The organism is Flavobacterium notoginsengisoli (genome assembly GCF_014207905.1).
GTDB lineage: Bacteria > Bacteroidota > Bacteroidia > Flavobacteriales > Flavobacteriaceae > Flavobacterium > Flavobacterium notoginsengisoli_A.
This window is the reverse complement of the sequence record NZ_JACHLB010000002.1, coordinates 749,727-807,397: the sequence shown is the minus strand read 5'-3', so window position 1 is coordinate 807,397 and position 57,671 is coordinate 749,727. Positions and strand designations below refer to the sequence as shown.

The 57,671-nt window shown below is 34.3% G+C and carries 51 protein-coding genes and 3 tRNA genes (2 of these 54 cut by a window edge); 32 read left to right on the top strand and 22 right to left on the bottom strand.

The genetic code is table 11. The annotated features are described in order from the left end of the window. Positions 1-145: the 5' portion of an RHS repeat domain-containing protein gene (locus tag HNP35_RS10445; RefSeq protein WP_246453441.1), read on the bottom strand. 1,229 nt of this gene lie to the left of the window's left edge; only the first 145 of its 1,374 coding nucleotides appear in the window; it begins with the start codon at positions 143-145; its stop codon lies beyond the left edge, outside the window. 45 nt (positions 146-190) lie between these two features. After that, positions 191-532 carry a hypothetical protein gene (locus HNP35_RS23780; protein WP_246453439.1) on the bottom strand — a complete coding sequence of 114 codons (342 nt, stop codon included), beginning with the start codon at positions 530-532 and terminating at the stop codon, positions 191-193. Here HNP35_RS23780 and HNP35_RS23995 point away from each other — a divergent pair. From HNP35_RS23995 to HNP35_RS10430, 3 genes are read left to right on the top strand one after another with little or no spacing between them, the layout of a single operon-like run. Beyond that, positions 476-853, top strand: coding sequence for a DDE-type integrase/transposase/recombinase (locus tag HNP35_RS23995; protein ID WP_184161273.1), 378 nt, complete (start codon positions 476-478; stop codon positions 851-853). The genes HNP35_RS23780 and HNP35_RS23995 overlap by 57 nt on opposite strands. A 26-nt stretch (positions 854-879) precedes the next feature. Further along, positions 880-2,064 (top strand): IS3 family transposase, encoded by a 1,185-nt coding sequence (locus HNP35_RS10435; RefSeq protein ID WP_184161269.1) that lies wholly within the window; start codon positions 880-882, stop codon positions 2,062-2,064. A 57-nt stretch (positions 2,065-2,121) separates the two neighbouring features. After that, positions 2,122-2,751, top strand: coding sequence for a transposase (locus HNP35_RS10430; protein WP_184161172.1), 630 nt, complete (start codon positions 2,122-2,124; stop codon positions 2,749-2,751). Between the two features lie 100 nt (positions 2,752-2,851). Here HNP35_RS10430 and HNP35_RS10425 read toward each other — a convergent pair whose 3' ends face one another. The 5 genes from HNP35_RS10425 to HNP35_RS10405 form a co-directional block, all read right to left on the bottom strand. Next, positions 2,852-3,430 (bottom strand): hypothetical protein, encoded by a 579-nt coding sequence (locus tag HNP35_RS10425; protein ID WP_184161169.1) that lies wholly within the window; start codon positions 3,428-3,430, stop codon positions 2,852-2,854. A gap of 686 nt (positions 3,431-4,116) precedes the next feature. Continuing rightward, complete coding sequence (locus HNP35_RS10420; RefSeq protein WP_184161166.1) at positions 4,117-5,430, bottom strand: site-specific integrase; 1,314 nt, start codon at positions 5,428-5,430, stop codon at positions 4,117-4,119. A 262-nt stretch (positions 5,431-5,692) separates the two neighbouring features. Further along, positions 5,693-5,766, bottom strand: a tRNA-Arg gene (locus tag HNP35_RS10415). Between the two features lie 32 nt (positions 5,767-5,798). Then, positions 5,799-5,873 (bottom strand) — tRNA-Pro (locus HNP35_RS10410). A gap of 13 nt (positions 5,874-5,886) precedes the next feature. After that, positions 5,887-5,970 (bottom strand) — tRNA-Ser (locus HNP35_RS10405). A 238-nt stretch (positions 5,971-6,208) separates the two neighbouring features. On the opposite strand from HNP35_RS10405, the gene HNP35_RS10400 reads away from it, so the two are divergent. Further along, the gene (locus HNP35_RS10400) at positions 6,209-7,387 is read left to right on the top strand and encodes an acetyl-CoA C-acyltransferase (protein WP_184161163.1); all 1,179 of its coding nucleotides are present in this window, start codon (positions 6,209-6,211) and stop codon (positions 7,385-7,387) included. A 72-nt stretch (positions 7,388-7,459) separates the two neighbouring features. Continuing rightward, positions 7,460-8,221: a C40 family peptidase gene (locus tag HNP35_RS10395; protein ID WP_184161266.1), complete on the top strand. Its 762-nt coding sequence runs from the start codon at positions 7,460-7,462 to the stop codon at positions 8,219-8,221. A gap of 95 nt (positions 8,222-8,316) precedes the next feature. Here HNP35_RS10395 and HNP35_RS10390 read toward each other — a convergent pair whose 3' ends face one another. Continuing rightward, positions 8,317-9,162: an AraC family transcriptional regulator gene (locus HNP35_RS10390; protein WP_184161160.1), complete on the bottom strand. Its 846-nt coding sequence runs from the start codon at positions 9,160-9,162 to the stop codon at positions 8,317-8,319. A 117-nt stretch (positions 9,163-9,279) separates the two neighbouring features. On the opposite strand from HNP35_RS10390, the gene HNP35_RS10385 reads away from it, so the two are divergent. The 4 genes from HNP35_RS10385 (at position 9,280) to HNP35_RS10370 (ending at position 12,165) form a co-directional block, all read left to right on the top strand. Further along, positions 9,280-10,266, top strand: coding sequence for an aldo/keto reductase (locus HNP35_RS10385; RefSeq protein ID WP_184161158.1), 987 nt, complete (start codon positions 9,280-9,282; stop codon positions 10,264-10,266). 412 nt (positions 10,267-10,678) lie between these two features. Next, on the top strand, positions 10,679-11,284 hold the full coding sequence (locus tag HNP35_RS10380) for an NAD(P)H-dependent oxidoreductase (protein ID WP_184161156.1): 606 nt from the start codon (positions 10,679-10,681) through the stop codon (positions 11,282-11,284). A gap of 2 nt (positions 11,285-11,286) precedes the next feature. Beyond that, complete coding sequence (locus tag HNP35_RS10375; RefSeq protein WP_184161153.1) at positions 11,287-11,565, top strand: putative quinol monooxygenase; 279 nt, start codon at positions 11,287-11,289, stop codon at positions 11,563-11,565. A 135-nt stretch (positions 11,566-11,700) separates the two neighbouring features. Next, the gene (locus tag HNP35_RS10370; RefSeq protein WP_184161150.1) at positions 11,701-12,165 is read left to right on the top strand and encodes a DUF3291 domain-containing protein; all 465 of its coding nucleotides are present in this window, start codon (positions 11,701-11,703) and stop codon (positions 12,163-12,165) included. 97 nt (positions 12,166-12,262) lie between these two features. Here the strand turns inward: HNP35_RS10370 and HNP35_RS10365 are convergent, their stop codons facing one another. Beyond that, positions 12,263-12,970: a class I SAM-dependent methyltransferase gene (locus HNP35_RS10365; RefSeq protein WP_184161148.1), complete on the bottom strand. Its 708-nt coding sequence runs from the start codon at positions 12,968-12,970 to the stop codon at positions 12,263-12,265. Between the two features lie 299 nt (positions 12,971-13,269). Between HNP35_RS10365 and HNP35_RS10360 the strand changes: the two genes are divergently transcribed. Together HNP35_RS10360 and HNP35_RS10355 are read left to right on the top strand one after the other, a co-directional pair. Further along, positions 13,270-14,151, top strand: coding sequence for a LysR family transcriptional regulator (locus HNP35_RS10360; RefSeq protein WP_184161145.1), 882 nt, complete (start codon positions 13,270-13,272; stop codon positions 14,149-14,151). Positions 14,152-14,436: 285 nt separating this feature from the next. Then, positions 14,437-15,723, top strand: a complete 1,287-nt coding sequence (locus HNP35_RS10355) for a DUF2130 domain-containing protein (RefSeq protein ID WP_184161142.1) — start codon at positions 14,437-14,439, stop codon at positions 15,721-15,723. A 67-nt stretch (positions 15,724-15,790) separates the two neighbouring features. On the opposite strand, the gene HNP35_RS10350 is transcribed toward HNP35_RS10355, so the two are convergent. After that, positions 15,791-16,222, bottom strand: coding sequence for an META domain-containing protein (locus HNP35_RS10350; RefSeq protein ID WP_184161139.1), 432 nt, complete (start codon positions 16,220-16,222; stop codon positions 15,791-15,793). 105 nt (positions 16,223-16,327) lie between these two features. Next, complete coding sequence (locus HNP35_RS10345; protein ID WP_184161136.1) at positions 16,328-17,101, bottom strand: META domain-containing protein; 774 nt, start codon at positions 17,099-17,101, stop codon at positions 16,328-16,330. 268 nt (positions 17,102-17,369) lie between these two features. Here HNP35_RS10345 and nirB point away from each other — a divergent pair, with 268 nt between their 5' ends. From nirB to HNP35_RS10290, 11 genes are all read left to right on the top strand, one after another. Next, positions 17,370-19,883, top strand: a complete 2,514-nt coding sequence (gene nirB, locus HNP35_RS10340; protein WP_184161133.1) for a nitrite reductase large subunit NirB — start codon at positions 17,370-17,372, stop codon at positions 19,881-19,883. A 227-nt stretch (positions 19,884-20,110) separates the two neighbouring features. Next, entirely contained in the window at positions 20,111-20,488 is a 378-nt protein-coding gene (gene nirD / locus HNP35_RS10335) for a nitrite reductase small subunit NirD (protein ID WP_184161130.1), read from the top strand. 116 nt (positions 20,489-20,604) lie between these two features. Then, positions 20,605-21,189, top strand: a complete 585-nt coding sequence (locus tag HNP35_RS10330) for a DUF4202 domain-containing protein (RefSeq protein WP_184161127.1) — start codon at positions 20,605-20,607, stop codon at positions 21,187-21,189. A gap of 6 nt (positions 21,190-21,195) precedes the next feature. Further along, on the top strand, positions 21,196-23,004 hold the full coding sequence (locus tag HNP35_RS10325; RefSeq protein ID WP_184161124.1) for an ATP-binding protein: 1,809 nt from the start codon (positions 21,196-21,198) through the stop codon (positions 23,002-23,004). A 322-nt stretch (positions 23,005-23,326) separates the two neighbouring features. Next, positions 23,327-23,986 carry a response regulator transcription factor gene (locus HNP35_RS10320; RefSeq protein WP_184161121.1) on the top strand — a complete coding sequence of 220 codons (660 nt, stop codon included), beginning with the start codon at positions 23,327-23,329 and terminating at the stop codon, positions 23,984-23,986. A 99-nt stretch (positions 23,987-24,085) separates the two neighbouring features. Continuing rightward, complete coding sequence (locus HNP35_RS10315) at positions 24,086-25,582, top strand: MFS transporter (protein ID WP_184161118.1); 1,497 nt, start codon at positions 24,086-24,088, stop codon at positions 25,580-25,582. Between the two features lie 81 nt (positions 25,583-25,663). After that, on the top strand, positions 25,664-26,923 hold the full coding sequence (locus HNP35_RS10310) for an alginate export family protein (protein ID WP_184161116.1): 1,260 nt from the start codon (positions 25,664-25,666) through the stop codon (positions 26,921-26,923). A 137-nt stretch (positions 26,924-27,060) separates the two neighbouring features. Then, on the top strand, positions 27,061-27,426 hold the full coding sequence (locus tag HNP35_RS10305) for a hypothetical protein (protein ID WP_184161113.1): 366 nt from the start codon (positions 27,061-27,063) through the stop codon (positions 27,424-27,426). 221 nt (positions 27,427-27,647) lie between these two features. Then, positions 27,648-28,256, top strand: coding sequence for a hypothetical protein (locus HNP35_RS10300; protein WP_184161110.1), 609 nt, complete (start codon positions 27,648-27,650; stop codon positions 28,254-28,256). A gap of 37 nt (positions 28,257-28,293) precedes the next feature. Continuing rightward, positions 28,294-28,914 (top strand): class I SAM-dependent methyltransferase, encoded by a 621-nt coding sequence (locus HNP35_RS10295; protein ID WP_221433437.1) that lies wholly within the window; start codon positions 28,294-28,296, stop codon positions 28,912-28,914. A 75-nt stretch (positions 28,915-28,989) separates the two neighbouring features. Continuing rightward, complete coding sequence (locus HNP35_RS10290) at positions 28,990-29,541, top strand: transglycosylase domain-containing protein (protein WP_184161107.1); 552 nt, start codon at positions 28,990-28,992, stop codon at positions 29,539-29,541. Between the two features lie 57 nt (positions 29,542-29,598). Here HNP35_RS10290 and HNP35_RS10285 read toward each other — a convergent pair whose 3' ends face one another. Next, complete coding sequence (locus HNP35_RS10285) at positions 29,599-30,303, bottom strand: Crp/Fnr family transcriptional regulator (protein ID WP_184161104.1); 705 nt, start codon at positions 30,301-30,303, stop codon at positions 29,599-29,601. Positions 30,304-30,478: 175 nt separating this feature from the next. On the opposite strand from HNP35_RS10285, the gene HNP35_RS10280 reads away from it, so the two are divergent. From HNP35_RS10280 to HNP35_RS10270, 3 genes are all read left to right on the top strand, one after another. Beyond that, positions 30,479-33,994: a nitrate reductase gene (locus tag HNP35_RS10280; RefSeq protein WP_184161101.1), complete on the top strand. Its 3,516-nt coding sequence runs from the start codon at positions 30,479-30,481 to the stop codon at positions 33,992-33,994. Between the two features lie 269 nt (positions 33,995-34,263). Next, positions 34,264-35,694, top strand: a complete 1,431-nt coding sequence (locus HNP35_RS10275) for a rubredoxin (protein ID WP_184161098.1) — start codon at positions 34,264-34,266, stop codon at positions 35,692-35,694. Between the two features lie 143 nt (positions 35,695-35,837). Then, complete coding sequence (locus HNP35_RS10270; protein ID WP_184161095.1) at positions 35,838-36,506, top strand: hypothetical protein; 669 nt, start codon at positions 35,838-35,840, stop codon at positions 36,504-36,506. Between the two features lie 373 nt (positions 36,507-36,879). Here the strand turns inward: HNP35_RS10270 and moaA are convergent, their stop codons facing one another. From moaA to HNP35_RS10225, 9 genes are all read right to left on the bottom strand, one after another. Beyond that, entirely contained in the window at positions 36,880-37,887 is a 1,008-nt protein-coding gene (gene moaA, locus HNP35_RS10265) for a GTP 3',8-cyclase MoaA (RefSeq protein ID WP_184161092.1), read from the bottom strand. Then, entirely contained in the window at positions 37,874-38,788 is a 915-nt protein-coding gene (moaCB, locus tag HNP35_RS10260) for a bifunctional molybdenum cofactor biosynthesis protein MoaC/MoaB (RefSeq protein ID WP_184161089.1), read from the bottom strand. Before moaCB ends, moaA begins: the two co-directional genes overlap by 14 nt. Before the next feature lie 8 nt (positions 38,789-38,796). Beyond that, positions 38,797-39,228, bottom strand: a complete 432-nt coding sequence (locus HNP35_RS10255; RefSeq protein ID WP_184161086.1) for a molybdenum cofactor biosynthesis protein MoaE — start codon at positions 39,226-39,228, stop codon at positions 38,797-38,799. A 185-nt stretch (positions 39,229-39,413) separates the two neighbouring features. Then, on the bottom strand, positions 39,414-39,767 hold the full coding sequence (locus HNP35_RS10250) for a lysozyme inhibitor LprI family protein (RefSeq protein ID WP_184161084.1): 354 nt from the start codon (positions 39,765-39,767) through the stop codon (positions 39,414-39,416). Between the two features lie 18 nt (positions 39,768-39,785). Further along, on the bottom strand, positions 39,786-40,862 hold the full coding sequence (gene moeB, locus HNP35_RS10245) for a HesA/MoeB/ThiF family protein (protein ID WP_184161080.1): 1,077 nt from the start codon (positions 40,860-40,862) through the stop codon (positions 39,786-39,788). A gap of 9 nt (positions 40,863-40,871) precedes the next feature. Then, entirely contained in the window at positions 40,872-41,111 is a 240-nt protein-coding gene (locus HNP35_RS10240; protein ID WP_184161077.1) for a MoaD/ThiS family protein, read from the bottom strand. 2 nt (positions 41,112-41,113) lie between these two features. Then, complete coding sequence (gene cobA, locus HNP35_RS10235) at positions 41,114-41,902, bottom strand: uroporphyrinogen-III C-methyltransferase (protein ID WP_184161074.1); 789 nt, start codon at positions 41,900-41,902, stop codon at positions 41,114-41,116. A gap of 6 nt (positions 41,903-41,908) precedes the next feature. After that, entirely contained in the window at positions 41,909-42,481 is a 573-nt protein-coding gene (locus tag HNP35_RS10230) for a molybdenum cofactor guanylyltransferase (protein WP_184161070.1), read from the bottom strand. 167 nt (positions 42,482-42,648) lie between these two features. Next, the gene (locus HNP35_RS10225) at positions 42,649-43,821 is read right to left on the bottom strand and encodes a molybdopterin molybdotransferase MoeA (RefSeq protein WP_184161067.1); all 1,173 of its coding nucleotides are present in this window, start codon (positions 43,819-43,821) and stop codon (positions 42,649-42,651) included. 927 nt (positions 43,822-44,748) lie between these two features. Between HNP35_RS10225 and HNP35_RS10220 the strand changes: the two genes are divergently transcribed. The 7 genes from HNP35_RS10220 (at position 44,749) to HNP35_RS10190 (ending at position 57,480) form a co-directional block, all read left to right on the top strand. After that, positions 44,749-47,874 carry a SusC/RagA family TonB-linked outer membrane protein gene (locus tag HNP35_RS10220; RefSeq protein WP_184161065.1) on the top strand — a complete coding sequence of 1,042 codons (3,126 nt, stop codon included), beginning with the start codon at positions 44,749-44,751 and terminating at the stop codon, positions 47,872-47,874. A 20-nt stretch (positions 47,875-47,894) separates the two neighbouring features. Further along, the gene (locus HNP35_RS10215) at positions 47,895-49,367 is read left to right on the top strand and encodes a RagB/SusD family nutrient uptake outer membrane protein (protein ID WP_184161062.1); all 1,473 of its coding nucleotides are present in this window, start codon (positions 47,895-47,897) and stop codon (positions 49,365-49,367) included. A 199-nt stretch (positions 49,368-49,566) separates the two neighbouring features. Beyond that, on the top strand, positions 49,567-51,489 hold the full coding sequence (locus tag HNP35_RS10210) for an arylsulfatase (RefSeq protein ID WP_184161059.1): 1,923 nt from the start codon (positions 49,567-49,569) through the stop codon (positions 51,487-51,489). Positions 51,490-51,624: 135 nt separating this feature from the next. After that, on the top strand, positions 51,625-53,550 hold the full coding sequence (locus tag HNP35_RS10205; RefSeq protein WP_184161056.1) for an arylsulfatase: 1,926 nt from the start codon (positions 51,625-51,627) through the stop codon (positions 53,548-53,550). A 233-nt stretch (positions 53,551-53,783) separates the two neighbouring features. Beyond that, positions 53,784-54,851, top strand: coding sequence for a sterol desaturase family protein (locus tag HNP35_RS10200; protein ID WP_184161053.1), 1,068 nt, complete (start codon positions 53,784-53,786; stop codon positions 54,849-54,851). A gap of 90 nt (positions 54,852-54,941) precedes the next feature. Beyond that, positions 54,942-55,655: a rhodanese-like domain-containing protein gene (locus HNP35_RS10195; RefSeq protein ID WP_184161050.1), complete on the top strand. Its 714-nt coding sequence runs from the start codon at positions 54,942-54,944 to the stop codon at positions 55,653-55,655. A 202-nt stretch (positions 55,656-55,857) separates the two neighbouring features. Then, entirely contained in the window at positions 55,858-57,480 is a 1,623-nt protein-coding gene (locus tag HNP35_RS10190) for a sulfatase-like hydrolase/transferase (protein WP_184161047.1), read from the top strand. Between the two features lie 104 nt (positions 57,481-57,584). Here HNP35_RS10190 and rocD read toward each other — a convergent pair whose 3' ends face one another. After that, positions 57,585-57,671: the final stretch of an ornithine--oxo-acid transaminase gene (gene rocD, locus HNP35_RS10185; RefSeq protein WP_184161044.1), read on the bottom strand. It continues 1,167 nt past the right edge of the window; only the last 87 of its 1,254 coding nucleotides appear in the window; the start codon falls outside the window, past its right edge — the gene reads right to left on this strand; its stop codon occupies positions 57,585-57,587.

Genomic DNA, 57,671 nt, shown 5'->3' with positions numbered 1-57,671 from the left:
TATCTACAATCAGATTCCCGTTGCCATCGTAGCTGTAATCATCATCTGTTTTATTAAAATCGTTAAACCCGCTGATGTTATTGGATTTATCAGTCACCGTTTTTAAGCTGGTTTGAATTAGCTGGATACGTATAAACCAAATCATCTAAGTCAATGATTCCAATCTGAGGGTCATAATCCCCTTTACGGCTCAATGTCTTGATGTTTCCGTTTTTGTCATATATAGCAGGTTTTCATCATATGCGCTAGTGGTTACGCCATTCTTTTCATAAACAGCATTTTTAAGTCTGTTTAGTTTATCATATTTATAGCCGTAAGCCCTCAAGTTTAAATCTGAAGCCGTCTTCCAGAATGTTTCAGAAATATTTCCGTTATAAAGTCCTTTAACATCCGATATTTCTGTTTCCACAGTATCGTAGTTAATTTTAAAAGCAAATAGATCCACAGGATCTGTACCTTGCTCTAAACTGTTTACATTGATAATTTCTTTAAGCCAGCCTCTTATATTGTATTTAAAATCTACCTTCTGCATGCTTTAGAAGCCGGCTGGCTAACGGATGAAACTTATACAAAAGTAAAAGTTGTCTGGTGTTACTTGTATCTAGCTGTTGATAATTGGGGTAATACCGTGCATTTTATTTTTACCAGAAGAAGAGAGAGAATGAGTGCACAGTCATTCTTAATTAAAAGCGATAAAAAAATAACTGCTAGCCATACGATTACAACAAGAAAACTAGGAGCGATTTTGAGACGGTTCCAATATAAATCCATAATATTGTTTATCTTAGGATATCACCTTCGCAATCTAGCATCTAAAGCCAAAATGGTTTTATGCAGCTTCGTACCAATTTAACAATGCAATTAACAGTTATTCTATCCATGGAAGCAAAACGCAAAAAATTTGATGCCGCCTTTAAAGTCAATGCCGTAAAATCAAGCTATGAAAAAAACAGTGTCAAAGCATTTTCAGAAGAGCTGGGAATATCCCCCAACCTAGTATGGAGGTGGAGAAATGAGTATAGAAAATTTGGAGAGGGAAGCTTCAAGGGCCCGGGCTACGACAGATTTCATCCCAAGGACAGACAGATTGTCGATTTAAGCAAAAAAGAAAGGGAATCTGAACTTCGATATGAAATCCTAAAAAAAGCATCACCCTATCTTTATCAGGGTAATACTGCGATTTACCGATTCATAAGGGAAAACGAGCACAGATATTCGATACTGAGAATGTGCCAAGTCCTGGAAGTGGGCTACGGAAGATACCATAGATGGAAAAAAAACGGCATTTCTGAAAAGCAGCTGTATATAATCCGCTTAAAGGAAACGATAGAATCATTATTCCTCAAGTTTAAAAAACACTACGGGAGAAACAGGCTTACGGAAGAGCTACACAAACTGGGATATAAAATCTGCAAGGAACAGGTATCATTTTACATGCGGGAGCTTGGGCTGCGCCGTGTCAAAAAAAGGAAATTCAAAATAACAACAGATTCCAAGCATGATTATAATGCTGCGCCAAATGTACTAAACCGCCAGTTTAATGCAGCAGCGCCTTCTAAAGCCTGGGTTTCGGATATTACCTACATACAGACATGCAGAGGTTTTCTATACCTCACCATTATCATGGATCTCTATGACCGTAAGATAATCGGCTGGAGCTTGGGCAATAAGCTTTTTGCAGGCACGACAATATTGCCCGCATGGCGCATGGCTGCGGCGAACAGGCAGATTCCTGCAGGTATGGTATTCCATTCAGATAGAGGCGTGCAATATGCCAGCAGAGCTTTCAGAAGGCTGCTGGAAAAATACGGATGCATACAGAGCATGAGCCGTAAAGGGGACCATTTGGACAATGCTGTTTCAGAGGCCTTTTTCAGCTCATTTAAAAGAGAGCTTCTTGACCGAAAAGGCAAACTTCTCTCCCAGAAAAAAATGAAGATTGATATATACGGCTTTATTGAAAATTGGTACAATAGGGAGAGAATCCATACATCTTTGGGCTATAAGACCATACCGCAATTTAATGCAGATAACAGTGTAGGGCTGGATAATGGCCAAACTTGAAACCACTTAAAATACATTTTTAGAAATAATACGCATTTATTCAATTAAGCATTCGGCATGAAAGCATATAAAAAAGCAATCATGCATACCTTACTTTCAATGAAACTGGCAAGAAAAAGATACGATACCGCCTTTATAGAAAAAGCTGTACTCTTAAGTTTTGAAAATGATAATCTGGCAAAACTGGATAAAGAACTCGGTCTATATCGCGGTGCGTTGAGCAGCTGGAGGGAACGGTATCAGTTCATCGATTTGCGGGGAGTTTCCGGCACGATAGAGCTAAAAAAACTGACTCAGGAAGAAAAGAAAATCCGCAGAATCCAGAAGAGGATTGAACGATCGGACCTAAAATTTCAAATATTGAAAAATGCCGCCCCATACATCCGCAACGGAAATTCCAGCATCTTCCATTATATTGACATGAACAGCAAAGAACACCCTATCCTGCTAATATGCGAAGTTTTGGGGGTAGACAGAAAATCCTATTACAATTGGAAAAACAGGCGTGTACCAGAAACAAACAAAAGAAAAATCTTAATCCAGCAGAAAATAGCCTCCATCTTTTTTGATGCCGAGCGGCGCTATGGCAGTGAGCGCATTAAGGTAGTGCTCCAGAAGGCAGGATATGAGATATCTGCTACTACAATAAAAAAATATATGAAGGAACTTGGCCTCCAGGCCAGATAGAAAATGACTCTGCTCTTCTCCATATAAAACGGCAGCCAATTCATAAAAGAAGTTTCGCAATGCTCATTTTTTATTACTGTTTCTTCTTTAATAGCTCTCTCTATGGCTCTATGGTTATATTTCTTTTTAAGACTTCTTTTACGGCTTTACGCCTGCGATAATCCATAAAAGCAATCCACATTGTATGCTCCTTCTTTTTTCCTTTGCAAGCATAATCATTGTACCTTCTAATAGAGAAAAAATTGAGTTCATTCTCCAGTGCTGCAGATTTCTTGATTAAATCATCTATGACCTCACTGTAAATTTCCATATCAGAAAAGACTTCACTGGTTTCCATGTAACTAACAACGGTTTTCAGTTCGTCAAAAAGGCTATAGCCTTTTTTCTTTCTGGAAATTGGATAATCTTCGAATATTTTTTCCGCTAAATCTGCTACATAGACGTAAGCATCAGCGTTTTTAGTGTTTACAAAACTGTATGTAATTAAATATTCCATTTCAGATATGATGAAATCAAGCAGATCAGTATAATTTTTTTCACTAAAATAGTTTCTGGATGATGTTCCGCGTCTGTTAGCTCTAAAAGTCTGCTCTCTAATATTCATTGCTTTAGCAGCTACTTCCGTTGACATGCCGAGCCTATCAACAATCATTACTATCTTATCTCTGGGCGTTTCCATTTTTAAATCGGTTAAAGACATAAAAGTAACAAAAAAGACAATAAAACACTAAATATCAACCAATTAAACATAAATAATATTTTTTTTTGTAGAGATCTAAAGATAAAATACATTCCAATTCGCTTTTTTATGTCTTTTGAAATTAAAATAAGATAGAACCTATATATTTGCACACTCTGTTCTGGATGCCAAAAACTTAAACGCATTCTTATTTTAAATACCCAGAAAATTAAGCTTATCCAGAACTGCTTTCGTGCAAGCATCAAGATCAGTTCCTTCTTTTTTTGAAGTTCTCCCGCTATTTGTACAGGAATCAGCGCTGTTACGCAATTTCTTCTGCCACCACCACTGCTTGTCACATCCTGGACTTGACACCAAAAGGCAAGACCTTTATACCACAAAACGCAAACAAGCTTTTTCTAATAATTTAATGTAGATATTTAAGATTAAATTTGCGCTGATCTTCCACGTAAAACCTATCTTTATACTACAGACATAAGTCAGCATTTAACTATCGTAATACATACAAACAACTTACGAGTCAAAGGGCCAAATAATTAACTTGAGAATACACCAATTTCTTTAAACCATTTTATGAATGATTTAAAGAAATTATGCAGTAGCGGAGAATAAAAAGTCCCTTTAACAAAAAGGGAACTTTTCTTGTTTCCATTTTTCAATAAAATTTATTGTCTCCTCAAACTAAGCTTTTTCTTCATTTCAACCAGCTCTTTCTCCATTCTCTCAATTGTTTTTAAAGTTACTTCATTCGAAACATCTTCCTTGTCTGCCAATCTCTGCTTTAACCCCTGCATTTCACGGCCAATAGAAATCTGTTCAGTTAAGGCATACTCTTCTGTCTGACTGACGGATTGATGCCCAAGCATTTCTTTAACTACATGGATTGGCACATTATTATTTAAAGTTATTGTGCTTCCAAATGTTCTTCTGGCTTTGTGGGTATTTAAATTGCTTTTAATGCCACATAAATCAGCTATTTCTTTAAGATACTCATTCATTTTCTGGTTTGAACTCACAGGAAGCACTGAATTTCTTTCAACACAAAGTGAATGATTTCTATATCTATTTACAATTTCCGTTGCCTTTGGAAGCAGAGGAATACTAATAGGACTTCCTGTTTTCTGTCTTTCAGTCAGAATCCATTGTTCTCCGTCAATACCCTCTTTTATATCTGACTGTTTCAGATTGAATACATCAATATAGGCTAAACCAGTGTAACACTGAAAGACGAAAACATCTCTTACCACTCCAAGGCGGTCGGTAGAAAATTTGTGTTTCTCTAAAAGCGATAATTCAAGACCCGTCAGCGGCTTTTTCAGCACTCTTGTCTTTTTACCTTTAAAACGCTTAAAAGGATCAATAGTCAAAAGTTCTTTATCCATTGCCGTTAGGACAATTTTCTTGAAATTAGTAATGTATTTAAGCGCCGTATTATTAGCGTTGTTCTTTACTGTTTTGAGATAAAATTCATATTCTTTTACAAACTCAAAGTTAAGCTCATTAAACTCCATATCTTCCACTCCGTATTTATGCATCATAAAATCTTTGACATGTTTTTTTGATATTTCAAAACGCACGTGCGTGCCAATGGCATATTCGCCCTTTTTCACTAAAGCCAGCATCTGATCATTATGGAGCTGAAATTCCTGAAGAACCGTAGTTTTCAGTCTGGTTTTGCCTAAAATAAAGTTGATCAGCTTTACGCTATTTATAGATTCCTGTTTTTCAACAAGATAATCCGCATGCTTTCTTAGTTTAATTTCCAGTGAGTATAAAAAGAAATTTAACGCTTTAGCATCTTCTTTGTTTCCTATTGCACGTCCTGTTTTCTGTTCCCAGCGGTTTACATTCCATTTTCGTTTCGTGGAGGTTTCTTTAGGCACGCCATTAACAGTAATCCTGATATAGATATACCTTTCGCTTGTGCTTTTTGCGGAGCTCTTCAAAAAGAAGATGATTCCAAAACTGTTTTCTAACATAATTCAACAATTTAAAAGTTAATAAATATCGAATTATAATATCTCTAAATCAAGTCGTTAACCATCTTTACATGCTGGCTAACAACAAATTAAATAAGTTTTTGTGGCAGTTTTTTTTGAAAGGATAAAATGCCACAAATAATCCACAAAAATTAGGGCACTTTTGAGCGTTTTTGAAAACATGAAAGGGAATAAAAAAACCCGCATCGTAGTAATGATGCGGGTTTTCAGCGTTTAAACTAATTTAAAAAATCAGTTTCAGTGATTCCAGAAGGATTCGAACCTTCGACCTACGCATTAGAAGTGCGTTGCTCTATCCAGCTGAGCTATGGAACCTTTTTTAAAAACTTTATCGCTAAAAGTTTTCGTCGGGGTGGCAGGATTCGAACCTGCGGCCTCCTGCTCCCAAAGCAGGCGCGATAACCGGGCTACGCTACACCCCGAGGCAAATTTAAGCGGAGAGACAGGGACTCGAACCCTGGCGACGGTTACCCGTCGACAGATTAGCAATCTGCTCCATTACCGCTCTGGCACCTCTCCTTGCTCAAGGAATTGCTTCCGTTTTGCGAGTGCAAATGTATAACAACATTCCTTTTCTCACAAGCTTTTTTTTGAGTTTTTTTAGTTTTTTTTTATCTTTTTTCAAAACCACTTCACAATCAAACATATAGAATTAACAAAAAATTCACTCAAATTTAAAATCTTCCCTATTCAATACAAAGTTTGAAAATATTTAAATAAACAGTAAATTTGCTTTATAACTAATATTAAACAGAAAATGAACAAAAGAGTTGTTATCGTTTCTGCCGTTAGAACACCTATCGGAAGTTTCATGGGAGGGTTATCTACTGTACCTGCTCCAAAATTAGGCGCTGCCGCTATTAAGGGAGCCCTTTCTAAAATTAACCTTGACCCAAAATTAGTTGATGAAGTTTTTATGGGGAATGTAATTCAGGCAGGCGTTGGACAAGCTCCAGCTCGCCAAGCAGCACTTTTTGCTGGTTTGTCTGAAGAAGTTGCTGCTACAACAGTAAACAAAGTTTGCGCCTCAGGAATGAAAGCTGTAATGTTTGCCGCTCAAGCAATCTCATGCGGTGATGCTGAAATTGTAGTTGCCGGCGGAATGGAAAGCATGAGCTTGATTCCTCATTATGTACAAATGCGTGCAGGAAACAAATTTGGCCCAGCAACAATGTTGGACGGAATGCAAAAAGACGGTTTGACAGATGCTTACGATAACAACGCAATGGGAGTTTGCGCTGATTTATGTGCAACTGAATACAACATCAGCCGTGAAGAACAAGACGCTTTCGCAATCCAATCTTATGAAAGAAGTGCAAAAGCTTGGGATGCTGGAAAATTCGACAACGAAATTGTTCCTGTTGAAGTACCACAAAGACGCGGAGAACCAATTATATTCTCTAAAGACGAAGAATATACTAATGTAAAATTAGATAAAATACCATCTTTATCCCCAGTTTTTACAAAAGACGGAACTGTAACTGCTGCAAATGCTTCTACAATCAATGACGGAGCTGCTGCTTTGGTTTTAATGTCTGAGGAAAAAGCAAATGCATTAGGACTAAAACCTTTGGCATACATAAAAGGATATGCAGATGCTGCTCAGGAACCAAAATGGTTTACAACAAGTCCAGCAAAAGCTTTACCAAAAGCTTTAGACAAAGCTGGAATTTCAATTTCAGATGTTGATTTCTTCGAATTCAACGAAGCTTTCTCTGTAGTTGGTTTAGCCAATGCAAAAATACTAAAACTAGATAATGATAAAGTAAACGTAAACGGTGGAGCTGTTTCCTTAGGACATCCTCTAGGAGCTTCTGGAGCACGTATTATTGTAACTTTACTGAATGTTTTAGAACAAAACAATGCTAAAACTGGAGCTGCTGCAATTTGCAATGGCGGCGGTGGTGCATCAGCAATTGTTATCGAAAGAGCATAAAAACAATATCTCAAAAAATCAGGAGTTATGAATTTAAAACTCCTGATTTTTCAACTTTATAAATTTCCTTACATGTTTGGAATTTGCAATTTAGCCATAGTACCCGTTCGAGCTGAAGCTAGTGACAGAAGTGAAATCGTTACGCAACTTTTGTTTGGGGAACATATCGAAATTTTAGAACGCCATAATCAATGGGCTAAAATAAGAATTCAATTTGATGACTATGTTGGATGGGTCGATTCTAAACAATATCAGTTAATTTCTGAACAGCAATTTAATCAGCTAAGCAAAGAAGCTATTATTTTGAATGCTGATTTAATTGATTATATCACTGCGCCAGATAATTTATTGCTTCCTATTCCACTTGGAGCTTCTTTATCTTTTTTGAATAACAGCGAAATCAATATTTCAAATTTTGATTTTGAAGGAACTAAAACCAGCGGTATAAAACCTAAAAGCGCACTGATTAAAACCGCTTTTATGTATTTAAATGCTCCATATTTATGGGGAGGAAAAACACCTTTCGGAATTGACTGCTCAGGTTTTACACAAATGGTTTACAAATTAAACGGTTACAAAATCCATCGTGATGCTTCACAACAAGCACTTGAAGGCGAACCTTTAAGTTTTATTGAAGAAAGTGAAGTTGGTGATTTAGCCTTTTTCGATAATGATGAAGGAAATATTACGCACGTAGGAATCATCATGGAAAACAATTACATCATTCACGCAAGTGGAAAAGTACGAATTGATCGTTTAGACCATACCGGAATTTATAATCCTGAACTAAAGAAACACACTCATAAACTTCGTGTCATCAAGAAAATTATTTAAAACACATATTTCACGAATTACCACAGATTAAAAATCTTTTTAATCATTATAATCTGTGGCAAAAAAATTCGTAGAAATTAGTAAAATCTGTATTTTTAAGCACTCAATCGAATCGTCTTTCTAAACTCAGATGGACTATATCCCTTTTGCTTTCTAAAGAACTTATTAAAATGACTTTCATCCGTAAAACCAAATTCGTACGCAATTTCATTAATACGTTTATCACTGAATTGCAAACGATGTTCAATCAGTTTTGTTTTATAATTACTGATATATTGTTGCATCGTTTCGCTGGCGTGTTTCTTAAAGTAACGGCCTAAATACGTATTCGAAATCCCGAAATAATCACTGATGGATTCCGCTTTAATTTTTTCAGGGAAATAAATATTATTCTGGATATATTGCAGAATATCCATAGCTTTTGCTTCAGTTCCAATGTTAACCTGCTCTGGAAGATATTTCGCAATATTTCTCGCCACAATTATAATCAAAGTATTCACCAACTGCTGAATCAATTCCTGATTGTAAACATCTTTATCCTGATGCTCGCGACAGATTGCTTCAATCATAACCTTCACCAAACACTTATCAGGATCATTTTTTAAGATACAGCCCGGCTGATGATTTGCATTTTGAAGAATATATTCTAATCGCTGAATATTTTCATTTTGCAGACTCGAATTTTTCAAATAAATATCATTAAACCTCAAAAAGAAAAACTTCGTTTCCGTTTCAATAGTAAAATTATGACAGTCCTCTGGTGTCAATAAAAACAAATGTCCTGGATCATATTCAAAAATATTCTTATTAATACATTGTCTTCCAGTTCCTTTTAAAATATAAACCAATTCAAAGAAATTATGACGATCACCCACATCAGGATACTCGCTTAAAGTTTCAAAAGAAACCGTAAAAGGTTCATATAAATTCTCTTTTTTCATAATTTGTTTTTATTTGAAGTTGCAAATATACCTAAAAAAGACAAATATATACCAAATTAAAACCTTAAAAATGGTATAATTTTGCCTCGTTAAATTAATCAAAATAAAATTACAATCATGGAATATAGAAAATTAGGCAATTCAGAACTAGAATTATCAGCTATAACATACGGTGCATTTGCAATTGGAGGAACCATGTGGGGCGGAACTGAAAAGAAAGATTCAATAGAATCTGTTCAAGCGTCTATCGACCACGGAGTAACCACAATCGACACCGCTCCTTTTTACGGATTTGGTCTAAGCGAAGAAATGATCGGAGAAGCTATAAAACCTTACGATCGTTCAAAAGTGCAGTTACTTACTAAATTCGGTTTAGTTTGGGACGGAAGCAACAAAGGAAAAGGTGACTTCTTTTTTGATGCTGATGATAACGGAAAACAAGTGCCTATTTACAAATACTCATCAAAAGAAAACGTAATTAAAGAAATCGAAGAAAGCTTAAAACGCCTTAAAACCGATTACATCGATTTATTGCAAATTCACTGGCCAGACAGTACAACGCCAATTTCTGAAACCATGGAAGCCGTTGAAACCTTAATTCAACAAGGAAAAATCAAAGCTTTCGGAGTAAGCAATTACAATATTGAACAAATTAAAGAAGCGCAAAAAACACTTCCGATTGCATCAGATCAGGTGGCTTATAGTATGTTAAACAGAAGCATCGAGAAAGACTTGCTTCCTTTTACCATCGCAGAAAACATCGGAATCATTGCGTACAGCCCAATGGAAAGAGGTTTATTGACAGGAAAATATTTCACCGACAGTAAATTAAAAGAAAACGACCACCGCAATGGCTATTTCGGAAAATTTGATTTACAAAAAGTAAAAACCTTAATCGAAGAATTAAGTTCACTGGCAAACGACAAACACATTTCTATCGCACAATTGGTATTGCGTTGGACAACATTACAAAAAGGAATCGCAATTGTATTAGCTGGAGCGAGAAATGCAGAACAAGCCATTTCAAATGCCAAAACTATGGATTTCGATTTATCAGCTTCAGAACTTACTTTCATTAATGAAGCGCTTTCTAAGCTAGATTAATTCTTTTTTTTAACACATAGAGACATAGAATTAGTTGCATCAAGATGCTTCACTTTTCTAAAAATCACATAGCTATCGGGACTATGTGTTAGAAACTAGTTTCTTTCAATTCTCTTTTCAAGAAAGAAAAATCTATGTTTCTATGTGTTTAAAAAATCTCAAAAATTAAATAATAATAAAAATTTGGGTGTGCCCCTCCGGGTCGGGCTTTCGGCTATATCTTTTGTTCCATTTCATTCCACAAAAGGATACCGCCTCAATCCCTCACACATCCATTTTCAAAAGAAAGACTTATATCTCAATTTAGGTAAATAAAAATTTTGCGACTCTGCGCCTTTGCTAGATTAAAAAATGAAAGAAAAAATGCGCCTTTAATTTCAATACAAAGACGCTCATAAAACCAACAATAAAAATGAAAAAGATATTTATAATTAACGGTGGACAGAAATTTGCCCATTCAGGAGGAAAATTCAACAAAACAGTTCAGGACTGGACAACCGAATTTCTTTCTAAAAACAACGAATACGAAATCAAAACAACTCACGTAGAAGATGATATCGATCTTGACAAAGAAGTAGAAAAATTTGTTTGGGCAGATGTTATCATTTACCACACACCAGTTTGGTGGTTTCAGTTACCAAACCTGTTCAAAAAATACATCGACGATGTTTTTACAGCAGGTCACAACAAAGGAATCTACAAAAGCGACGGAAGGAGCCGTGTAAATCCAGACATCAACTACGGAACCGGCGGACTTCTGCATGGACGTAAATATATGCTTACCACAAGCTGGAATGCTCCTGCAACCGCTTTTACACTTCCAGACGAATTCTTCGATCAAAAATCGGTTGATGACGGCGTAATGTTTGGTTTCCACAAAATGAACAAATTCACAGGAATGGAAAAACTAGACGGATTCCATTTTCATGATGTTGAGAAAGGCGCTACAACAGAAAATATCGCTATCTTTAAAGAGAATTACACCAAACACTTAGAGCAAACTTTTAAAAACTTATAATTATGATTTCTATTACCGCAATTTTAAAAAGTAAACCAGAGCATATAATTGAAGTTAAAAATATGCTTACTCATCTAGTTACTGAAACTAGAAAAGAAGACGCCTGCATTCGTTACGATTTACATACCTCCGAAAATGTTTTTATACTTTGGGAAGAGTGGAAAGATCAGCCAGGATTAGACCTGCATAATAATCAATCGTATTTACAAGAATTCATCAAAAAAACAGAATCCTTAGTTTCAACTCCAATACAGGTTTACAAAACCAAACAAATCTTATAATTTGATTGTAGACTCTCCTGCAAGGTTTCCAAAACCTTGTAGGTATAATTGAAACCTCTTCCAAAAAAGACCTACAAGGTTTTGAAAACCTTGCAGGAAAAGCTAAATTGCCTAAAATTCAGAAACATATATTTTATGAGCAAATACCATCTTGCCGAAATTAATATTGCCAAAATGAAAGGAGTCGACATCAACGATCCGATCATGAAAGAATTTGTAGATAATTTAGATGCTGTAAATAAATTAGCAGAAGAAAGCAAAGGTTTTGTCTGGAGACTAAAAGATGACACCGATAGCTATAATGCTACAAGTCTGAATCCATACAATGACGAGCAAATCATCATTAACGTATCGGTTTGGGAAAATATCGAAACACTGGAACATTATATGTACAAAACTTTTCACAGCGAGTTTCTAAGACGCCGAAAAGAATGGTTTCAAAAATTCGGAAAAGCCCATACAGCAATGTGGTGGATTACCGCTGGCCAAATTCCAAGCATGGAAGAAGCCGTTGAAAAACTAGATTACCTTCAAAAAAACGGGCCATCAGAATTAGTTTTTGATCTTAGAAACAAATATCCGATGCCTGTTGACGCATAGTTTTTTATCGCCACGAATTACACCAATTTTCCCTAATTTCTTTCCAAGTAAAAAAAATAATTCGTGTAAATTAGTGTAATTCGTGGCAAACAAAACTTTATTTAATTCCGCCAAAAGCTCCGAAACACATGTTTTTATGTAAAATTTCGACTTTTGAGAAACCAACTTTTTTCATCAAATCCAACTGATAATTCATAGATCTAGGCGAGTCTTCTTTCTCGATATAATCCAAAACTTTTTGACGATATTCCGCCCCTCCTATTCCTTCTAAATATTCGCCATATCGTTGCCAAGTGTATTCGTTTAATAATTCTGTGTCTTGCGTTATTAAGTCAGAAATCATTAGACAACCACCCGGTTTCAATAATTTAAACAACTTTACGAAAGTACTTTCCCAATCTTCATCATCACGCAAATGATGCAAAACGGCACCAGCCAAAATAATATCAAAACTTTTTTCTTCTAAATCCACTTCACGAATATCGCCTTGTTTGATTTCGACTTTGCCATTTGTTTCAGCCGAAACTCTTTGAAAAGCTCTGTCTAACATTGGCAAACTCAAATCGACCAAAGTGCAATTCAAATCAGGTACTTTAGACAGCATTTTTAAAGTATAATTTCCTGCTCCACATCCAACATCCAACACCTTTTTAGCATTCGGAACAATCCGTTTTGAAGCTTCAGTAATTAATTCTAAAGAAATAGTCGCATCAATTGTCGCAACTTGTCCTGTTTCTAAATTTGAAAACCGTTCAACATCATTGTCGAATCGTTCTTTGATTTCTTGAATAGTCGATTTTTCCATATTTCTTGTTTTTTTTAAACTCTCGCAGATCAAGCAAATCAAGCGAATCTTTTTGCTATTATGGATTGGAAATATTATGGTTAAGATAAATTTATCTAAACTAATAATCTGCTCAATCTGCAAAATCTGCGAGAGAATTGTTTTTTTTGTTAAAAGTTAAATGTTCGAAGTTAAAAGCTATGCGCTATGCTTAACCTATAACATTTTACTTCTAACATTTTACCTAAAAACAAAATTACCTCTTTCATAAATACTTTAAAAATACTATTTTTATCAATTAATAATACTTTAAAAGTATCATGGAATTACGTCATCTGAAATATTTTTTGGCTGTAGCCGAAGAACTGAACTTTACCAAAGCTTCTGAAAAACTATTCATTTCACAGCCACCTTTGAGCCGACAAATTGCAGAATTGGAAGAAGAACTGCAAGCAAAACTTTTCATCCGAAATAATAAAAAAGTCGAATTGACAGAAGCTGGAAAATATTTCGAAAAAGAAGTAAAAGACCTTTTTCAGAATCTCGAACACATTTCGTTAAAAACAAAAAAGATAGCTGAAAATGTTTCGGGAGAATTCAGAATCGCTTATATCAGCTCGATATATTCTGCCGTGATTTCAGATTTAATCAAACATCTAAAAACACAATTTCCGTATGTAAATTTTAAACTCTTCGAAATTTCTACAACTAAACAAATCACCGCTTTGGAACAAGGAAAAATCGAAATGGGAATTATCCGTTCGCCTATAACTTCACCAAAAATACAATCGCATTTATGGTTTCAGGACGGCTTTTCAATTGTTTACAATAAGAAAAATATTCAGCTAAAATCTGAAAAAGAAATTGCAGACTTAAAAGAGGAAACATTCGTTTTCTTCAACAAAGATTACGCACCACATTATCACGAAGTTTTATTGGAATTGTGTGCCTTTTATGGCTTTACGCCGAAGATTATTCACGAAGCCAATAACATCAATTCCATCGTGCAATTAGTAAAAAACGGATTAGGCATTTCTATTGTTCCTTCCAACATTGCGAGAAACAATCATGATCCCGAACTTGGATTCATCGAATTAAAAAAAGTCAATCTAAAAACCGATGTTTCGATTATCACTTCAAGGGAAGACGATTCTGAGATTACGAGATCTGCTGTTGCTTTTTTATTGCCACAAAGACGCTAAGGCTCAAAGTTTTTATTTAAAAAATAAGTTTCACGCAGATTTGAGCAGATTTGAGCAGATTTATTTTCAAAAATAATCTGCTGAATCTGCCTAAATCTCATAAAATCTGCGTGAAAGAAAAATCCTTTCCAATCCTTTTAATCTGTGGCAAAAAACTTCGTGCCTTAGCGCCTTAGTGGCCATAAAAAAAAATCGTTACAATTTAGTACAGAAATCCGCATCACAAAAAGAGAACTTTTAAATATCTTAGCAAATTCAAATTCTACAATTAAAATTCAATATAAAATGGCTGAACAATCTTCAATTCAGTGTCCAAACTGCGGAACCCCTATCGATGTCAATGATGTTTTAAAACATCAATTGGAAGATAGCATTCGTAAAGAATTCCAACAAAAAGCCAATATTCAAAACCGTGAATTAGAGCTTAAAAATGAGCAATTCGAAAAAGCCAAAGCCGAATTTGAAGCCAAAAAGAAACAAGAAAACGAACTTTTTGCAGAACGTTTAGAGCGTGAGAAAAAAACAGCTGAAAAAGAAATCTCTGAAAAACTAAAAGCCAAACTCGAAGAAGAAAACAAAGATCGTTTGCTTTTAATGGAAAAAGAACTCTCAGAAAAATCAGAAAAAATCAGAGAATTAAATAAAATGGAAGGTGAAATCGCCAAATTGCAGCGCGAAAAACTGGAAATGAAAGAAGCCATTCAAGCGGAAGCAGAAAAACAGTTAAACGCTCAACTTACTTTGGAACGCGAAAAAATCAGAAAACAAGAGGACGATAAAAACGAGCTGAAATTTAAAGAACTTCAGAAACAGCTGGAAGAACAAAAAAAGCTGACTGAAGAAATGAAACGCAAACAAGAACAAGGTTCGATGCAATTGCAAGGTGAAGTAATGGAATTAGCGATTGAAGAATGGCTAGCTAACAACTTCCCTCTCGATACAATCGACGAAGTTAAAAAAGGTGCAAACGGAGCCGACTGTCTGCAGATTGTAAACACTCGTGAACATCAAAACTGCGGTTCGATTTATTACGAAAGTAAAAGAACCAAAGCATTTCAGCCTTCATGGATTGAAAAATTCAAAAATGACATTCGCACCAAAAGAGCCAATATTGGAGTTTTAGTAACCGAAGTAATGCCAAACGGAATGGACAGAATGGGCATGCGCGACGGAATCTGGATTTGTACATACGAAGAATTTAAAGGTTTGAGTGCTGTTTTGCGTCAATCGTTGATTCAAATAAGTCAAGCTGTGGAAGCTCAGGAAAATAAAGGAGATAAGATGTCGATGTTGTACGATTTCTTAACCAGCAATGAATTCCGATTGCAGATTGAAGGAATTGTAGAAGGTTTTACACAAATGCAAAACGATTTGGAATCTGAAAAAAGAGCGATGCAGAGAATCTGGAAACAACGTGAAAAACAAATCGAAAAAGTGGTTCATAATACATTAGGCATGTACGGATCAATTCGCGGTATCGCCGGAAATGCGGTTCAAAGCGTAAAAGCTTTAGAATTGGATTTTATTGAAGAAGAACCAGAAGATGAAGAACCTAAGCAGTTGTTTGAGTAATTTTTTTATAAATTAAAATGACAAAATAAAAAAGGCTTCGATTGATTTCGAAGCCTTTCTGTTTTAATTAACCCTTTTTGAAAGACATTGTAAGTCCAAATTGATTCGCAAAGAAAAGTTTATTATCCTTAATAGAATAACCAGATGTTGTTTTTAGCAACTGTATAAATTCACCTTCTTTTTTTGCATCACACTTTTTAGTTTCTGATGTAAGATTTAAAAATTGAATTTTCTCATCGCCATTTGAAAGCAAATCCCCTTTAATAGCATTACATCCTGTCGTACCAGAAAATGAAGATGGCGCAATTACAATTTTTGGAAAACTTGAAAAATCCTTCTCTGTGATAACTTTTCCGTTTAAATTTTCTAAAATCCAGGTTTGCTGTAATTTCTTTTCAATCGCCTTTTCATTAGCAGAAGTTGTTGCTTTTGTTTCTTTAGTCGATTTACAACTGCAAACTAACGAGACAGCAACCACTAGCATTAAAATTCTTTTCATGTAAAATAAATATTATATAAGTTTTATTTTACAAAAATATTTTAGTGATAAGACAAGTCAGATCCGTATAGGTCTTTTTTTAGATACAATACGACATATTGAATTCTAATCTACCTTCTTAAAAACAGCCAATTTCCCCGAAGGATTAGAAAGAATCAATTGATTATTCCCAATAGAATAAGTAGTCGTACTCTGCAAAGCTTTTAAAAAATCACCTTCCTTATTTCCGGGAGGACAAGCCATTAAAGTTGAAATTACCTTAGTAAAGCGCAAAAGATCTTTTTCAAAAAAGATTTGCCCTGTTATCGAATTACAGCCACCAAAACCAGAGAATCTATTTTCAGTTGAATTAATTTCAAGTCTTGGAAATTCTTTCTGGAAATCGGTAGCAAAAACTTTGTAACCGTTTAATTCTTCCAAAACCCAAATATCATGAAGTCTATAATCGGTTAGATATTTTCCGCATCCACTTAATTTTTTCGTTTCTAATTCCGAATTATTTTTAATCTCTACTTTTACGCTATAAGGCGAAATCGCTCCCGACATAGAATCCTGACAATCCAATTGTTGAATCGTAATTGTAGCGGAAGCCGTTTCATTACTTACTCTATACATCTTTACATTAGCATCCATAGCTTTTATAGCTTCTACAGCAGGAAAAACTAATTTTTCTTTTCCAGATATTAATGATGTAAAGACAATTTCCTCATTTCCTATTTTGATTCCCCAAAACGGTTCGTTTCCTGTTCCTTTAAAATAATATTTTAAATCCTCTTCTGTAGAACTTACAGAAGATGTTGCGCCAGATTCTTTGCTTGCAGTCGTTTTACAACCAATTATTAAAGCTGATAATAACAATATTGAAAGTATTTTTTTCATGAGATTTTAGTTTAAAAATGTTCTTCTTCATAAAAAACCAGTAAAATTCTTATGAATTTACAACAATTTTTTGAAACGCTTATTTAGAATCCTTTCAAATTTAACCTTTTTACCGCTTTCTAAATTCTAGTAAAACCCGCACTAAGTAAAAGATTACGACAAAATACTTAGCAACAAAAACTTCAACTTACATAAAAAATAAATTAATTACGTATTTTTATAAGTATAAATACTTATATTTGCGTAGTAATACTTAATTAAAGAAATCATGATTAGAGTAATAGTAGTTGGAAACGGCATGGTTGGTTATAAATTTTGCGAAAAGTTTGTTGCAAAATCAGGACAAGAAAAGTATCAAATCACAGTATTTGGAGAAGAACCAAGAAGAGCTTACGATCGCGTTCACTTAAGTGAATACTTTGGAGGAAAAACGGCTGATGACTTATCATTATCAACAACCGAATGGTATGCCGAAAACAATATTATTCTAAACACATCTGAGTTAATTACAGATATTAATCGTGATTCAAAAACAATTCATACACACTTAGGCAAAACACATACGTACGACTACTTAGTTTTAGCGACAGGTTCATCTGCTTTTGTCCCTCCTATTGAAGGTGTAGAAAAAGAAGGTGTTTTTGTGTATAGAACTATTGAAGATCTTGACGCTATTATGGCTTATGCCAAAAAAATAAAAATAAAAGGCGCTACAGAAGCAGCAGTTTTAGGCGGAGGTTTATTAGGATTAGAAGCAGCAAAAGCGGTTCGCGATTTAGGATTGAATCCACATGTGGTAGAATTTGCACCGCGCTTAATGCCGAGACAACTAGATCAAGGCGCAAGCGATATGTTGCAATCAAAAATTGAAGAACTGAACATTGGAATTCATCTTAACAAAGCAACACAATATATTGACGGAAAAGAAAGTATAACAGGAATGATGTTTGCGAATGAGGAATTGTTAAAAGTAGACATGTTGGTTATTTCTGCCGGAATTAAACCTCGCGACGAACTGGCAAGAGTTTCAGGACTTGAAGTTGGTGTACGAGGCGGAATTGTGGTAAACAATCAAATGCAAACATCAGACCCTTCTATTTATGCGATTGGCGAAGCGGCTCTTTACAACCAAAACATTTACGGACTTGTTGCGCCAGGTTACGAAATGGCCGATGTAGCCGCTGAGCAAATCTTAAATGGTGATAAAACCATGAGAGAAACCATCGATATGTCAACACAATTGAAATTAATTGGTGTTGAAGTTGCGAGTTTTGGCGATCCTTTTATTGAAAATGAAAATGTAACAGCTATCATTTATGAAAATAAGTTAAGCGGAATTTATAAAAGAATCAACGTTACCAAAGATTCCAAAACACTTTTAGGCGGGATCTTAGTCGGAGATTCTAGTGATTACAATTCGCTTTTTCAGATTTATATTAACGAAATGACACTGCCTAAAAATCCTGAAGATTTAATTTTGGGTTCAAGAGACGGTTCTGAAGGCTCTTCTTTAGGAAGTGTTATGGATTTACCAGATACAGCTGTAATCTGTTCTTGTGAAAATGTTACCAAAGGTGCTATTTGTTGTAAAATTCTAGACGAAAGCTGTTCTTCTCTTTCAGATGTTGTAAAAGCAACCAAGGCAACTTCGGGTTGTGGGGGCTGTAAACCAATGGTTTCTGATTTGGTAAAAGCGACTCAAAAATCTTTAGGAAAAGAAGTTAAAGAGGTTATTTGTGAGCACTTTAATTACAATCGTCAGGAATTATTTGATTTGGTAAAAATCAATAAATACGAGAATTTCTACGATGTTTTGGATCATCACGGAAAAGGCGATGGATGCGAAGTCTGCAAACCTGTTGTCGCTTCTATTTTCTCTAGTATTTATAATGATACGGCCAATAAACACGTAACGACTCAAGATACAAACGACAGATTTTTGGCTAATATTCAACGAAACGGAACTTATTCTGTTGTTCCAAGAGTTGCAGGAGGCGAAATTACAGCCGAAAAACTAATCGTAATCGGCGAAGTAGCTAAACAATTCGATTTATATACTAAAATTACCGGAGCACAAAGAGTCGATTTATTTGGAGCGCATTTGAGCGATTTGCCTAAAATCTGGAAAATCTTAATCGACAATGGTTTTGAAAGCGGTCATGCCTACGGAAAATCACTTCGTGCCGTAAAAAGCTGTGTTGGAAACGCTTGGTGCCGTTACGGAATGGACGACAGCGCCGGATTTGCCATCGAACTAGAAAACAGATACAAAGGAATTCGTTCTCCGCATAAACTAAAAGGTGGTGTTTCGGCCTGCATTCGCGAATGCGCAGAAGCCCGCGGAAAAGATTTCGGATTAATCGCTGTTGAAGGCGGATGGAATTTATACATCTGCGGAAACGGTGGAGCTAACCCAAAACATGCCGTTTTATTAGCAGAAAAAATCGACAAAGAAACCGTTATTAAATACATGGACAGATTCTTAATGTATTACATCCGTACCGCTGGCCCGCTGATTAGAACATCAACTTGGTTAGAAAAATTAGACGGCGGTTTAGAGTACCTAAAACAAGTAATTATTGAAGACAGTTTAGGAATCTGCGAAACTCTGGAAGCCGAAATGCAAACTTTAGTAAACACTTTCGAATGCGAGTGGAAACAAGTGCTGGAAAAACCAAGATTATTAAAACGTTTCAATCATTTCATCAACTCAGACGAAAAAGACGACAACGCTGTGTTTGTTCCATTAAGAGACCAAAAAATGCCAAAAGCCTGGTCTTAAAAAAAAAATATCTTGCCACAAAGACGCAAAGTCACAAAGTCAAATTATCAAAACTAAAAAAAACTTAGCGCCTTTGCGCCTTAGTGGCAAAACACCAAGCTCCAAAAAAAAGAAAAAAATAAATTAAACGTTTGCTGTCCTTCTTGCCCTCTTTTTTACTGCGCCATCAAATCTCTCTTGATTGTAAAAAGAGGGACAAGAAACAGGAAATCAAAACAAAAAACAAAATGGAAGAAATCTTAAATCAATACGAAACAGTTCACGCAAGCGACGCTACAATTTGGTTCAAAGCAGGTAAAGTAGAAGATTTCCCAACCAATCGAGGCGGATGCATCAAATACAAAAACAAGCAAATCGCCATTTTCAATTTCACCCGACGCAACGAATGGTACGCTTGTCAAAACGCCTGCCCGCACAAAATGGAAATGGTGCTTTCAAGAGGAATGACAGGCTCTGCAGACGATATTCCAAAAATCGCTTGCCCTATGCATAAAAAGACCTTTTCATTAATAGACGGAACAAACCTAAACGGAGACGATTATAAAATAGCAACTTATCCGATAAAGATTGTTGAAGACGAAGTATTTGTTGGCTTTGTTGATTAGACTTTATTAGAGGCAAGAAGCAAGATTATAAAAGCTTTAAAATCTTGCCTCTTGCTTCTTTCATCTCATTTTCTACTAAATTCCGTATCTTTGAAATCTATTACTTAACCAAAAAAATGAACACACCTTTTCAAAAAGCAAGTGAATGGATTGATGCCGAAAACGCTCAGGATCCAAACATCGAAACCGATCAAAACAAAGAATATCCGAAAGAATTATTGTATTCAGACAGGATGTACAAAAGACTAATGGATTTTGAACCAAATGCATCCGAAGAAATTCAGATTGCATCGAAAGCCCAGCATATCTGCCGTTGGAAAGTTGCCCGCGAGTCTTATCCAATGGATCGTGTAGGTTATTTGAAATGGAGAGAAGAACTGAAAAAATTCCACTCTAAAACTACAGCCGAAATTCTGGAGAAAGCAGGTTACGATCAAGCTTTTATCGATCGTGTTTCTTTTTTGATCGAGAAAAAACTACTTAAAAAAGATGCTGAAACCCAATTATTGGAAGACGTCATCTGTCTGGTGTTTTTAGAGTATTACTTAGAACCATTCGTTCATAAACACGACGAAGAAAAACTGAAAAACATCATCAAAAAAACTTGGGATAAAATGTCAGACAAAGGACATCAGGAAGCCCTAAAAATCAGTTATTCCGAAGAAAATTTAAATCTCATAAAAGCCTCTTTGGGATTGTAAAACAATATGAAAAAAAGCAATCAGGAAGAAGACAAAATCACTTTCAAAAATTTACGCCGACTGTATTTTTTTGCGCTTCTTACTATTGCCTTAACTATAATAGTAAGTCAGGTTTTAGTGCAATACAACCTGAACCAGCAGTTAAGCGATTCAAAAATCATAAATTTCTCAGGAAAACAGCGAATGCTGAGTCAGAAAATCGTAAAAGAAGTTCTGATTCTGCATTACGTTTCAGATACTGCTTCTGCCAAACAAATTTCGCATTTAGAAGAAGTTTTAGCACTTTGGAAAAAGAATCAAAACGCTCTTGAAAACGGCAGTGACAGTCTGGCTTTTCCAAAAGAAAAATCAGAAACACTTTCTAAATTATACCTTGAAATCAATCCGATTTTCAGTAAAATTGCCGTAGCTACCGATTCGTTTTTACAGAATTTAAAACAGAAAAAACAATCAGCCGATAATCAAAAACAAGTAAAAACAATTCTGGAAAACGAAGGAGCTTTCCTTTCCAAAATGAATGAAATCGTAACACAATACGATCTTGAAGCACATGAAAAAGTAACAGAACAACGCCGAATCGAATATTGGATTTTCGGTTTTACTTTACTGGTTTTGCTTTTAGAATTCTTCTTCATTTTCAAACCAACCAACAAGAAAATCGAACGATTAATTGCCAAGCTTTTATCATCAGAAAAGAAAGCGTTAAAACTAGCATACGACACCGAAATTCTCAGCGAAATCAAAGAAAATTCTGTAAAAGAACTAAAATCGCTGAATTACGCAATGGAAAACACGTTGCTTTATTGCCGAATTTCGCCAGACGGTTCGATCATTCATATCGGAGAAAAATTTGCTAAACTGCTCAATTATACCAAATTCTCTTCCAACAAAAAATTCTCTGAAGTTTTAACCGTTGATGAAAAAGAACAGGTTAATTTCGACCGACTAATTTTCGAAAAACAGCGCAGTGGTTGGCAAGGAGAAATCAGTATTTTAAACAAAGAAAACGAAACCATTTGGCTCGATTTATCGATGGTTCCTGTAATGATAAAAAAAGACGAGTTGGAACTTTTAATCGTTTGTTTCAACATCACCGAGCGCAAAAAAGCACAACGCGAAGTTGAACGCCTAAACCTTGAAAACACAACTGAAAAAATCAACCAGCAAAAGATTATTTCAAGCAAAATCGTCGAAAATCAGGAAAACGAACAAAACCGAATTGCCAAAGAAATTCACGACGGAATCGGGCAAATGCTGACAGGTTTAAAGTTCAGTTTAGAAAGCATCAATTTAGATGACAGAGAAAAATCCGAACAAAAAATTGAGTATTTAAAGAAACTTTCGCTTGACATTATAAAAGGTGTCCGCACAGCAACTTTCAACCTAATGCCACCGGAATTAAGCGATCACGGAATCGTTTCTTCATTGTCAAAACTAACGCAAGAACTTTCCAAACTAACCGGAAAAGAAATCCTTTTCTACAACAAAACCGATTTCGATCAGCGTTTAGATTCATTAATAGAAATCAATATTTATAGACTTACGCAAGAGGCAATAAACAATGCCATCAAATATGCCGAGTCATCGCATATTATCGTCCAACTTTCCCACAGCGAATCCCTCTTAAGCATCATCGTAGACGACAACGGAAAAGGTTTCGACATCAAATCAGTAGACAAAAAACGCAACAGCGAATCTGGAATGGGCTTATTATTCATGAACGAACGCATCCAATACATCAACGGACGCGTTTTCATCAAATCAATCCCAGGCGAAGGAACGAGAATTACATTCAACATTCCAATATTGAAATAGGAAATTCCAATTTTTAAACTCCAAATTCCAAATACTTTACGTCACAAAACTTTGTCAAAGTTCTACAAACTTTTGTCAAGCTGAGCGAAGTCGAAGCCCACGCAAAGTAAATCAACAATCTTTGTAGAGCTACTTACGAAGGCTTCGACTTCGCTCAGCCTGACAATACAATATCTAGTTCTAGTTTAATTTTCTAATGATTTTTTAATCTTGGAATTTGGAATTTGAAAAAATTGAAACTTAAAACAAAAAAAGTACGTATATTAGCGTCTTCGTTATAGATGAATATACGTAAAAATCTAGAATCTAAATTAAGTAAATTATGAGTAATATCATTCGTGTAGTGCTAGCAGATGATCATGTTTTTGTTCGAGACGGAATCAAATCTCTATTGGAAAACGAAGCAAACATTGAGGTTGTAGGTGAAGCCATCGACGGTGCAGATGCACTTGAAGTTGTAGCCCAAACCAGACCTGATTTACTTATAGCCGACATTCGTATGCCAAACATGACTGGCATCGAATTAGTAGAAAAACTTAGAAGCGAAAACAATCCGGTAAAAATCATCATGCTTTCGATGCACGAATCTGAAGAATATGTATTGAAATCGATCAAAGCCGGTGCCGATGGTTATTTGCTAAAAGGTTCATCTAAAGAAGAATTCTTAAAAGCATTGCACAGCGTTTCGGCTGGCGGAAAATATTTTAGCGGAGATATTTCTTCCATCTTGATTGGTCAATTAACAAATCCTTCCAATCCATCAGAACCTAAACAAAACTTGGGCGAAGAAATGATGATTACCAAAAGAGAAAAGGAAATTTTAACCCTTTTATTATCTGGAAAAGGTAACAAAGAAATCGCAGAAGCTTTAGATATAAGTAAACGAACTGCCGAAGTACATCGTTTTAACCTAATGAAAAAACTGAAAGTAAAAAACTTGATGGAACTTTCTAACAAAGCTGCGGAGTATTCTTTAATTTAAAAAAAATACGTATAAATACGTAATTATTTTTCAAAAACTGCGTTTTCGCATCTTTTAACTAAGTTATAGTACTTAATTTTGATAAAAAATATAAGTACTATGAAAACGACAAACTCATTATCGCAATCTCACAAAATTTTATTTTTGAACACATTGGCTTTTACAGTGTGTTTTGCCTGTTGGACATTAAACGGGGTTTTAGTAACCTTTTTAGTCGATAACGGAATTTTCCACTGGAGCGTTGTTCAAGTTGGATGGCTTCTTGGTATTCCAATTTTGACAGGATCAATCATGCGTCTACCAATTGGAATCTTAACCGATAAATTCGGCGGAAAATATGTTTTTTCACTTTTATTATTATTAAGTTCGATTCCGCTTTTCCTTCTTCCTTATGCCGACAGTTTTTTTATGTTTGCGCTACTTAGTTTCTTCTTCGGAATGGTCGGAACCAGTTTTGCGGTCGGAATTGGTTATACTTCAATCTGGTATCCAAAAGAATGGCAAGGAAGAGCGCTCGGAATATTCGGAATGGGAAATGCCGGTGCCGCAATAACAACTTTTCTAGCTCCTTCCCTATTAAACCATTTTTCTGTAGATGATCCGCAAAATGGTTGGAAAATCCTTCCAGTTATTTATGCTGTTTCTTTGGTTGTAATTGGTGTCGCGTTTTTACTTTTCACTCAAAATAAAAAGCCAGAAAGCAGTACCAAAACGGTTTCTCAAATGCTTGTGCCACTAAAATCTCAAAGAGTTTGGCGATTTGGAGCATATTACTTCTTAGTATTTGGCTGTTTTGTAGCGTATTCACAATGGCTTTTACCAAACTTCATGAACGTGTATCAAACTAGTTTAGTAATGGGCGGTTTATTTGCTACAATGTTTAGTTTGCCATCTGGAGTTATCAGAGCCTTTGGAGGTTATTTATCTGATAAATTTGGAGCCAGAAAAGTGATGTATTGGGTTTTGGGTTCTTCGGTAATTTTGAGCGCATTATTATCAATTCCGAAAATGGAAATCACAACTTCAGGCCCAGGAATACTAGCCGCTAAAAAAGGTGTTGTAAATGAAATCAACGACAAAACGGTAAAAATTGGAGATAAAGAATATCCAATCGCACAAAAGACAGCAAATACAGCTGAAAATACAATTTTTCCAACCACTTCAAGCTGGCAGGATGTAGTCGTGGCACACAATCAAAGTGTTGCCAAAAAAGATCTGATAGCTAAAGGAGTTACAGTTATAAAGTTTGATGCCAATATGTGTGTTTTCCTTATTTTGGTGATTCTAATAGGAATTTCTTGGGGAATTGGAAAAGCGGCAGTTTACAAACATATTCCAGAATATTTCCCGAATGAAGTTGGTGTTGTCGGCGGAATGGTAGGAATGATCGGCGGATTAGGCGGTTTCTTCGGTCCAATTATCTTCGGATATTTATTGACTGCTACAGGTATCTGGTCAAGTTCATGGATTTTTATATTGCTATTTTCGATAGGTTGCTTAGTTTGGATGCATTATGCAATTACCAAAAGCATTAAAGAGAAAAAACCGGCACCCCAAAAAACAACCGAACAACAATTTATTCCTGTTACCAACTAAAAATAATAAAATTAAATTCAACAATATTAGTAATGGGTTAATTTTCTTATAAATTTACAATCGAAAAAATTACCAGGCCAAATGAAAAAAACCAGAATTATAATCCTTTTTATTCTAGGATCTGTTGCCTCAATGCATTCACAGGAACTAGATGTAAATTTACAAGTCAGGCCACGTTTTGAATACCGAAACGGTTACAGAACACTTTTACCAGAAGGGCAAAAAGGAACTTCTCAGATCTCACAGCGTTCCCGTTTAAATTTTAATTACAAACAAGATGAGTTAGTTGTAAAATTAACTTTGCAGAATACTAGAACCTGGGGAGATGTGCCAACAAATGCAGTAGCTGATAAAAACGGAGTAGCGGTATTTGAAGCTTGGGCGCAGTACAATTTCACTGAGAAATGGAGTGCAAAAATGGGACGTCAAGTACTTTCATATGATAACCAGAGAATTTTAGGAGAACAAGATTGGGGTCAACAGGCACAAAGTCACGATGCATTTACGATAACTTATAAAACTGAAAAACAGAAACTGGATTTTGGAGGCGCATACAACTCTACTGCCGAAAACACACTTCAGACACCTTACACTGTTGCCAATTATAAAGCGTTAATGTATGCTTGGTATCACAACCAATTCAGCGATGCCTTGGGTTTAAGTTTTCTTGCCTTGAATACCGGTTACGAATACGCAAATACCGATTCTAAACTTTTAGTAGATTACAAACAAACTTTCGGACCTTACCTAACTTACAAAACCAGTAAAATAGACAGCAATTTTTGGGTATACGGACAAACTGGAAAAAGCACTGATTTACAAGTAAGCGCCTGGAATGCGGCCGCTAATTTCAATTACGGCATAACCGATTCTTTTAAAGCTGGTTTAGGATACGAATTTTTATCTGGAAAAGCTGCAAATGATGGAAGTACAGTAATCAAATCTTTCAATCCAATTTTTGGAACCAATCACGGTTTTAATGGTTTTATGGATTATTTTTATGTTGGAAATCACTTAAATAATGTTGGTTTACAAGATGCTTTTATCAAACTAAGCTATAATGTAAATAAATGGCAATTTGCTTTAAGTCCACATGCGTTTTTATCCGCTGCAGATGTGGTTACGCCTTTAAATGAAAAAATGGATTCTTATTTGGGAACTGAGATTGATGCATCCTTTGTTTTTAATTTCAAAAAAGACATTACAGTTACAGGAGGTTACTCTCAAATGTTCGGCTCAAAAACTATGGAATTTATTAAAAATGGAGACGCCAATCATACCAACAATTGGGCTTGGTTGATGATTTCTGTGAATCCAAGAATTTTTAACTGGAAAAAATAATTTTCCTCCAAAATAAGCTTATAATTTTTACCCTTTTCCTAATTAAGGAAAAGGGTGTTTTTTTTTCACTTATAAAAGTAATTATATAATATAATTAATTATATTTGAACCGATTACGAACCCCAAATTCTATTCTAATGAAACCTTTTCTAAAATTATCCATGTTAACCTTCATGGTTACGCAAACTGGTATCGCTCAAAAATACAATGATGCCTTAGTTTCTCAAAACTCAGAAATAAATTTTGCAAAAACGCAAAAAAGAGGAATTAAAAAAAACAACATCGTCTACTATGTTGAAAATGATTTGCAAACAATATCTGCTTACAAAAAAAGTAAATTGAAATGGCAAACTAACGTAGTTTCTGTTTGTGGAAAACCTAAAAAAGGTGAACCTGAAATTAGATATGTTGGTTATAATTCAAACAAATTAATTATCGTGATGGGAAAACATCATTTTGCAGAAATTGATATTAATAGTGGCGCTACAACTATTGTTGGTTAATTTCAAAAAAGAATTTCAAACAATTAAACAATTAAACATATAAAATGCCCTTTTTCAGATTTTGAGAAAGGGTATTTTTTATTTAATACAAAATGTACTATTTCTTTAATTAGTATATTTGATACATGAAGACACTCAAAAACTTGGCAATTTTAGTAATAATTATCTTTTTTTCCAGCTGTGAAAAAAAAATCACAGATTTGGAATTTGAAAAAAATGTAATGACTGAAATTTTTCCAGCTTTAATTGATTCAACATGTATTGATTATAGGTTTTTCAGTGTTGTTAAACCACCGCTTTACGGAAAAATAATATTTGACGATAATGGGAATCGAATTGGTATCGATACAACAAATGCAAAAGCAAAATACGAACGAGAATTATTAGAACAAAAATCTAGAATGGCTCAAATCGAAAAAGATACTTCAAAATTAATTATTGCATTCAATCCCATTTTAAAGTATGATCAAGAAGATTTAGCAGAATACTTTAAAGCATATTTTAAAAATGCTAAAACTTTAATTCCTAAAGAAAAGAAAGACACTATATATACATTCGAATACAAAAACATCAATCTTCCAAATAAATTCAAACTAAAAGATATTTCACTATTTCCAAAAGGAGGAGAAATATGGAAAGCAAAATATCCATTTGTTTTTAATGGAGTTATCTATTTCACGAGAATTCAGTTTGATTTAGATAAAAGATTTGGAATTTTAAATGGTGGCTTTACTTGTGGCAGACATTGTGGACAAGGCTTCAGAATCTTTATAAAAAAAATAAACGAAAAATGGATTATAGATAAAGTAGAGAACACTTGGGTCTCTTGAATATTTAATTTTTAAAATTTAAATGAACTAAAAAATAATGAACAACTGGACCAAAAGATGGGACGATCGTTACAGCAACGAAACATTTGCATACGGTACAACACCAAACAATTACCTAAAGGAACAAATCGAAAAACTAAATCCTAGCTCAATTCTTTTCCCTGCTGAAGGCGAAGGGCGAAATGCTATTTTTGCTGCTAAACTAGGTTGGAATGTTTCTGCTTTTGATATTAGTGAAGAAGGAAGAAATAAAGCTTTAAAACTTGCAAAAGCCAACAATGTTTTTATAGATTATCAAGTTGGAGAATTAGAAACTTTAGATTTTGAAGAACAACAATTTGATGCCATTGCTCTAATATATGCCCATTTTCCAGCAGAAATTAAATCGGATATTCATAAACAATTGAATCTTTTATTAAAAAAAGACGGGATTATTATTTTTGAAGCCTTCAGCAAAAAGCATTTAGAATATGTAACTAAAAATGAAAAAGTAGGCGGACCAAAAGACATTGAATCTTTATTTTCTATTGAAGAAATAAAAGCTGATTTCTCTAATTATGAAATCATTGAACTGGAAGAAAAGGAAATAGAACTCAGCGAAGGCTTATTTCATAACGGGATTGGTTCTGTAATTCGATTTGTTGGAAGAAAAAAATAAAATATTATCGACGTGGAGACACCTTGTGACAAAGACGCAGTGCAGTGGGTCTCTACAAAAAAACATCTTTTCTTTATGTTCAAAAAAACTTTAAAGATATTCTTCGGATTACTTATCTTTTTAACAATCCTAATTGGTTATTTACTAAGCGATTTCAATCCAATTTATAAAAATGAAGAGTTTGTTAATCTTACCGATAAAATAAAAAATGCTCAAAACGAAGATTTCAAATCCATAATTGATATTCATAATAAAATATTTAAAGAGCTAAAAGAGCCTAATTGTCCTTGCCAAACTGCGGTGAATAATATTGGTCCATTTAGACATGGATATTCAATAACCAAATCACTTTATGACTTAAAAATAAAAAAGGATTTTACTCAAGAGGAATGTCTTAAATTTGTTCTAGTACACTATGATTTCGGATATCATCAAATTGGAATAAAAGCAGCATCAGAATTTTTCTTCAATAAGAACATCAAAGAACTTAATGAAAGAGAAAAAATAACACTAATTGCGATGCTTAAAAATTCTTCTTTGTATAATCCAATTCGAAATAAAAAAGGCGTAAAAAATAGAGTTTATTTACTGGAAAGAATTTTACACAAACAAAACAAACAAAATTAAATATCACTACGTACAAAACCTTAGCATCTTAGAATCTTAGCAACTTAGAACCTTAAATTAAAAATATTTATGCTCCATAATTTCAGCGCGCAAAGCTGAAACTTCTAAAATTCCAATTCGCTTCCCAACCGTTTGAATCAAAGCTTCCTTTTTAAGGCTTGAAATGACACGAATCGCTTGTTCTTCGGTCGTTCCAACAAAATCAGCAATTTCTTTTCGGGAAAGGTCAATATCTATTAAATCATTGATTTGTCCAAATTTGCGATGAATATAAAGTAGTAAATCAATTACGCGTTCGCGAACATTCATGTGAGCTATTTTACGAATATTGTTTTCGCTTTTGTTTAATTCTTCTGCGTAAAAAAGCATCAAAGCATAAGTAAATTCAGGAACTTCTTTTAAAATTTCAAGCATAGTTTCGTTACTGAAATTACATAAAATTGTATCTTCTAAAGCATAAGCGCCAATTAAGTATTTTTTGCTAGTTCCAAATCCACGAAAGCCGATAATATCACCATTTGAAGTCAAACGAACTATTTGTTCTCTACCGTTTATTCCCGTTTTTACGGTTTTAGCTTTTCCTTTACAGATAAAATAAAGGCCTTGCAAAGATGCTCCCTCCATAATAAATGGATCCGATTTTTTACAGATTACTTGCTGTTTCTTAGAAACATAACCATTCATCTGCTTCAAATGCAGGTGTTTCTTGATAAAACAATTTTCATTGACACAAGAATAACAAAGGGTTTGTTCTTCTTTCATGAGTACAAATTTTTATCAGATTAAAAACTAATTTGTTGTTGCTCATTTTATTGCATCAAAAATAAAAAAATAAATTTAAAAATTACGTATTAATACGTAAAAATACTTATTTTTGTATACGTAATTTATTTACATCTAAAATAGATTTCAGAATCAGTTCTAAAAAAGTAGGCTAATGCAAAATACCAAAATCAAAACTACCTGTTCGTATTGCGGCGTTGGCTGTGGTATTGTTGTAACCAATGATGCTAAAAATGGCGTTATGGTTGAAGGTGACAAAGATCATCCGGTAAACAAAGGAATGTTATGTTCTAAAGGAATGAATCTGCATTACGTAGCCAACGACACTTCAGACAGAATCTTATATCCTGAAATGCGTGGCAGCAAGAATTATCCACTGGAGCGAGTAAATTGGGATACCGCATTAGACCGTGCAGCAGCCGTTTTTTCTTCAATCATAAAAAAACATGGACCAGATAGCGTCGGATTTTATATTTCTGGACAATGTTTAACGGAAGAATATTACTTAGTAAACAAACTAGTCAAAGGTTTTTTAAAAACCAATAACATCGATACCAATTCCCGACTTTGCATGAGTTCTGCCGTAGTCGGCTATAAAAAAACTTTTGGTGAAGATTCTGTCCCTATTGCTTATGACGATATTGAACTGGCAGACACTTTTTTAATTACAGGTGCAAATCCGGCATGGTGCCACCCTATCCTTTTCAGAAGACTAGAAAAACATAAAGAGAAAAATCCTAAAACGAAAATAATTTGTATCGATCCAAGACGAACCGACACAGCTGCTTTTGCTGATCTACATTTACAGATTATTCCAGGGTCTGATATCATTTTATATCATGCTATTGCCAAAAGAATTATCGAAAAAGGTTATGTCGATCATGATTTTGTTAAAAATCATGCTGAGAATTTCAAACAGTATAAAGATTTGGTTTTAGGAACATCTTTAGAAAAGGCTTCAAAACTTTGCGGTATTCCTGTAAACGAAATTAAATTGGCTGCTGACATTATCGGAAAGGCTAAAGGTTTTATCTCACTTTGGGCAATGGGACTCAACCAAAGTGCCGTTGGAGTAGATAAAAATACAGCATTATTGAATTTGTCTTTACTAACTGGACAAGTTGGAAAACCAGGTTCTGGACCGTTTTCATTAACAGGTCAGCCCAACGCTATGGGCGGACGTGAAGTTGGCGGAATGGCAACGCTTTTGGCAGCACATAAAGATATTGCAAACCCAGCACATCGCAAAGAAGTAGCAGATTTTTGGGGCGTTGACGAGATTTCGGACAAACCAGGTTTAACGGCAACAGAAATGTTTGAAGCCTTAGAATCTGGAAAAATGAAAGCCGTTTGGATTATTTGTACCAATCCGCTTGTAAGTTTACCTGATTCCCGAAAAGCCGAAAAAGCGCTTCAAAATGCAAAATTCGTAGTTGTTCAAGATATTTCGCATAATGCTGATACGGCTAAATTTGCCGATTTACTTTTGCCAGCTGCTGGATGGCTCGAAAAAGAAGGAACAATGACCAATTCGGAGCGTCGTATTTCGTATTTACCAAAAGGTATTAATGCTCCAGGTGAAGCGCTTCCAGATATCGAAATTTTAATTCGTTTTGCTAAAAAAATGAATTTCAATGGATTCAATTTCAACAGTGCAGAAGAAATTTACAAAGAACATTGTGCGCTTACCAAAAACACTAACATTGATATTTCATTCTTAAATTACAATCGTTTAAAAACCGAAGGCACTTTTCAGTGGCCAGTTCCTGATTATAATCATCCTGGAACTCCAAGATTATTTACAGATAGAAAATTTTATACACCTTCTGGCAAGGCGATTTTCAATTTGCCAACTTCTATCGAAAACACTTCAGTTCAACCAAACGATGAATTTCCCTTTATTTTAACTACAGGAAGAATTCGCGATCAATGGCACACGATGACCAAAACAGGAAAAGTGTCTAGATTACTAACGCATATTCCTAGTCCGGTTTTAGAAATCAATCCAATTGATGCTTTCAAAAATGATATTAAAAACGGTGATATTGTTACTGTTACAAGCAAAAATGGAGAAGTTCGAGTAAAAGCAAAAGTGACGGATTCTATTAAAGAAAAAGTAGTTTTCTTACCAATGCATTGGGGGAAACAGCTTGAAAATGATTTAAACAGAACGAATAATTTAACCAATACTGTTGTCGATCCAGTTTCAAAAGAACCTGATTTTAAGTTCACTACAGTTTCGATTAAAAAATACGTAAAACCGTTTCAGAAAATTGCTATTGTTGGCGCTGGAGCAGCCTCTTTCCGATTCATTCAAAATTATCGTGAATTCAATACTACTGACGAAATTATTGTTTTTTCTAATGAAATAAATCCGTTTTACAATCGTGTTTTACTTCCCGAATACATGACAGGAGAATTTAGCTGGGAACAACTTTTAAAAGTCAGAGATGGCGAAGCTTTCAATAAATTAAATATTACTATGAAAGCTGGAGTTGCTATTGAAAAATTAGATTCGAACAAAAAGACAATTGTAGACAGTCAAGGAGAAATTCACACTTTCGATTCTCTAATTTTAGCTACGGGAAGCCGTCCTTTTGTTCCAGAAAATGCCCAGCTTCATCTTCCAGGTCGATTTACCGTTCGAAGAAAAGAAGATGCAGATCGTTTAAAGAAACATCTTGACAGTACCAATCTTCCGCCAGAAGAACAGCATGTAGTAATTATTGGAGGTGGATTATTAGGTTTAGAATTGGCTGCTGCTTTAAAACATAAAAAAGTAAAAACTACGATTATTCAAAGGGCTTCACGTTTGATGGAACGTCAGCTAGATCGAATTTCGAGCAAATTATTGGCTGAGGAAGTACAGCTTCGAGATATTCAGATTTATTTTGATAATGAAGTCAGCACTGTTTTTGAAACCGATAATCCGAACGAAATTGAAATTGCTTTAAAAAGTGGTAAAATCCTAACAGCAAATGCGATTGTTTACACTATTGGAACAATTCCGAATATTGAAATTGCCCGAGAAAGCGGTTTAATCTGCGGACGCGGCGTAAAAGTCAATCAATATTTACAGACATCAAATCCAGATATTTTTGCAATTGGTGAAATAGCCGAATTCAATAATAAATTATTCGGAATCACTTCTGCCGCCGAAGAACAGGCTGATATTCTGGCTAACTTTTTAGCTGGAGATATCAGTAGTTATTACAAAGGTTCGATTTTAATGAATATTCTAAAATTAGAAGATATCAACCTTTGCAGCATTGGTGATTTGACGATTCCAGAAAACGATGATTCGTACGAAGAAATTGTTTTCACAGATTTGAAAAAACGCTATTACAAAAAATGTATTGTAAAAGATGATCTTTTGGTTGGTGCTATTTTAATGGGAGATAAAAACGAGTTTGCCGAATTCAAGACCATGATCGAAAGCAAAATCGAATTATCAGACAAACGAAATACGCTTTTAAGAGGAAGTTCTAACACAAAACCGGTTTTAGGAAAATTAGTGTGTTCCTGCAGTCAAGTTGGAGCTGGAAACATTGAAGAAACGATTAAAAGCGGTGTAAACGATTTTACCGAATTATGCAAAAACACAGGCGCAGGTCTAGGATGCGGAAGCTGTAAAACAGAGGTTAAGGAGATTCTTGCAAAGTGTAGATAGGTTGTCTTTCTTTACTTTGAGTATAAATTTTAACGCAAAGAACACAAAGTTTTTTTCGCAAAGTTTCGCAAAGTATATTTAAAAGAAGGCAAAGTTCACAAAGCTTGAGAATAGATTTTAATCAAGCTTTGTGAGCTTAAAAAGAAAAAAATCACACACGGAATATAAACCTTAAAAACCTTTGCGAAAAATCTTTGCGTTCTTTGCGTTAAAATAAACACAATCCAAAACCTTAAACTTGAAACAAAGAAAACCTGAAACAAAAAACCATGGAACTAACAAGATTAATAGTAAAAGGAGGCGTTATTTCGCCGGGAGAGCTTAGAGAGGTTGTAAATATTGCTTCAGAAGAAGGTCTGGATTCCATTTCTTTTGGTTCAAGACAGGATATTATTTTTCCAAAAGGATTTAAATCTTTGGATAAAACTACTTTAGGCAAACATCATTTTGTTTATCCTGATCAAAAGAGCGGGAATAATATTGTATCGTCTTATGTTTCGACTGATATTTTCAGAAATACCAATTGGTTGACTGGAAATCGCTTTCTCTATATTTTAGAAGAATTTAAAGAACAGCCACAACTAAAAGTTAACATAACAGACCCAAAACAGCAATTAGTTCCTTTGTTTACGGGACATTTGAATTTTATAGCTTCAGAAATAGAAGATTATTGGTATTTATATATTCGTCTTCCTAAATGGGAAAAAATGGAAATTTATCCCGTTTTGCTTTATTCTTGGGATTTGGCAAAAATTTATTATCAAATTGAGAAAATTGAAGCAGAAGAATCAATTGATATCGAAATGCTTTTTACTTTGGTAAGTGAAGCATTAGACACCAATAATCGTACAATTGACAAACCATTAAATGTTCCTTTTTATCCATTTCCTTATTACGAAGGAATGAATAGAATGGGAATTGATCAATACTGGCTGGGACTGTATTGGCGAAATAATCTTTACGATTTAGATTTTCTAAAAGAAATGTGCGATTTGTGTTTTGAATGTAAAATCGGTAAAATCTGCATCACGCCTTGGAAATCTTTCATTATAAAAGGAATTCCAAAAGGCAGGAAATTAGAATGGGAAAAATTCCTAGGAAAACGTGGTATCAATGTTCGTCATTCTTTATTAGAATTAAACTGGCATTTACCTGTTGCAATGGAATGGGCTTTAAATCTAAAAACGTTTCTAGTTCGCACACTAGATCAATTTGACATTAGTACATACGGATTGAACTTTGGAATTTCAGAATACAATCGCGACGGACATTATTTTACGTCAATTGTAATCGAAAAAAATGAATTGCCAGCTGCTTTAGAATCTATTAAAATTAGAGATACTTATAATGTATTATTTGCTAAAAATTTTGATCCAAATACACGCGAATATATTGTGCATTCTCAAGATATCGATAAACTGGAATTGCCAACTATTTTAATTGAATTGAGTAAGAAATATTTTGAAGAGTTAGGAAATACGGCATCAGAAACAGCAGAAAATCTTCAGAAAAAAGAAAAACCACCATTAGATATTTATCAATGTCAAGAATGTCTAACACTTTATAATTCAGAATACGGAGATGAAACACAAGGAATTCCGAAAGGTATTTTATTCGAAAATCTTCCTGAAACCTATTGCTGTTCTTTATGCGAAGCTCCCAAAAGCAATTTTAGAATTTTAGAACTTGTTAAACAATAAAATTATCTTGTAAAAGCTTAACATTTATGTATTTAAAAATTCCGTATATTTAGCTAAGCTAAGAAATAACCATACGGCATTAAACCCCAAATGCCTTTATTTTTTTTAGTACTAAGCTATTTTACTCAATAAAAAATACAGTTATGATAAAACGAAATTCAAGTACTCCTGCTGTAAATAATACCGATATTCCAGCAGAAACAGTCGTAGAAACCACTACAGAAGTGCAACCAGAAGCAAAAGCAGTAGTAAAAAGAACTACGAGAACTGCAACAAAGACACCCGCTTCAAAAACCGCGGCTACAAAAACAACACCGGCTAAAACGGCAACATCTAGAACAACAACAGCAAAAACTCCAGCAACGAAAGCTCCAGCCGCAACAGTTAAACCTGCTGTAAAAACGCCAGTAAGAGCGGCATCGAAAGCAACTCCTAGAGCAACCGTTAAAAAAGCAACTACAACGCCAGTAAAAAAAGAACCAATAGTTTCCGAAATTGTAGAAATTCAAACAAATGATATTCCTACCGAAGAAAATAAACCTATTTTGACTGTTGAAAAAATTGGCAAAAAAAACGATATAAAATCAAAACTGAAAGCCAAACTCAAAGCTAAAAAAGAGAAAGAAAAGAAAAGAGAAAAAGCGATAAAAGCTGTTATTAAAAAATTAGAAAAAGCAAAAAAAGCGAAACTAAAAGCAGCTGAAAAGAAGAAAGAAAAAGCGAAAAAGGCAAAAGAGAAAGCCAAAGCTAAAAAAGCAGCTGAAAAGAAAGCAAAAGCATTGAAAAAAGCGAAAGCTAAAAAGAAAAAATAATTTTAAGAAAGGTTTGACGCAAGTTGAGCCTTTTTTATTGATATAGTTTGTCATTCCGAGGAACGAGGAATCTCCGTAAGAAGCTCGACAAAGATTGGTGACTATAGAAACGGAGTTTCGTGTGGAGATTCCTCGTTCCTCGGAATGACAAACTATACGGATAAGGCTTCGACTTCGCTCAGCCTGACAAACATTATATCATAAAGAAGAAGTATAGTTAATAAAATCCTTCAATCAACAATCAACAATCAACAATCAACAATCAACAATCAACAATCAACAATCAACAATCAACAATCAACAATCAACAATCAACAATTAACAATTAACAATTAACAATTAACAATTAACAATTAACAATTAACAATTAATATCACCCTCCAATCGCAATCATACTACGATTATCAAAATGAAGCGTTGGATCATTAATTTCATTAACTGTAGACATTCCTGCACGAACTTTCTTTTTATTTTGAATGGAATTTGAAATCAAATCAGTGATCGATTCTCCATTTCTAAAAGCGGTCAATAAATCGGTTTCTGAGTTAGAGAAAAGACAGTTTTTTATTTTTCCGTTGGCCGTCAAGCGGATGCGGTTGCAGCTGTCACAAAAGGGATTTGTAATAGAACTGATGATTCCGAAATTGCCTTGAAAATCTTTTATTTTATAATTTCTAGAAGTGAAGTTTTTTTCGTTTTCTAATTTTTGAATTACTTCTAAAGGAAATTGAGTTTCAACTAAATCTAAAATCTCTTTTTGCGAAACCATTTTACTTCTATCCCACTCGTTTCCAGCAAAAGGCATAAACTCGATAAAGCGTACAGAAATGGGCAGAAACTGAGTCAGTTTTATAAAATCTACGATTTCGTTATCATTAAAACCTTTTATTAAAACCACATTTACTTTTACATCAAAATCATGATTTAAAAGCAAATGCAAATTATCAATAACTTTTTCAAACTGATTTCTAAGCGTTATAGAATGAAATTTTGACGAAATCAAAGTATCTAAACTCAAATTAATCTTTTTGACTTTAAATTGCTTTAAAGTCTCAATATGACGATCAATTAAGATTCCGTTTGTTGTAATAGAAAGCGAAATTTCTAATTCAGATAATTTGGAAACAATTTCTGGAAAATCTTTTCTTAATAAAGGTTCTCCGCCGGTTAATCTTATTTTATCAACACCATTTTTTACGAAAGTTTGGGCAATAGCAAAAATCTCTTCGGCAGTCATTAAACTTGCTTTTGGAGAAAGTGCGATTCCATCAGCTGGCATGCAGTACGTACAACGCAGGTTGCATTTTTCCAACAGCGAAATGCGCAAATAATTGTGCTTGCGTCCAAAACCATCCGTCAAAATAGTGTTAGAGGCTGTCATGATTTTTTCCTTTTAAAATATGAAAAACGTGCAGCAAATGAGGAAAAACAGCATCCATAGATTCTCTTGCGCCGTTTGTTGAACCTGGCAATGCTAAAACGACAGTTTTTCCTAAAGTTCCAGCAACAGTTCTAGACAGCATCGCATAAGGCATTCTTTGTTGTCCGTAATTACGAATCGCTTCTTCTATTCCTGGAATTCTACTTTCTAATAAAGGAGCCAAAGCTTCTGGAGTGACATCTCGCGGAGATAAACCTGTTCCACCAGTAAAAATAACGAGCTGATTATCTTTAGCGAAAGCTTTTGTTTTTTCCTGAATAATATCCAATTCGTCTGGAATGATTTCGTAATGCGAAGTTTCAACTCCGTATGAATCTAATTTTTCAACAATAACTTTTCCAGATCTATCTTCTTTATCTCCAGCAAAAATTGAATCGGAACAAACGAAAACAGCGGCTTTAATAACATTCGAAAATTTATTTTTGAAAGACGATTTTCCGCCTTCTTTATTAACCAATTTAATAGTTGAAATTTCAATTTCTTTATCAATCGGTTTCAGCATATCGTACATTGTCAAAGCCACGATAGACGCGCCGTGCATAGCTTCGACCTCAACTCCAGTTTTGTAAACGGTTTTGACTTTGAAAATAATATGTATTTCTAAACCTTCAATATTGTATTCAACGGCTGTGTATTCAATAGGAAGCGGATGACAATCTGGAATCGATAAATGCGTATTTTTTACTGCAAACAATCCAGCAGTTTTTGCCATTTCAAAAACGTTTCCTTTTGGCACTAAATTATTCACAACGGCATCAACAGTTTCTTGTCGGCTAACTTTTACTATTGCAGTTGCAGTTGCTACTCTTAAAGTGCTTATTTTATGGGTAATATCTACCATTTTATTTTTTAACTATTTTGTTTCCAAGTAAATGTATCGTTTTCAAACATTTCTTTACCAAAAATCGGAACGTCTGTTTTTATCCAATTTACAATAGCTTCTGTTGCTTCATAAACTTGTTTGCGACGAGTTGCCGAAACAAAAACGAATAAACAGATTTCACCAGCCTTTACAACGCCTAAACTATGATAAATATGCATACAGGTTAAATCGAATTTAGCGAAAGCTTTTTCTCTAATTGTGTACAAAGCCTCATTTGCCATGTCTTTGTATGCCGAATAATCAATCGCCACAACCGTATTGTCATGAATCACATCGGCACGAACTTGTCCTAAAAAAATATTATGCGCTCCGATTGTATGTTTGGATTGATGTTTGGCAATCGATTCTGCTATAAATTCAGGAGAAATTGGCCCTTCTACAAATACATTTTTACTCATTTTTTATGTTTTTTATTTGCCACACATTAAAAGGATTAAAATGATTTTTACATCCAATTTGTCAGGCTGAGCGAAGTCGAAGCCCAATTCCAACTGGCGCACCCTTCAACTTCGCTCAGGGTGAAAATCTAAATTATAATCTTTTAATCTGCGACTATAAATATCTCTAATTCTTATTAAGAATTTTAAAAGCCATTCATCAAGCTTTTCAATTCTTTTGTTCTGCTAATTGTAAGCTGCATTCTACAATCTGCGTACATTTTACTTGCTATAACTCCACCCATACCTTCGGGATAAGATTTAAATTTACAATTAGAATCTCTAAACTTTATCCAATCTTTTTGGGCAGCAACTAAAGCTGTTTGATCTTTAGCACCTAATTTCTTTTTTAGCTGATTATAAACTTGATTCAATTCTTTATCTGCTTTATCATAAGCTTCATAAAGCTCTGTTTCGCCTGTAGCATCGACATGCTTCTGAGAAAACATTATTTGATTAAAACAAAAACACAAAAACAAAACCATGAATATTTTTTTCATCGTAAAAATTATTAAGTTTTAAATAGATATTTTTTCTTTCAATAAATTTTTCATTGCTAAAGCACCGCCAGAAATACTTTTTACTTTTTTAAATTGATGTTTTTGAAGTAATTCTGTTGCAATTTTACTTCTTATTCCAGATTGGCAAAAAATATAAATCCTTTGATTTTTATGCAGTTTTTCAATTTCATTTTCCAAATGCATTAACGGAATTTGAATCTGATTTTTTAAATTGATTTTTGGCGATTCATCTCTATTTCTAACATCTAAAAAGAGAATTTCATCATTTTCTATTTCATTTAAAATTGCATCGAATTGTACTTCATGAATTTGATTTCCCTCTGAATTATATTGTCGCTCAAAATCTTCTTTGGTTATTTCAAGATTAGCATTTTTTTCGAAATCATACTTTTGCTGTTCGCTGTTTAAAATATCGTAAACCAATATTTTTCCACTTAGAACATTTCCAATTCCTAGAATTATTTTTAAAACTTCATTGGCTTGAAGCATTCCAATCATTCCAACGGTAACTCCAATTACGCCAGCATCTTCGCAATTTAAAGCATTCTTATTTTCATCTGGATATAAACACCTGTAGGTTGGTCCGTTTTGATAATTGAAAACCGAAACCTGACCTTGAAATCTAAAAACAGAGCCATAAACCATTGGTTTATTGACTAAAAGACAAGCATCATTTATTAAATATTTAATGGAAATATTGTCTGTTGCATCGACAATAATATCATATTTTTCGAAAAGTGAAAGCGCATTTTTACCAGATAATTTTTCCGAAAAAGCAATTACTTTTATTTCTGGATTCAATTCTGAAATCATCAATTTAGCTTGATCTACTTTCGATTTTCCGACAGCCGAAGTTTTATAAATCACTTGTCGATGTAAGTTTGAAATCTCGATTGCATCATCATCCATAATTCCGATTTCTCCAACTCCAGCCGCAGCTAAATAAGGCAAAATTGCTGCACCTAAACCTCCAGCACCGATTACTAAAACTTTTGCTTTTGATAATTCATACTGTCCTTCTTCTCCAATTTCTGGAAGAATAATTTGTCGGTTATATCTCGTTGAATCTTTCATTATTTTTAATTAACCTCCTGCAAATGGGGGTAATAATGCTACAATATCACTTGTTTGTAAAGTATAATCTGAAATCTTTGAAACTATTTTTTGATTTACTGCAACGCTAAAAGTCAATGATTCAAATTCATATTTTTCGTTCAAATCCTGCAATAATTTTTGCAATGACAATTCTTCAGAAAAAGATAATTTTTCGAATTCACATTTAGTTTTTTCGGCTACAGCTCCAAAATATTTAACTTCAATCATTTTTATAAATTTAAATTCTGAAAAATAAATTCATCGTCAAAATGTTCCTGAAAATACTCCGTTAATTTTGACGTATTTTTCACTACTTCACCAATCACAATAATAGCAGGTGATGAAATGTTATTTTCGGATACCAATTTAGTGATTGTGTTTATAGTTCCAATCACTTTTTGTTCTGAATTTTTCGTTCCGTTCTGAATAATTGCAATTGGAAGATCATCATTTCTATTTTTCTGATAAATCGAAATGATTTCATCTAATTTATGCATTCCCATTAAAATAACTACTGTAGCAGCCGATTTTGATGCTAAATGAACATCTTTAGACAATTCGTGATTAGATGTAGTTCCTGTAATTACCCAAAAACTTTCTGCTATTTTGCGCTGTGTCAAACTAATTCCCGCCGAAGCTGGAACGCCTAAAGCAGATGAAATTCCTGGGACAACAGCCGTTTCTAATCCAAATTTTATAGCATAATCTATTTCTTCGCTTCCTCTTCCAAAAACAAAAGAATCGCCACCTTTTAGGCGAACTACATGTCCGTGAAGATTAGCCATCGAAACAATCAAATCGTTAATCTGATCTTGTGTATAAGCATGACAACCTAAACGTTTTCCAACAAAAACAATTTCAGCATTTGATGCATACTCTAGTAATTCTTCATTTACTAAAGCATCGTACAAAACTACATCGGCACTTTCTAAAGCTTTAATTGCTTTTATGGTAATCAATTCAACATCACCAGGACCTGCGCCTACAATCGTCAATTTCGGGGTTTTTAAATTTCGCATAGTCTTTTACATTAAATTGATATTCAAGTCGTTTAATTCATCAGCCGAATTAATATTAGTTAAATGAAAGTTCTCACTTTCTTCTATGTTGATAATTTGGTGCGGTAATTTAGCCAGCAAATCCATCATTTTCAATTCATTCGATTCGATTGCTTCTTTAATCGTTGGAACGATACTTTTAGAATAAATTCCGATTAATGGATGTGTTTTACTTTCGGAAGCAAAAACTGTAATTTCAGCTTCTTTTGTATGTTTTGAAATTAATTCCTGTAATAATTCTGTAGAAATTAACGGAATATCACAGCTTAATATGAGATTAAATTCGGTTTCAGAATGTGACAAAGCGGTGTAAATTCCACCAAGCGGACCTTTATCTATAACTAAATCCGGAATTTTTTCATACTCCAAATAATCATATTCTTTCGAAGCTGTAATTAATTTTATTTGATCTGTAATAGGTAAAATTGCCTGAATAATATGTTCTATGAAAGGTTTTTCCTGAAACAAAACCAATCCTTTTTCTGACTGCATTCTAGAGCTTTTTCCTCCACAAAGAATAAATACTGTTAGTGTTTCCATGGTTTTGTTTTTTTATTTTGTTTCAGGTTTCAAGTTTCAGGTTGATGTGCTATGTGTTTTTATTTATATAGCGTTTCTCATAATACATCTCAAATCTTTCCTCTTGCTTCTTGCTTCTTTCCCCTTTCCTCTTTCCTCTTGTTTCTTGCTTCTTCCCTCTTTCAACTCTAATCAATCGGTAATATCGTAACTAGCTGACCTTTTTTAATATTTTGTGCGTCCTGCGGTATAATGATTAAACCATTCGCTATAGCGAAAGAATTAAGCATTGCAGAACTTTGTCCCTCTAGAATTGTCACTGAAGTTTCATCATATAACGCTTTTAGAAAAAGTGTTTTCCCAGTTGTATTTTCAAAAGAGCTATTCAATTTACGAACAATTTTCGGCAGATGTGTATTCGAGAATCCCATTCTGTTTCTAATGGCTGGATAAACATAAATATAAAAATTCGTCAGCGATGAAGCCGGATTTCCTGGAAGAGCAAAAACCAAAGTTTCTTTTTTAGATCCGAAAAACATTGGTTTTCCAGGTCTTTGGTTAATTTTATAAAAAAGCTCTTCTACTCCATTTTTAATCAATGCCTCTTTAACGAAATCGTAATCACCAACAGAAATTCCGCCAGAAATCAAGACAATATCATTTTTTTTCAGAATGGATTTTAATGCTTTTTGTGTTGCTTTTAAATTGTCTTTAACGGTATGTATTTTTATCTTTTTAATTCCGATTGTTTGCAACGCTGCCGCTAACATCACAGAATTACTTTCGTAAATCTTCCCTTTTGAAAGTTTCTTGCCCGGTTTTACCAATTCGTTTCCTGTTACCAAAATAGCCACTTTTGGCTTTTTATAAACTGTAATTTCTGTAATTCCTAAACAGGCTAAAAAACCAATTGCAGCTGGAGTAATTACTGTATTTGCATCAAAAACTACATCTTCAATATTAATTTGTTCACCTTTATTTCTAATATTAGCAAAAGGTTCTGGCTTTGTAGCAATCAAAATTGATTTTTCGTTTGCCATAACATGTTCCTGCATCACAACCGTATCTGCATTGTCTGGAACATAAGCGCCAGTAAAAATTCTTATCGTTTCGTTTTCTTTAATTTTAATATTAGAATGATCTCCAGCTTGAGAAATTCCAACAATATCAAATTGATGTCTTTCTGAATGAATAAAAGCATAACCGTCCATTGCAGACTGTCTAAAAGGTGGCATCGAAATTGGCGAATAAATCGTTTCTGCGAGAATATAACCTAATGCTTTTTTTACCGCTATCTTTTGTGTCGACAAACTAGAGCTATTTGCTGCAACGATTTCTAATGCTTCTTTTACTTCTATCATTTTTCTAATTATAAAACTAAGTAAAAATACTTATTACAAATATAAGTATTTATTCTTATCATGAATAAAAAATTTTATTTTCTTTTAACCTCTATAAATTTACTCTAATTTATTCGAAATCACTTTTAAAATTAGTTTAGAAATTTCCATAATAATCTCCTTAAAAGCTTTTTGCTGACGTTTTTGAATGTTTTTTAAGGAAAATGAGTTTTGAAATCTTTTAAAAAAGAGCCTTAAAACCATGTAAAATACTACATTTTAAAGTTTATCTTAAATTTTATTTTAACATTTCTTCTCATTTAAAATCATTTCGCATCTCCTTTAAAATAAGGTAGTTTCGAAAGAATAGCGCTTTTGCAAGCACTTGTAATGGCAGTTTTTTCAAAAAAAAATCTTTAAACTTTTGGTTTTTATTATATAAAATTTAACTTTGTCTATAGGATTAGTAGAGTTTAAATAATGTTTCAAACATAAAAATTATTATTGTGAAAACGACAGAAAGCATATCGCATTACATTCTTCCTAAAGTATACACTTATAACACTTTCTGTTATATGTGTTTCTGTTGTTAAAAATCTACTTTTAATTTATGTGCTTTTTATTTCTTTTTTCAAAAGCAGATCTCTTAAAAATTCACCACCCAAAATATTTATTGAATTTACCCAAAAATCTTTCAGTTGCATTTTTATTGCATCTGATTGATTCTTGAAACCATACCTATATTTCAAAAATTAAAATGACTAACAATTAAAAAAACTAAAATGAAAACAATGCAAAGCTGTTGCTGTAAATAAAAAAAGCCATTTCTGCGGCAACAGAAATGGCGAGGCTTAAAGAACATTTATCACTAAATCAAGAACACTTTTAGAGTGCTGTATAAACAGTGCTCAGGGCGTCTTGTTAATTACTTAAAACCAACACAAAGAAATGAAAAAAAAGTTAAACATACACATACTGCTGTTTCTACTCTTCATAACGGCAGGCATACAAGCCCAGAATACAACCCCGCTCATTCAATCAAAACTAGATGGAACTGTAGTCGATGACATTACAAATCAGCCTATTATAGGCGCTTCTGTCACCATTAAAGGAACAACTCACGGCGTTGTTACCGATGCAGAAGGAAAGTTCTATTTTCAAACGGGGCAGAAATTTCCATACACCTTAATTGTAAGCTATATTGGTTACAAAAAGGCAGAAGTAATTGTAGAGAAAAATCCAATAATTATCAACTTAAAGGAAGAACGTCAAGAACTTAATGAATTGGTCGTTGTTGGATATGGAACACAGAAAAGAAAAGACATTACTGGTTCTGTAGCTTCTGTACCAAAAGCTAATTTGTCTCAAGTAACTTCTTCAGCCGATAATCTTTTAAGAGGTGCTGTTGCTGGGGTTGTAGTTACACAAAGTTCTGGACGTCCAGGCGCATCTTCGAGTGTTCGTATTCGTGGAGGAAATTCAATTACCGCTGGAAATGAACCTTTATACGTTGTAGATGGAATTTTAATTTATAACGATAATGCTAACAGTTCTGCTGGAGTTACTTATGCAGGCGCAAGTGTAAACGTTTTGTCTACCATAAATCCTGCTGATATTGAATCTATTGAAGTTTTGAAAGATGCTTCTGCAACAGCAATTTATGGTTCTCGAGGTGCCAACGGAGTTGTTATTATTACAACCAAAAAAGGAACAAAAGGACAAGACAATATTTCGTACCAAGGCTATTTCGGATTTCAAAATATCTCTAAAAAATTGAAATTAATGAATGCCAGCGAATGGGCAAGTTTACGAAATGATGTTCAGGCAAGTATCGGTCAGGCTCCTTCGTTTAGTGACGCACAAATAGAAGCATTAAAAACTTCTGGTAATTATGATTGGCAGTCTGCGGCTTTTAGAACTGCAGCGCCTGTGCAAAGCCATAATTTATCTTTCTCTGGCGGTGACGAAAGATCAAGATACTCTATTTCTGCAGGTTATTTTGATCAAGACGGAGTTGTTATAGCTACAGATTTTAAACGTATTTCTCTTCGTGCTAATTATGAAAGAAATTATTCTCAGAATTTCAAATTTGGTGTAAATGCCAATTATACAAATTCAATTTCAAATGGTGTAGGCGCCAGCAGCAGTGGAGGAAGAAATCCAAATCCTTTAGTTGGGGTTTTATTGACTGCTCCCGTAGTTCCGATAAAAAATGCTGACGGAAGTTATAATGTTACTAATAATCCTTATGCCACTTCTGTAAATGGTTATGTTCCTAATCCAATTAATGATTTGGAAAATACAATCAACGAAACTAAAATCAATAGAATTTTAACCAGCTTATTTGGCGAATACAAAATCACTAAAAAATTGACTGCCAAAGTTGCCGTTAGTGGAGATGTTATCAATACAAAACAAAACTACTATGCGCCAGCAAATACATCAAATGGTGCCGGAACAAAAGGTTTAGCTTCTGTTGGTGACAGAATTGTAAGTTCTGTATTGAATGAAAACACATTGAATTACAATACAAATTTTGGAGAAAATCATAAATTTTCTGCTTTAGGAGGTTATACACTTCAATACACAAAAGGCGAAGTCGTAAATGCAGGAGCACAGACTTTTGTAAATGATGCCAATACTTATAACGCCTTACAAGATGGTGTTGCCGTAAAACCTTATAGCGATGCTTACGAAAGTGTATTGAAATCTTGGCTGGCGAGAGTAAATTATTCTTATAAAGGAAAATACAATTTTACTCTTTCTGGACGTGCTGATGGTTCTTCAAGATTTGGTGCAGAGTCACTTTGGGGGTATTTCCCTTCTGCTGGTTTCTCTTGGAATATTACCGACGAAGAATTTGCAAAAGACATTAAAGGTGTAACCGAAGCCAAACTTAGAATTACCGCGGGAACAACAGGAAACCAAGAAATTGGAAATTACCTTTCTCTAGCTTCAATGGGTTCTGTAAACTATTCTTTTGGAGGTACATTATACACAGGTCTCGCTCCTACTCGATTGGCAAATCCAGATTTGAAATGGGAAAAAACAAATCAATATAATGTTGGATTGGATTTAGCTTTATTAGACCGAAAAATCAATTTTGTTTTTGATGTGTATTACAAAAAAACAAACGATTTATTGATCAGCGTTCCAGTGCCATTAAGTTCAGGTTATGCTACTATTCTACAAAATATTGGTGGTGTTGAAAATAAAGGTATCGAGATTGGTTTGACAACTGAAAACGTGAGAACAGAAAATTTTGCATGGAATTCAAACATTGTGTTTTCTGCCAACAAAAATAAAGTTGTCGCTATCGGAAATGGTGTAAATGAATTCTTTCCCGTAGTACCAAACGGTTCTTTATTACAACAGCAACCAGTAATTGTAAAAGTTGGTCTGCCTTTAGGAACTTTCTGGGGATACAGAACAAACGGAATTTTCCAAACTCAAGAAGAAGTAAATACACAGCCAAAAATCAACAGTTTAGCGAATACGAAAGTTGGAGATAGAAAATATGTTGATACAAACGGTGACGGCGTTATTAATGCACTTGACAAAGGAAATTTAGGAACATCACAACCAAAGTTTGTTGGAAGTTTCAGCAACACTATTTCATACAATGATTTTGATTTGAATTTTTCTTTCCAAGGTTCTTATGGCGGAAAAATCTTCAATGCTTTAAACCAACAATTAGAAATTTCAACTCTTGGAACTAATGCAGCAGCAACTTTAAATGATAGATGGACACCAACAAATCCAAGTAATGAAATTCCGAGAGCTACAAGTTCGCCTTTAGGAATTGTTTCTGAAAGATATGTAGAAGATGCTTCTTTCTTAAGATTGAAATTAATCACACTAGGCTACACATTACCAAAAAGTGTTTCTAAAAAATTCGGAACAAAAAGTGTGAAATTCTATGTCTCAGCAGAAAACTTAATTACATGGACAAAATATACTGGTTATGATCCAGAGGTAAGTTCATACGAACAAAATAACTTATATCCGGGAATTGACTTTGGTTCTTATCCAAATTCAAAAACATTCATCTCGGGCTTGAATGTAACTTTCTAAGTAAAAAAAAATATATCAAAATGAAAAAGATCATTATAACATTCCTTTTAAGTGCCGGTTTACTGGTATCGTGCACGGAACTTGAGGTAACACCGAACTCTTTTGTTACCGAAGACAATTATTTCAACACACAAGATGATGCTGTTGCCAGTGTAACTGCTGTTTATGCTTCCTTAAGTCTTGATCCTGGTGAACAAAGTTTGTTTGGAAGAAACCTTTATTTCTTAACTGATATGGGTTCAGATTACGCAGCTGCGGGAGTTTCTGCGACTAACCCGCAAGTAAGAGCGATGAGTGCATTAACTCACGATGCAACAACCGACCGCGTTCAAGTAGCTTGGAGACAGATTTATGCTGGAATCAATAGAGCAAATGTATCTATCGATAATATTCCGAAAGTAACAGGTAATGAAGTCATTAAAACAAGATTAATTAATGAAGCTAAATTTATTAGAGCATTACTTTATTTCCAAGCAGTGCGCCTTTGGGGTGGAGTTCCGATTGTTTTGCACGAAGCGACTTCAATTGATTTAGGCAGTTTAAAAACCAATAGAGCAACCGTCGAAGAAGTTTACACTCAAATCATTAAAGATTTGACAGATGCAGAAGCTTTGCCTGCAACTTATACTGCTGCAGATGCAGGACGCGCAACTTCTGGAGCGGCAAAAGCTATTTTAGCTAAAGTTTACATCACAAGAAAAGATTGGCCAAATACCATTTTAAAAGCCAGAGAGGTAATTAATGGCGGATATGGTTATGCTTTATTTGAAGACTTTCAAGATATTTTCACTAAAACTAAAAAGAACGGAAAAGAACATATTTTCTCTGTTCAGTTTGAGCCAAATCAAGCAGGAAATGGTTCTAGCGGAAGTACTTTTCAAGCAACTTCTTTCACTGGATTTACAGCAACTGAGCCAGCAGATATTGTATCAGATGTAGCTTTATTCTATGATATATATGCAGCAGGAGACAAAAGAAGAGATGTTAGTTATGCAAAGCAATTATTGAATCCAACAACAGGAACACTTTATACTTTTCCGAAACCGATTTTCAAAAAATATTTGGATTTAACTAATCTAGCTACTCCTTCAAACGTAGCAATCAATTTTCCGATTATTCGCTATGCAGATGTTCTTTTGACTTTAGCAGAAGCGATAAATGAACAAAGCGGACCAACTGCAGAAGCTTACGAATTGATAAATCAAGTTAGACGAAGAGCATTCGGAAAGGCAATTACAACACCAGATGTAACAGTAGATTTAGTGGCATTAAATCAGGCAACTTTTAGAGCGGCTATTCAGGAAGAACGTAAAAAAGAATTTGTTCAAGAAGGACAGCGTTGGTACGATTTGGTAAGATGGGGAACTTTGGTTACAGAGGTAAAAAAGGTAACGGCTAAAAACTCCGTTTCAGAAAGAAATAATCTTTATCCAATTCCGCAAAGCGAAAGAAATATTAATCCGGACGGTTTACCACAGAATCCTGGATATTAATGCCGAAAGCTTTTTAAACACATAGAAATATAGATTTTAAATTATTAAAAGGGAAAGTAAAGAGAAACTCGTTTCTCCACACATAGAACTATGAACATTTAAACAAGTGAAACGCCTTTTATCGATTCTAAAAGCTATGATTCTATGTGTTTAAAAAAATACAATTATTAAAAAAACTATATAACTAAAAAACTATAAAATGAAAAATTTAAAAAATAACAATAGGAGTAAAAGCTCTAAAAAAGGGCTTTTAATTACTGCTGTCCTGATTGCTCAATTGGGAATAGCACAAGAAAAAACAGAGTTTAAAGGAACAATCGGCAAGACTTTGGCTGATTCGAAAGAATATTGGCCAGATCCTGTAACGGCTCCAAAAGGTGCTCCGAATGTAGTTTGGATTTTATTGGACGATGTTGGATTTGGAGCTGCAAGTGCATTCGGTGGATTAATCAACACGCCGACTTTTGATAATTTAGCTAACAACGGACTTCGTTACACCAACTTTCATACTACAGCAATTTGTGCTCCTACCCGTGCCGCTTTATTGACTGGAAGAAATTCAGGAAGAGTTCACGTAAGCGGATTTTCTCATACCGTTTTATCTGCAGGTTTTCCAGGTTGGGACGGAAGAATTCCTTCTGATAAAGGAACAATTGCTGAGATTTTACGTGAAAATGGTTATAATACTTTCGCTGTTGGAAAATATGGTGTTACTCCAGATGAAGAAGCAACAGATGCTGGTCCGTTTGATAGATGGCCAACTGGAAAAGGTTTCGATCATTTCTATGGATTCTTAGGTTCTCAAACCGATCAGTACAACCCCGATTTGGTTGAAGATCAAGTTCACATTAAACCTGACGGAAGACATTTAAATGAATTAATTACAGATAAAGCCATTAGCTACATTCAGAAACAACAGAAAGCAGCGCCTGGAAAACCATTTTTCTTGTATTATGCGCCAGGAGCAGTTCACGCACCTCATCAAGTTGCTGAAAAATGGGTTGAACCATATAAAGGAAAATTTGATGAAGGTTGGGATGTTTACCGCGAAAAAGTTTTGGCAAATCAAAAGAAATTAGGAACTATTCCTGCAAATGCTGTTTTGCCAGAACGTAATGCTCTTATTACAGAATGGAAAAAATTAACTCCAGACCAAAAGAAAGTTTACGCAAGATTCATGGAAGTTTACGCTGGATTCTTGACTTATACAGATTATGAAATTGGTAGAGTTGTGGATTATTTAAAACAAAGCGGACAGCTTGATAATACTTTGATTTTTGTTGCTATTGGAGATAATGGAGCAAGTAAAGAAGGAACTTTACAAGGAACAATCAATCAGAGTTTATTTGCTCAAGGAAAAACAGAAGAGGAAAATCTTCAAAGCAACTTAAACAACATTGGCGAGATTGGAACTGCAAAAGGTTTAAACACCAATTATCCGTTAGGATGGGCTCAGGCGACAAATGCTCCTTTCAAAAATTGGAAACAAGATGCACATTCTGAAGGTGGAACTCGCAACCCATTGATTGTTTTTTATCCAAACGGAATTAAAGATAAAGGCGGAATTAGAAATCAATATAGCCACGTAACCGATTTACTTCCAACAACTTTAGATATTGTCGGAATTAAAGCGCCTGAATATATCAAAAACATCAAACAAGATATTATTCAAGGTTCTACTTTTAAAGCTTCTCTTGATAATCCGAAAGCAGAATCTTTACACAAAGTACAGTATTACTACATTTTTGGAAACAGAGCAATTTACAAAGACGGATGGAAAGCTTCTGCTGCACATTTACCAGATTCATTTGCTGTAAAACAATCTTTAGGAAAAAGCGAAAAACCAGCTGCAAGTAACTTCGATACGGATGTTTGGGAATTATACAACCTAAACGAAGACTTTAATGAACGTAATAACTTGGCGAAAAAATATCCTGAAAAACTAGCCGAACTTCAGAAATTATTTGACGAACAAGCCAAAGAAAACAACGTTTACCCGTTGATTGACTGGCAAGATGTTTATAATAGAAGAATTCACAATACTGCTGCTGACAAAGGAAAAACGCTTCAAGATTTAGTAAAACAAGTAACTAAACCTGCAGATACAGAAACTACAAAATAATGATTTCAATAACCTGCAAGGTTTTCAAAACCTTGTAGGTTTCAAATATCCAACCAGAAAAATCTTTAATGATTAATTAGGTTTGAAAATCACACCTACAAGGTTTTGAAAACCTTGCAGGATAAACTTATAAAGATGAAAAAAATAAATAATAACATAAAAAGTCATAGAAATCATCAAAAAGGGCTTTTAATTGCTGCTTTACTTATTGCTCAATTTAGTTTTGGTCAGTTAAAACCAGATCCAAATTACAAAGGTGTCGTTGGTAAAACTTTAGCAGATTCCAAAGAATATTGGATTGAACCCGTAAAACCTCCAGAAGGCGCGCCAAATGTAGTTTGGATTCTATTAGATGATGTTGGTTTCGGAGCAACTAGTGCTTTTGGAGGATTAATCAATACTCCAACTTTTGAAAAATTAGCAAATAATGGTTTACGCTACACCAACTTTCACACTACAGCAATTTGTGCGCCAACACGTTCCGCATTATTAACAGGACGCAATTCGCATGCTGTACACGTTGGAGGATTTTCGCATACTTCTATGTCAGCAGGTTTCCCTGGTTGGGACGGAAGACTTCCTTCTTCGGCGGGAACTATTGCAGAGATTTTGCGTGACAACGGTTATAACACTTTTGCAGTCGGAAAATATGGAGTTACTCCCGATGAAGATGCAACAGATGCAGGACCTTTTGACAGATGGCCAACAGGAAAAGGTTTTGAACATTTTTACGGATTCTTAGGTTCTCAAACCGATCAATACAATCCTGATTTGGTAGAAGATCAGACTTGGCTAAATGGAAACACAAAATTAAATGGAGCCGAAAAAGACCGATCTAAAAATGAGTTTACTACCGATCTAAAAGGAAAACATTTAAGCGAATTGATTACAGATAAAGCTATTACTTACATTGACCGTCAGAAACATGCGGCTCCTAATAAACCATTCTTTTTGTATTATGCGCCGGGAGCAACGCATTCTCCGCATCAAGTAGAAAAACAATGGAGCGATAAATACAAAGGCAAATTTGATGATGGTTGGGATGCTTACCGTGACAAAGTAATTGCTAATCAGAAAAAATTAGGTTTGATTCCTTCTGATGCTAAATTGCCAATTCGTGATTCTTATGTCCCTGCATGGAATACTTTATCTGCAGATGAGAAAAAATTATATGCACAGTTTATGGAAATATACGCCGGATATCTGGAATATACAGACTATGAAGTGAGCCGAATTGTAGATCATCTAAAATCAATTAATCAACTAGATAATACTATTTTCTATGTTATTTTAGGAGACAACGGAGCAAGTAAAGAAGGAACTTCAATTGGATTGGTTGATGAGTCTTTCAGAAAACTTTCTGATCCGAAGATTAAGGAAGAATCTTTGAAAAACAATTTATCTAAAACTAATTTATTAGGAACTCCAGCCGCAACAAAAGAAAATTATCCGCACGGATGGGCTTTGGCAGCTAATACACCGTTTAGAAACCTAAAACAAGACGCACATTCTGAAGGAGGAACTCGCAATCCGCTGATTGTTTATTATCCAAAAGGAATTAAAACACCTGGAATTCGTACGCAATACGGGCACGTAATTGATATTTTGCCAACAACTTTAGAAACTGTCGGAATCAAAGCGCCAGAAACAATCAGAGGAATTGCTCAAGATTCTATTCAAGGAACTTCTTTAGCTTATTCTTACACTGATGCGAAAGCGCCTTCTAGACATAAAATTCAACATTATTATATTTTCGGTTCAAGATCGCTTTATAAAGATGGTTGGAAAGCTTCGGCACCACATCACCCTGATTATATTGATATTACTCAAAATGATGCTTTATCTAAAAAAGACGAGCCAAGTAATTTTGATAATGATGTTTGGGAACTTTATAATCTAAATACCGATTTTAACGAAAGAATCGATTTAGCTAAAAAATACCCAGAAAAACTAAAAGAGCTTCAAGCAGAATTCGACAATCAGGCGAAGAAAAATAACCTTTATCCGTTAATCGATTGGCAAGATGTTCTAAGACAGCGTATTCACAAGAAAAACAAATAAAAAAATATAACAAAAAAGTTATCAGTTTAACATATTTAATTCTACTAAATCTATAGAATTAAAAGATATTTTGTTTAGTTTTACATTAACTATTAAAAATCAGACAGATGAAACGAGTAGACTATGAAATTATAGGAAAAAAGATTGTCGTTGGGATAATCTTGTTTTTAGTACCGTTAGCGATTTTAGCTGGAGGTTTAACAATAATTAATCAATTTTTAAAATAAGAAATCATGGCAATAGTTCAAAAAGAAAAGTTACCTAGAGACTTAACAATAAGTTTCTTTATTTATTCACTGCCAGTATTGGCAATTTACCTTTATTTTAAAATAACTGGTGGCGCTGTAAGCGAATCGCATATTACATTGCCAGCTTTTTTAGAATTCGCAAAACCAGCTTTCGAAAATATTCGAACTTGGGGATTAACTGCTTTTATGGTTGTTTTAGGAATTATAGAATTTGCCGCAGGTTTATATGATGACGAATGGACTGGCGAAGAACGCAAAATTGATATCGTTTGTTTCTTAGCGCCAAAATTAATTTTGCCTCCTATAATCGCATTTTTCAGTTTAACGGCTTTACCTTATTTATTGCCAAATGCTGCCAATGCATTATCATGGGTTCCTTTTTGGGGCGGATTTTTCCTAATCGCAATTGCAGATGATTTAACCCAATATTGGTATCATAGATTGCATCATCAAGTTCCATTTTTATGGCGTTTTCATAGAACACATCATTCGGCTCCATACATGGGAATGGCGATGGCTTCTAGACAAAATTTCATTTACACGGTTTTCTTTTCTCAAATTTATTTGACAGCAACTTTAACTTATTTAGGTTTAGGATTACCTGCTTTATTTGTTTTGGTAATTAAAAGTGTCATCACTTTAGGCGCGCATTCAAGTATTCCTTGGGATAAACCTTTTTACAAATACAAAGTTTTACATCCAATTGCTTGGGTTTTAGAAAGACTGATTTCAACTCCTGCAACGCATCATGCACATCACGCGGATACAAGCGGAGATGGTGTTGGACATTTTAAAGGAAATTTCGGAAACATGTTCTTCATTTGGGATATGATTTTTGGAACAGGATTGATTACACGTAAATATCCAGAATCTTTCGGAACAAAATCGTACAAACAAGAAGAATGGTACGCTCAGTTTTTATGGCCAATTTTCAAATCTAAAAAAGAAGGAAGTTCTTTGGCAGAAGGTGTATTATCATTTCCATTTAAAGCTAAACCTGTAGAAAATAAAGTAGAGACTGCAGAACCAACTCCAGTTTTGGAACAAGTCTAATATTTAGTAAGTAAATAAAAATATAAAATGTGGCAGTGTATTCAAATTGATCCTGAATACACTGCCGATTTTTATCCAAACTCTACTATTATGAAAAATAAAATACTTAAAAACAGTATTACAACTTTGCTTCTTCTGTTTAGCATTGCTGTTTTTTCTCAAGGAAAAAGTGCCAATTTATTATTGGATGCTTTTTATTCGAAAATTAAAAATCAAAAAACACTACAAATTATAGATGCGCGCGGACCAGACGAGTTTGCCTTAAACCATATTGAAGGTGCCGTAAATTTTAATTTGAAATCTGAAGATTATGAGAAACAAGTTGCTGCTTTAAATCCATCACAACCGGTTTTTATTTATTCAATTGCAGCTTACAGAAGCGGACTTCTATCAACTGATTTAGCCAAAAGAGGATTCTCTGAAGTTTATATTCTAGAAGGCGGAATCGCAAGTTGGATTGGAGGTGGAAAACCGTTTTACAGCAATCTAAAAAGTAAATTATCATTGGCCGAATACAAAAAAATTCTCGCTTCTAATAATTATGTTTTGGTCGATATTGGTTCAAAATACTGCGCAACTTGTAAAACAGTTAAACCAATTTTAGAATCGATTAGATCGCAATACGGAGAAAAGCTAAAAATCATTGAAATAGAATTAGAAGAAAGTCCGCAGGTTATTGCCGATCTAAAAACCGTAAAGGTATTCCCTACTCTGATTCTTTATGAAAATAATAAAATTGTTTTCAAAAAAGATGGATTAGGCGATTTGAAAAATGATGTTGATGTGGTTTTGGCTTCGAAGTGATAATCTAATTTCAGTATAAATTTAGCTGTAATCGTGTCAGGCTGAACGAAGTCGAAGCCTACGTTAGAAACTTTACAACGATTTATTTTTTTTGGGACGGAGCTACTTGTGTGGGCTTCGACTTCGCTCAGCCTGACAAACTGCGCATGAAAAAATTAAACAACGCAAAAACAAAATTCAAAAAATAATAACTCACCAAAATATGGCTAACTATAAAAAAATAACCAAAATAATTCTACCCATTTTAATAGTGCTTCTCATTCTCGCGGCGTTTCTTTTTTGGCCAATTAATACCGATGGCACTTTAGTCAAAGAAGATCAAAAATTGGCAGAAGGGAAAAAAGCATTTTTAGCTTCCAAAACTTCAATAGATTCACTTTCAGCAAAAAAACCTAATATTATCATTCTTCTTGCCGATGATTTAGGAAAATATGATATTTCGCTTTACGGCGGAAAATCGACACCTACTCCACAAATTGATTCTTTGGCCGCTTCTGGAGTCACTTTTACTGATGGCTATGCTTCTGCCGCAATCTGTTCTCCATCTCGCGCTGGATTAATTACGGGAAGATATCAAGAACGTTTCGGACACGAATATCAGCCAGGAGATCGTTACCCTAAAAACAACTTGGAATATTATGCTTTCAAGTATGTAATGAATACCAATAATTGGAGATTGAATGATAAAATTGAATACCCAAACGATGCTTCTATTAAAACACAAGGGCTTCCGAAATCTGAAATTACTTTTGCTGATTTGGCCAAAAGACAAGGTTACAGTACCGGAATTATCGGAAAATGGCATTTAGGACACAACAAAGGTTTCTTTCCTTTAGATCGCGGTTTCGATTATCATTATGGATTTTATCAAGCATTTTCGCTTTTTGCTCCAGAAGACAACAATCCAGATATTATCAATCATCATCATAAAGATTTTACTGATAAGATGATTTGGGGAAAAGGTCGTGTCGGAATCGGGCAAATTCGTCGTGATACAACTGTTATTGACGAAAAAGCTTATTTAACGGAAAAATTTGCCGAAGAAGCTGAAGCTTTCATTGACAAAAACAAAAAGAAACCCTTTTTACTTTACATTCCGTTTAACGCGCCACACACGCCATTTCAGGTTCGTAAAAAATATTACGATCGTTTTCCGAATGTAAAAGACGAAAACAAACGTGTTTATTTTGCTATGATCAGTGCGCTCGATGATGCGATTGGAAGAATCCGTGAAAAAGTAAAAAAAGAAGGTCTTGAAGAAAATACTCTAATCATTTTTGCAAGCGACAATGGCGGTGCCGATTATACTTTTGCTACAACAAACGCTCCATTAAAAGGCGGAAAATTTTCTCATTTCGAAGGCGGAATAAATGTTCCTTTTGCACTTTCGTGGAAAGGAAAAATTAAACCTCATACTGTTTACAAAACACCTGTAAGTACTTTGGACTTTTTTACAACAATTGCCGCTGCAATTGGTTCTGATTTACCAAAAGACAGAATTTATGATGGTGTCGATTTAATAAAAACGGTGAATGAAAATAAAGTCGCTCATCAAAATTTATATTGGCGTTCGGGCGACGCAAAAGCCATAAGAAGCGGCGATTGGAAATTGGTTATAAGCGGTAAAACACACGAAAAATGGCTTTATAATCTTGCCAAAGATAAATCTGAAAATATCGATTTGGCTTCAAAAAATCCTGAAAAGGTTAAAGAATTACAAACTGCACTACAGACTTGGGAAAAAGGATTAATAAAACCACTTTGGCCTAATCTAACTTATTATGAATTCGATTTTGGAAAACAGAAATACTTTGTTGATTTGTAATGACTTAAAGAAATAATTACTTTTTTTGATATTTTAAGTAATTATAAACAGAAGGCGATTGTACAAAATACAATCGCCTCTTTTATAAATATTTAGTAAGATGATTAATCTCTAAACTCGTTTAAAGATTTCTCGATAATTTCAAGACAATCTTTAATTTGCTCTTCTGTCATAACCAAAGGTGGCGCCAA

What these genes read in the sequence shown, in the direction of transcription:
- HNP35_RS10285 (WP_184161104.1), bottom strand. Translation starts at nt 30,303, where the DNA reads ATGAAAGAAGAACAAACCCTTTGTTATTCTTGTGTCAATGAAAATTGT.
- HNP35_RS10400 (WP_184161163.1), top strand. Translation starts at nt 6,209, where the DNA reads ATGAACAAAAGAGTTGTTATCGTTTCTGCCGTTAGAACACCTATCGGA.
- HNP35_RS10375 (WP_184161153.1), top strand. Translation starts at nt 11,287, where the DNA reads ATGATTTCTATTACCGCAATTTTAAAAAGTAAACCAGAGCATATAATT.
- HNP35_RS10280 (WP_184161101.1), top strand. Translation starts at nt 30,479, where the DNA reads ATGCAAAATACCAAAATCAAAACTACCTGTTCGTATTGCGGCGTTGGC.
- HNP35_RS10230 (WP_184161070.1), bottom strand. Translation starts at nt 42,481, where the DNA reads ATGGAAACACTAACAGTATTTATTCTTTGTGGAGGAAAAAGCTCTAGA.
- HNP35_RS10390 (WP_184161160.1), bottom strand. Translation starts at nt 9,162, where the DNA reads ATGAAAAAAGAGAATTTATATGAACCTTTTACGGTTTCTTTTGAAACT.
- HNP35_RS10385 (WP_184161158.1), top strand. Translation starts at nt 9,280, where the DNA reads ATGGAATATAGAAAATTAGGCAATTCAGAACTAGAATTATCAGCTATA.
- HNP35_RS10220 (WP_184161065.1), top strand. Translation starts at nt 44,749, where the DNA reads ATGAAAAAAAAGTTAAACATACACATACTGCTGTTTCTACTCTTCATA.
- cobA (WP_184161074.1), bottom strand. Translation starts at nt 41,902, where the DNA reads ATGCGAAATTTAAAAACCCCGAAATTGACGATTGTAGGCGCAGGTCCT.
- HNP35_RS10420 (WP_184161166.1), bottom strand. Translation starts at nt 5,430, where the DNA reads ATGTTAGAAAACAGTTTTGGAATCATCTTCTTTTTGAAGAGCTCCGCA.
- HNP35_RS10325 (WP_184161124.1), top strand. Translation starts at nt 21,196, where the DNA reads ATGAAAAAAAGCAATCAGGAAGAAGACAAAATCACTTTCAAAAATTTA.
- moaA (WP_184161092.1), bottom strand. Translation starts at nt 37,887, where the DNA reads ATGACAGCCTCTAACACTATTTTGACGGATGGTTTTGGACGCAAGCAC.
- HNP35_RS10240 (WP_184161077.1), bottom strand. Translation starts at nt 41,111, where the DNA reads ATGATTGAAGTTAAATATTTTGGAGCTGTAGCCGAAAAAACTAAATGT.
- HNP35_RS10435 (WP_184161269.1), top strand. Translation starts at nt 880, where the DNA reads ATGGAAGCAAAACGCAAAAAATTTGATGCCGCCTTTAAAGTCAATGCC.
- HNP35_RS10425 (WP_184161169.1), bottom strand. Translation starts at nt 3,430, where the DNA reads ATGGAAACGCCCAGAGATAAGATAGTAATGATTGTTGATAGGCTCGGC.
- HNP35_RS10370 (WP_184161150.1), top strand. Translation starts at nt 11,701, where the DNA reads ATGAGCAAATACCATCTTGCCGAAATTAATATTGCCAAAATGAAAGGA.
- HNP35_RS10360 (WP_184161145.1), top strand. Translation starts at nt 13,270, where the DNA reads ATGGAATTACGTCATCTGAAATATTTTTTGGCTGTAGCCGAAGAACTG.
- HNP35_RS10330 (WP_184161127.1), top strand. Translation starts at nt 20,605, where the DNA reads ATGAACACACCTTTTCAAAAAGCAAGTGAATGGATTGATGCCGAAAAC.
- HNP35_RS10310 (WP_184161116.1), top strand. Translation starts at nt 25,664, where the DNA reads ATGAAAAAAACCAGAATTATAATCCTTTTTATTCTAGGATCTGTTGCC.
- HNP35_RS10295 (WP_221433437.1), top strand. Translation starts at nt 28,294, where the DNA reads ATGAACAACTGGACCAAAAGATGGGACGATCGTTACAGCAACGAAACA.
- HNP35_RS10345 (WP_184161136.1), bottom strand. Translation starts at nt 17,101, where the DNA reads ATGAAAAAAATACTTTCAATATTGTTATTATCAGCTTTAATAATTGGT.
- HNP35_RS10250 (WP_184161084.1), bottom strand. Translation starts at nt 39,767, where the DNA reads ATGAAAAAAATATTCATGGTTTTGTTTTTGTGTTTTTGTTTTAATCAA.
- HNP35_RS10350 (WP_184161139.1), bottom strand. Translation starts at nt 16,222, where the DNA reads ATGAAAAGAATTTTAATGCTAGTGGTTGCTGTCTCGTTAGTTTGCAGT.
- HNP35_RS10225 (WP_184161067.1), bottom strand. Translation starts at nt 43,821, where the DNA reads ATGATAGAAGTAAAAGAAGCATTAGAAATCGTTGCAGCAAATAGCTCT.
- HNP35_RS10255 (WP_184161086.1), bottom strand. Translation starts at nt 39,228, where the DNA reads ATGAGTAAAAATGTATTTGTAGAAGGGCCAATTTCTCCTGAATTTATA.
- HNP35_RS10315 (WP_184161118.1), top strand. Translation starts at nt 24,086, where the DNA reads ATGAAAACGACAAACTCATTATCGCAATCTCACAAAATTTTATTTTTG.
- HNP35_RS10190 (WP_184161047.1), top strand. Translation starts at nt 55,858, where the DNA reads ATGGCTAACTATAAAAAAATAACCAAAATAATTCTACCCATTTTAATA.
- HNP35_RS10215 (WP_184161062.1), top strand. Translation starts at nt 47,895, where the DNA reads ATGAAAAAGATCATTATAACATTCCTTTTAAGTGCCGGTTTACTGGTA.
- HNP35_RS23780 (WP_246453439.1), bottom strand. Translation starts at nt 532, where the DNA reads ATGCAGAAGGTAGATTTTAAATACAATATAAGAGGCTGGCTTAAAGAA.
- moaCB (WP_184161089.1), bottom strand. Translation starts at nt 38,788, where the DNA reads ATGGTAGATATTACCCATAAAATAAGCACTTTAAGAGTAGCAACTGCA.
- HNP35_RS10300 (WP_184161110.1), top strand. Translation starts at nt 27,648, where the DNA reads ATGACTGAAATTTTTCCAGCTTTAATTGATTCAACATGTATTGATTAT.
- HNP35_RS10275 (WP_184161098.1), top strand. Translation starts at nt 34,264, where the DNA reads ATGGAACTAACAAGATTAATAGTAAAAGGAGGCGTTATTTCGCCGGGA.
- HNP35_RS10210 (WP_184161059.1), top strand. Translation starts at nt 49,567, where the DNA reads ATGAAAAATTTAAAAAATAACAATAGGAGTAAAAGCTCTAAAAAAGGG.
- nirD (WP_184161130.1), top strand. Translation starts at nt 20,111, where the DNA reads ATGGAAGAAATCTTAAATCAATACGAAACAGTTCACGCAAGCGACGCT.
- moeB (WP_184161080.1), bottom strand. Translation starts at nt 40,862, where the DNA reads ATGAAAGATTCAACGAGATATAACCGACAAATTATTCTTCCAGAAATT.
- HNP35_RS10205 (WP_184161056.1), top strand. Translation starts at nt 51,625, where the DNA reads ATGAAAAAAATAAATAATAACATAAAAAGTCATAGAAATCATCAAAAA.
- HNP35_RS10195 (WP_184161050.1), top strand. Translation starts at nt 54,942, where the DNA reads ATGAAAAATAAAATACTTAAAAACAGTATTACAACTTTGCTTCTTCTG.
- HNP35_RS10200 (WP_184161053.1), top strand. Translation starts at nt 53,784, where the DNA reads ATGGCAATAGTTCAAAAAGAAAAGTTACCTAGAGACTTAACAATAAGT.
- HNP35_RS10430 (WP_184161172.1), top strand. Translation starts at nt 2,122, where the DNA reads ATGAAAGCATATAAAAAAGCAATCATGCATACCTTACTTTCAATGAAA.
- HNP35_RS10270 (WP_184161095.1), top strand. Translation starts at nt 35,838, where the DNA reads ATGATAAAACGAAATTCAAGTACTCCTGCTGTAAATAATACCGATATT.
- HNP35_RS10380 (WP_184161156.1), top strand. Translation starts at nt 10,679, where the DNA reads ATGAAAAAGATATTTATAATTAACGGTGGACAGAAATTTGCCCATTCA.
- HNP35_RS10355 (WP_184161142.1), top strand. Translation starts at nt 14,437, where the DNA reads ATGGCTGAACAATCTTCAATTCAGTGTCCAAACTGCGGAACCCCTATC.
- HNP35_RS10305 (WP_184161113.1), top strand. Translation starts at nt 27,061, where the DNA reads ATGAAACCTTTTCTAAAATTATCCATGTTAACCTTCATGGTTACGCAA.
- HNP35_RS10395 (WP_184161266.1), top strand. Translation starts at nt 7,460, where the DNA reads ATGTTTGGAATTTGCAATTTAGCCATAGTACCCGTTCGAGCTGAAGCT.
- HNP35_RS10290 (WP_184161107.1), top strand. Translation starts at nt 28,990, where the DNA reads ATGTTCAAAAAAACTTTAAAGATATTCTTCGGATTACTTATCTTTTTA.
- HNP35_RS10365 (WP_184161148.1), bottom strand. Translation starts at nt 12,970, where the DNA reads ATGGAAAAATCGACTATTCAAGAAATCAAAGAACGATTCGACAATGAT.
- HNP35_RS10320 (WP_184161121.1), top strand. Translation starts at nt 23,327, where the DNA reads ATGAGTAATATCATTCGTGTAGTGCTAGCAGATGATCATGTTTTTGTT.
- nirB (WP_184161133.1), top strand. Translation starts at nt 17,370, where the DNA reads ATGATTAGAGTAATAGTAGTTGGAAACGGCATGGTTGGTTATAAATTT.